The sequence below is a fragment of the Mycoplasmopsis lipofaciens ATCC 35015 genome (assembly GCF_000686585.1).
Classification (GTDB): Bacteria; Bacillota_I; Bacilli_A; order Mycoplasmatales; family Metamycoplasmataceae; genus Mycoplasmopsis; species Mycoplasmopsis lipofaciens.
This window is the reverse complement of record NZ_KK365990.1, coordinates 1-57,671: the sequence shown is the minus strand read 5'-3', so window position 1 is coordinate 57,671 and position 57,671 is coordinate 1. Positions and strand designations below refer to the sequence as shown.

The following is a 57,671-nucleotide window of genomic DNA, read 5'->3' as shown; positions in this document are numbered from 1 at the left end:
TATACAATACTTTCACTATGATGTTATGGATGGAGAATTTGTTCCTAATATAGCTATTTCAGTGGAACAAATAAAAGAATTAGTTCAGTCAAGAAAACAATATTGTGATGTACACTTGATGGTAAATAATCCTTTGCCTTATATTGAAGAATTAAAAGATTTTGTACCATTTTTTACTATTCATTATGAATCTATGGAGCATAAAAAATTATTTAATATTTTAAGAGATGTATATGTAAAAAATCAAAGCACAAATTTAGGTATTGCAATTAAACCTAATACAAAAGTAGAAGATGTTGAAGATTTACTACCATACATTTCCTTAATAACAGTAATGTCAGTTGAACCTGGTAAAGGGGGGCAAAAATTTATGCCAAATGCCTTAAACAAAATTAAAGAATTAAAAGCAATAAAAGAAGAAAAAGGATATTTATATTCAATTGAAGTTGATGGTGGTATCAATGATATTACAGGACCACAATGTTTTGAGGCTGGTGCTGATATTTGTGTTGCAGGAACATTTTTAATAACTGAACCAACATCAAAAAGAATTCAAAGCATTATGGGCATTAAATAAAATCAAACATGACTTACTCAAATAAAGTCATGTTTTTATTAAAAAAGACAACATAATTGTTGTCAACTTTTTAATTCAATTTAAACAATCCATATATTAAACATCAATGTATTTAGTTAACATATTAGAAAAAATTTCATACAATTTATTTTTTAATTGTGATCTATTATTTGTTTTTGAAAATATTGAAACAAACGGTAATATTTTACCAATTTTAGTTTCTGAAGTTTCAACCACACCCTTTTCAAGTATATCCTCAAAGTATTCAAAAGTTTCAGCTTCTTTTAACCCGAATTTTTTTATTAACTTTTGAAGTTCAATTCATCTTTTTATTAAAACAAATTTTTGTCATTCTTCATCGATGTTTTCATCTTATAAATTTTCTTGATTAATTCTTTTAACAAATTCTAAAATTAATTCTTTTTTAGATCTTAGAAATGGCGAAAAATCAATAACTTTTATAAAATAATTTAGAGCATCATTCTCTCCGGTTGTTTTCTTATATTTTTTAGCCATATCAATATTAGCTATTGTAAAAATACTATTAAATCCTTTTCGGTTTTTTTCTCCTTAAAAAATACTTATATATATTACTCAAAAATAAACTATTCTTTAATATTTAATTTAACTTCTGAAATCAAAATACCATTTTCATTGTTTTTTTCCATTTCAGATATTAAATCTTTTTTAAATAAAATTGTGTTATTCTCAACATTCAATTTAAAAAAATTAGAATATTTGGCTTTTAATAATTTAGAAAGAGTTCCTGAAATACCACATTTTAATAAGGCAATGTCGTTCTTGTCATCAGTTCCATATTTTATTTTTAAATAAAGTGATTCATCGATAAGGTTTAAAGAATTTAATACTTCAATATATTTTAAAATTTCAAATTCTATAAATTCATATTCTTCTTTTATTCTTATAATGATTAAATTAATTTTTTCTTTTCTTGTTTTATTTGCAATGTCAATATATCCACTATCTGTTTCACCTCATTTATTAACAAATACAAAAGATTCATTTCTTTCAATTTTTTTATCCCAATAACTTAAAAAACTAGTTATCATATCTTTGAATGAATATGAATTTATTTTTCATTTTATCAACATTACATAAAAATTTTTTACATTTTCTTTTTTTAGTCTTTTAATTTTATGTTCATTATTTTCATCCATATTAGAAAAGAACAATTTATCCATGATTTCAAATGCATCCTCTACAGTATTAACTGTTGAAAGAGATTTTAAAATATTATCAATTTTTTCTTCAGTTTCTATTATATTAAAAATATTAATATTATTTTCAAAGCAAAGTTTTCCTATTTCTGTAACGGGTTTTTTAACATAATTTTTTCCAATATTATCACTACTTGAAATATTTTTTAATATTAATTCTGCTTCATTTTTTCTATCTATTTCTTTAGAATTTGAAAGTTTAAAATTTGAAAGTAATGGATTTTCTATAGTATCTTCAATATTAGCAGTTACTAAAATTTTTGAGTTTTTAATAAAATTATCAATGTTAAATTGTGTTGGAAAATATTTTCCATGTACAAAGTGAATTTCTGGTAAAAGATATTTTAAATCACCCATTGTATCATGAAAAATATCACTAAATCTACAAATTCGACCGATAAGATTTTTTAAACTAGCTCCTTTTAAATATTCATTTCCTTTACGTATATCTAAAATAAACATTTTAGTCAAAGATAAATTAACTCCTTCAAGTAATGTTGAATTTGCAACTAAAAAATTTATTTCTGGCACATCTGTATATAATTTTTCTATGTAAAGCCTAATTGCATCAGGCACTGAGCCATGGTGATAAATAATTCCTTTTTTAAGACAATTTATTAAATCATAATCTTCATGCACAAATGATTTTAAGTCTTGTATTGCTTTATCAATTTTGTTATTATTTTTAATTAAACTAATTTTTGAAGCAAATTCTTTTGCAAAATCTTCGATGTCTTTGCCTTTGTTTAAATATATTAAATTTTTTAAATCTTTATTATCTAAAATAACATCAAAATCATTAAAATTATAATTGTCATCAATTTTTATAAGTTTATCTTTTAATTTTAATGTCGAAAATTGATCTAGAAAATATTTTGTTTTATTTTTTAAATCATGAAAATAAAACATCTCAGATTTTATATTTTCATTCACATTATAAAAATTAGTTATTTGCTTATTGTAATCACTATTTAAACTATCACTAGAATTTATAAATGGTGATAAATATTTACATATTAAATTTTCATTTCTTTTATTGCAAATTGTTATAACAGAAAATAATATTATACTTCTTGTATCTTTAATTTTTTTATTTTTAAATTTAGAAAACAAATTATGTGCTTCATCAATAATTAATAAATCAAATTTTAAATCTAAGTTTTTTTGTAACAATTTTAGTAGTCTTTCTTGAGTAAGTATTACAATAAATTTTTCATCATTTTTATTGTACATCTCAGAATGTACAATAATTTTTTTATTTTCAAATCTATCTATTATTCTTTTTTTTGTTTGCGCTAAAAGAGATTTGGTTGGAGTAATAATGCAAATTTTTGAAAAATTTTCATTATCTATAAAATCTAAAATCAATTCGGTTTTTCCATATGAAGTTGGTGCAACAATAATTTGAGAATCAAAAATTGATTTTTCAGCATACTTATATAAATTATATTGGCCTTCTGTTTTATATGAATCATTCCATATATATTTTTCATTCATAAAATTATTTATAGCTGTATACAAATTCCCATATTTTTCAAAATAATTCAATTTTTGACCTATGAATTCTGAAATAGGATAATAACCCTCATTTTCTGTATACTCATATAAGGGAATATAATCATTATTTGCAACTCCATATATTAATAATATTCTATAACCTAATTTTTTTACGTTTTGATCTCAATTATTGTCACGAATACACAAAATGGCAACTGATAATAAAAAATTTCATTCTTGTAACGTTAATTTTTCATGCTTAAGAGCTTTATTAAAAATGAAAGTAAATTCTTTTGTGTATATATCCTCCAATGTTAATTTAAACATTTCAATCCTTTCCATAATTATTAAGAAAATCAATAATTGTTTGAAATTTCGATTTTTGAATAACTATAATTTTTACTTCTTTAAATTTTTTGGATTTAGTATATTTTTCAAAAAAATTATTTATTTCTCTTTTATCTATTTTGTGTTCAACCAAACAAAATGCAATTGCAGATAAAAGTACATTTTTATCTGAAACATCATCAATAGTACGTGATGCCTTATTCAACAATTCTAATATTGTGCTCTTATTACATGTATTATCTTTTAATACCGAGTCAACAGTATTTCAAGCATTTAATCATAATTGACCTACTTGCTCCTTATTAGTCATTCGATTGTATAAGTCATTGTAAGCTGAATAAATTTTATTTTTGATTAGTTTGGTAACAGTATTAAATTCATTATTTAATTCACCCGACTTTGATTCTATGAATCAAACATCACAACCATCATAACCAATTAAATCGAAACCTCTTTTCATATCACGGCTTTCTCTATTAAATAAAGGTGAAACTATTTTTAAATTAGAAAAGAATATTCTAATTATTACATTTAACAACAATTCTGCAATAAAACCTTTTCTCTTATTATTATCAGGAGTTTTAACATTATTAACAATTTTTGTTGGAAGTCTATTTAAAAATTCTTTTAAAGTTTCTGGAAAAGTGTGATATTTAAAATCAGAATTTATTGCTTTTTCTCCATGACAAATTAATCTAAACTGCTTTGATATTTCATCTTGAAATTCTTTAGAAAAATTTTTAATTTCAACTATTGAACAATTTTCTAATTTAGTTATTTCTATTCCTTCCATTGCACTTCCTTTTTAATTATTTGTATATAAATTATAAACATTAAAATATTGTTTTTTTATAAAATAAATTTAAAATTTATGACACTTAATTATGAACAGTTTTTATCATATTAATCTATGAAAAAGGAATATAAGGAAACTTTATGATAGTTATTTATCATAAATTTACTGCTATAAATTAGTATGACATAAGCACATGAAAAAAAGTAATAAAAAAAGTACTTTGAAGTACTTAATCATTATTAATAATATAGATTAAACTAATTGAATGCCTTTATTTTTAATGGTTTTTAGTGTTTTAGCACTAACTCTTAAAGTAACTTTTTTGCCATTAACATTAACACTTACTTTTTGTAAGTTAACATTAAATTTTCTTTTTGATGCGTTCATAGCATGTGAACGATTGTTACCTACCAAAGGTCCTTTACCAGTTAATTGGTCAACTCTTGACATATTTGCTCCTTCCATAATTGAATAAAAAAAGTAAATTCATTATACAATATATTAATTAATATAAAAATATTTTACTTAACTCTTTTTAAATGTTTGAATATGATTTGATTGTAAGATAAAGAAAACAAGATAAACAATAAGTGTAATAAATGCAGTAATTAATGCCATTAATGTCAAAGCAATAAATAACTGAAAAATTACATAATTACTAATTGTGTAAATAAAAATCAAAACAAATGATAAAACTAATGAAACAGCTGTTGCTGATAAAGAAATAATAAACAATAACCTGATTAATGATGAATTTTTAAAATTATTATAATTGTGAATTGCATTTATATATGCAGAATATACATAATAGCCTAATGACATCATAATTGCAGCTGCCAATATCATTACAAAAGAAACTATTACATATGAACCGATTAATAACAACGATAATAATTGAAAAAATAAAGCTAATGATACAAAAACAATGATTGCAATTTGTCTATCTTTAAAAGTTTTAAACATTATATAACTCCTTGATTTAAAATTTTTTCACTAATACTTTTAGCAGCGATAGCCCCATCACTTGCTGCTGTAATTATTTGGCGAACCTTTTTATCTCTAATATCGCCAATTGCATAAATACCATTAACTTTTGTTTCCATATTTTCATTAGTTTCAATAAAGCCAAATTCATTTGCTATATTCAAATTTTTAAATGAATTATCATTAGGAACAAATCCAATAAAAGGAAAAAATCCTTGTACTTTAATTTCTTGTTTGCCTTTATTTTTCGTTTCAATAATTATACTTTCAATAGCATTATTACCTTTAATTTCTTTAATTTGACTTTCCATAAAAATAGTTATATTTTTGATGTTTTTTAAGTTATCTACCAACATTTTTTCAGCATGAAAAAAATTATCCTTAACAATTAAATAAATATGATTAACGATATTAGCTAGAAAAACAGATTCTTCAACTGCGCTATTTCCTCCGCCTAACACAGCAACATCTTGACCTTTATAAAAAGGCGCATCACAAGTAGCACAAAAACTTATACCTTTATGTTTAAATTTTTCATAACCATTAATAAATGTTGGTTCTCTATTTTCCATTCCGGTTGCAATTACAACAGTTTTAGCTAAAATTTCATTTTTATCTTCTAAAATCACTTTTTGTTCTAAATCATTGATATGTTGAATGTCAATAACATTACCAAATTTATATTCGGCACCAAATTTTTGTGCATGATTAAATGTTTTTATTGCTAATTCATAACCTTCAATTAATTCAGTTCCTAATCAATTTTCAATTTTACTAGTTGCACTTAATTTTCCACCTGGAGCAGCTTTTTCAATAAAAACTACTTTAAGCCCTGCTCTTGAAGCATATAAAGCGCAATTTAATCCGCCTGGTCCAGCTCCAATTATTGCAATATCATACATACTAATTTGCCTTTCTTCTTGATTTAAATATTCTTGTTTTTTCTACTCATTTATTGTAATCTTCAGAATGTGCATATTCATATACATATCTACCATGTCTTCATTCTCTTATGTAATGAACTTGATTTAAAAATTGGAAATAAATGAATACCAATGTACCGATAACAATAAATACAACTGATGTAACAGTATATAAAGCATAAGCGTTTTCACGTAATGGTTCTAGGGCTAAACGAACCACACCATATCATACAAAATACAATGCCGCAGATGAACCTGGTTTTAATAAACCAAATTGATTAATAATTCACACTAAAATAATATATCCCACTAAGTTTGCTAAGCCTTCATATAAGAACAATGGATATCTAAATGCTCCACCAGGAGCTGCATCATCAGCTAAGAACATATGTTGAGCAAAAGTATGGCCAAAAATTTTAACACTATGTCCATCATAATCAATTTTTCCATATAATTCATGATTAGCATAGTTACCTCAACGACCAATAACTTGTCCAATTAATATTGTAGGAATAATTATTGAAGCTACTTTTCTAATATCAATTTCACTTCTTTTAGAATAAATATAGGAAATATCAACAATAAATGCTAACACCACTCCACCTTGAATACTTAATCCTCCATCTCATATTGCATATCAACGACTAAAATCAAAAGTATCTCTCTTATATAAATATTCCTCTACTAAATCTCATAAACGAGCACCTAAAAGTGCAAATGGAATTGTTAAAAGAATTAAAGTCATTAAATATTCTCATTTTCATTTTTCACGATATCAAAAAATACAAATTGTCAATATTGATGCTAATATTCCAAACATCATCGTTAATGAGTAAACATGTAATTTGTATGAACCAATTTCAAACAAAATACCAGGAGTGTTTGCTTGAATTGGAGCAAATTCATTATTCATCCTTTTCTCCTCTCTGTCTCATAAGTTCTAAAATATCAACACCATCCTTACGAGCTAAATATGTACTTACTGCAGCTTCAATTAAAGCAGCGGCTGATGCTCCATTTTTCATTGGTATTTGAATTTTATCAATTGAACCGTTTAAAACTTCATATTTTAAATATTCTATACCTAATCTATCTAAATTAGTGGCTTCTTCAGTTTCTTGATTAATCAATTCTACAACTAAGTCTATATTACAACCGTCTGCAATAGAGCGAATGCCATAAGTAAATTTAACATCAATTAAACCGATACCTCTTGCTTCAATTAAATTTTTGGTAATCATTGGTGAAGTTCCATAAAAATTCGCACCAACGCGCTTAATAATAACCGCATCATCACTTATAAAAATATGACCTTTTTGAATTAACTCTAAGGTTGCTTCACTTTTACCACTACCTGATTTACCAATAATCAAAACTCCAACACCACCAATTGAAACTAAGCATGCATGAACTTGTGTTTCTTCTGAATAAAAATCACTCAAATAAGTACCAATAGTCGAAGTAATTTTCGAAGAACTTAATGGTGCTAAATAAACAGGAATTTTGTATTTATTAGCAACCTCAATAATTCACTCTTTTTGAATATCACTTACACCTTTAGACAATATAATAAGTGGTGGTTTTAGTTTTAAAATCCTATCTAAGGTTTCAATTGTTTTTTGATGACCTAAACTTCTAAAAAATTCACTTTCACTAGTACCTCAGCATATCACATTACGAGAATACCTAGGATTGTTAATTTTATTAGCTAATTCTAAACCTAATCTTTTAATAGCTGGCTCATAAATAAATCCGTAATCAACATCTTTATTTTTGTTAACAATATCTATTTCAAATTTTTTGATGATATGAGAGACACTAATTGCTTTTTGTTTTTTCATTTTATTCCTAACCAACAAAACATAATGTTCATTAATATAAATACATAAAATATATTGTAATTATATCAATTAAAAAATTTAAGGTAATTAATAATTAATATCAATAATAAAAAATGCAAAATTTTAAATGTGCAAGGTTAAAAATTCAAAATGTGTTTTGCAGAAATTAGATAATTTTTTTATTGTTAAAAAATATAAAAAGTATTCAATAACAAATATTTAAACATAAATTTAAAATTATAAATATGCCTATCTTAATATAAAAAAACAGAACACAATTGTAAATTAAATCATTATTGAAATTTGTTTTAAATTTATGATATGATAATAAATATTATTTATACAAGTAATTTCTTAAATCTTTTTTAATCATTATTAATTTAAATTCACATGATTAAAAAATCATATGAATATGGAGGTAAATATGGTCGCTACAAGACTAATACCAATTGGTGGAGTTCAGGAAATTGGTAAATCAACATTAATTGTTGAACACGAAAATCACATTTTTATAATTGATGCAGGTATTAAATTTGCTGATACCGCGCAAACAGGTATAAAAGGCATAATTCCTGATTATAAATATTTATTTGAAAGACAAAAAAATATTGAAGGGCTATTCATAACACACGGACACGAAGATCATATCGGTGGTGTTGTACATTTACTTAAACAATTAGCTGTTAAAAAAATATTTGCACCTCGTATTGCAATTCAATATTTAAAATTAAAAATTGATGAACATAGAATAAATCAAAATATCGAATTTATAGAAATAGAAAAATCAGCAGTTTATAAATTTGGTGATTGCAAAGTGGATTTTTGATCAGCACAGCACTCTATACCTGATGCTTTTGGTATTAGAATTACAACCCCTAATGGTTCATTAATGTGTACAGGAGATTTTAGGTTTGATTACAATCCAATAGGAACTAGTTATACTGATTTTGCACGTTTAGATCAAATTGGAAAAGAGGGATTAACAGTTTTGTTTAGTGATTCAACTAATGCAATGAGACCTTTACACTCACCTAGTGAAAACGATATACTTAAAGATATCGAAAAATACATGCGACAAGCTAAGAAAAAAATTATTATTACGGCTTTTGCGTCTAATTTAACAAGAGTAAAAGCAATTATTGAATTAGCTGCTAAATTAAAGAAAAAAGTTGCAACATTCGGAAGATCAATGGTACAAGGTGTAAAAATTGGTAGAAAACTTGGCTATATTAACGTAACAAACGATGTTTTTGTTGACAAAAAAGAAGTAAGTAAAATTCCTGATAGTGATTTAGTAATTTTAACAACTGGTAGTCAAGGTGAGCAACTTGCAGCTCTTTCAAGAATGAGTCATGGAAAACATCAAAGTATAAAAATTGAAAAAGGAGATTTAATTTTATTTTCATCAAGTCCTATTCCAGGTAATAGAATGGTGATAGAATTGCTTGTTAACAGGTTATCTAAATTAGGAGCCATTATTAAAGAAAATGGTGTCGATGGATATTTACATACTTCTGGACACGCATATAAAGAAGAACATGACAAAATTTTTCAATTAACTAAGCCAAAATTTTTCTTACCATATCATGGAGAATATAGAATGTGTGTTGTTCATGGAGATAGTGCAGTAAGAAATGGAGTAAAACCGGAAAACGTTATTATTCCCGAAATTGGTCGCGTTTACAACATGATCTCCAACAAAATTATTGAAACAAATGAAAAAATTTATTGTGGACCAATATATATTGATGGTCATTCAACACTTAGTGTTACATCAGCTATTTTAAAAGATAGAACACAATTAGCTAATAGTGGTTTTGTTAATTTAATTTTAAATATTAATAAAGAAAAAAATATTATCGTTGGTAGACCAAGTTTAATTAGTAGAGGTAGTTTCTTTGTTAAAAATTCACTTGATTTAGTCGAAGAAGCCAAAAGGGTTGCTCATGGAGCAGCATTGTTCTATATCAAAAATACCGAAAATTGAAATGTTGTTGACTTGAAACAATTAATTATTGATCGACTTGAAAGCCTTTTTTATAAAGAAAAAAGGAGAAGACCAATAATTATTCCAAGTATATTATTTACTAATGATGAAGATGAACCTATTTTTAAAGATGCTAATATCAAATTTGGTAAAAATGAAGAAAAAGAAAAACCAAAAAGAGGTAGAAAAATTCTTGATGAAGTGAAAGATATTTTATTAGCCCCTACTGAAGAATTACTAGATGATATTCACGATGAAGATGATGAAGAATAATTTCATCATTTTTTTATTATTTACCTTTTTTATAATACTTTTAGTAAAAAAGATAATTTTGAATATGAAAATTAAACACTATAAAATAGAAAAAAATGATAAAAAAATTTTTAATATATAAATTAATCATATAATAAATAATAATATGAACACAAATAAGACAAAAAAAACTAAAACAAGATTTAAAATTTACTGCGATACTATTGGATTCAAAATACCTAAAAGCATGGTTAATACCTCATTAGGTTTAGATGAACACGAACAAAATTTAATCCATATACAATTTAACGATGTTATTAGTCCTCAGGATTTTTTTGAATTATGAAAAACTATTAGAGAAAATAAAAGCTATGAACTCAAGGTTAATTTTTCTTTTGATTTGCTAGAATATAGAAAAGATCATGTTGCAGATTTTATAAAATTTTTAAGTAAAAATAAACCAAAATATAATAGCTTAGCAAATATTAATTTTGAAAAAAATTTAAAAATGAAAGAAAACTTTGTTTTTGAAATAATAACAACTGATGAAAATTTTTATAATAAATCACAAACGATAATTAAAAATCTTGAAGAAACTTTGAAAAAATATGGTTTTAAAAGGATAAATCTTAACCTAATTTATAAAGAAATGGTTGTTGGAGAAATTTTTCAAACTCAAAATGTTTTAAGTGATGAAGAAAAAACTAAACAATTTCTAGAAATGCTAAGCAAACAACAACAAAACATAGAAATTAAAAGTAATTCATTTCCACAATATAGAAAAAAATGAAGTAGAAAACAATATGAAAAAGTAAAACTAAGTGCACTTGTAGAAATGCCATCTAATTCAAATGTTCAAGTAACTGGTCAAATATTTGATCAATCTTTTACTTTCTCTAAAAATCAAAAAAATATTTATTCTTTTAGTTTAACTGATTATACTGAAGCAATAGAATTACGTTGATTTTTAAACGAACCTCTCACAGAGAAACAACTTGAAGAGCTAAAAAACGACTCATGAGTTACATTTAATGGAACTATTTCAAACAATAATTTTATTTACATTGATAATTATGAACCCGCACAAGCAATGATAGAAGATCTTGAAGATAATTCGCCTCTAGATAAAAAGAGAATAGAACTACATATTAGTTCAAAAATGAATACTATGGATAGCTTAATACAACCCGAAGAAATCATTCAACAAGCAGAAAAATTTAAAATGCCTGCTGTATCCATTATGGATGTTGATAGTGTTCAAGGTTTTCCCAAATTTTATTTAGAAGCAGTTAAAAGAAAAATAAAACCTATTTTTGGTGTTGCTTTATCAACAATTAGTAAAGAAAATAATGTGTTTTATGGCAATGGTGATTTAAATAGAAATATAAAAAATTGCGAGTATGTTTCATTCGATATTGAAACAACAGGTTTAAGTCCTAAATTTAGTGAATTAATTGAATACGGTGCTGTTCCTATTGATGAGAATTTTAGATTAACTAATAGAATTCAATTTTTTACTAAAACAAAAAATAAATTAAGTGCTTTTACAACTGATTTAACAGGAATTAATGACCAAATGATTGAAGAAAATGGTATTGACATTAAAGAAGGACTTCAAAGAATATATGACAATTTAAATAACAAGATTGCTTTAGCTCATAATGCAACTTTTGACTTTCATTTTCTACAAGAAAAATTTAGAGAACACAATATGAATTTTCCAAACGTTTTAGTCATTGATACCTTAGTTGTTTCTAGAATGGTATTCCCAGATAATAAAAAACATAGACTTGAAAATATTGCACATAGATTGGGAATTGAATATGATCCAGATGTTGCTCACCGTGGTGATTATGATGCTGAAGTATTAGCAAAAGTATGAATTGAATTAGTTAATTTATTAACAAATAATAAAATAACTACATTGAACGAACTTAAAAATTATTGCCCAGAAGAATTATATAATAGAGTAAGAGCTAATGAAATTAGTGTTATTGCAAAAAATCAAAAAGGTCTTGATGAACAATTTTTAATGATAAGTAAATGTTTAACTAATAATTATTTTAATGGACCAAAAACATTTATTGAAGATCTACCTAATTATAAAAATGTTTTAATTGGTTCCGGAACCTTAAAAGGAAAATTATTAGATGCCTACTTTTTTGGTTCACACGAATTATTTTTGAAAGAAATTGAAAAATACGATTATATTGAAATACCTGCGCCACAAGTATTATCACATTATGTTGAAAATGGATCTATGACTAAAGAAAATATCGAATTTGGTTTAAAAGAGATAATATTAGAAGCTAAAAAAAGAAATAAATTAGTCATTGCAACAGGAGATGTTAAATATATACATCCTATTGACCAAAAAGCTTATGAAGTAGTAGTTTATGCAAAAGGTATTAAAAATTCACGACATTATTTATATGATTATAGACAAGCTAGATTAGGAAGACTAAAAATACCAAAACAACATTTTTTAACTACAAAACAAATGATTGATCAATTTGCTTTTTTAAATGATAAAAAATTAATTGAAGAAATAGTTATTATTAATACACATAAATTAGCAGATATGATTGAAAATATTAAAGTTATTAAAGATGGCTTGTTTACGCCAAAATTCGACAATTCAGCAGTTAAATTAAAAGAATTAGTTTATGAAAATGCACACAAAAAATATGGCGAAGTACTTCCTGAATTAATTCAAAAAAGAATTAATGATGAATTAAATCCAATTATAAAATATGGTTTTGATGTTATTTATTGAATTAGTCATATTTTGGTTAAAAAATCTACTGATAATGGTTTTATTGTTGGTAGTCGAGGATCTGTTGGTTCTTCATTTGTTGCAACAATGAGTGGCATAAGTGAAGTTAATCCTTTACCACCTCATTATTTATGTAACAAATGTAAACACTTTGAGTTGTCTGAAGATAAAAATATTACTAGTGGTTTTGACTTGCCTTCTAAAAAATGTACTAAATGTAACATAGAAATGGAAAGAGATGGACAATCAATACCTTTTGAAACTTTTCTCGGTTTTAATGCTGATAAAGTTCCTGATATTGATTTAAACTTTTCTGGTGAGTTTCAAGGTCAAATACATGCTGAAGTTAGAAGATTATTTGGTGATGATTTTACATTTAAGGCAGGAACTGTTCTTACAGTAAAAGATAAAATAGCATTTGGACATGTTAAAGCATATGCAGAAGAAACACATCAAAATTTTTCAAATTATTACACCAATTTTTTAGCTAAAAAATTAGAAAAATTAAAAAGAACAACTTCACAACATCCAGGAGGAATCATAATTATTCCTAAAGAGTATGATGTTTTAAACTTTACTCCTTTTGGTTATCCAGCTAATGAAAAAAATGCTGAATGAAAAACAACTCACTTTGACTATCATTCAATTGATTCTAATGTTTTAAAACTAGATATTTTAGGTCATGATAATCCTACAATAATCAAATTACTTGAAAAATATACTGGAATTAATATTAACCAAATTCCTAAAAATGATCAAAAAGTTATGAGTATTTTTACTTCTCCAAAAGCTTTAGGCATTAAACCGGAAGATATTTGTGGTGAAAAAACAGGAGCATTAGGAATCCCTGAATTTGGAACCTCATTTGTTAGACAAATGTTAATTCAAGCTCAACCTAAATCATTTGCAAACCTAATTTCTTTATCAGGATTAAGTCATGGTGAAAATGTTTGATTAAATAATGCTAAAGATTTAATCATGGAAAAAGGATTTAAAATTGACGATGTTATTTCTTGTCGTGATGATATTTTAAATATGCTTATAAAACAAGGCGTTCCCTCAGATTTTTCATTTAAAATCATGGAAAAAGTGCGTAAAGGCAAGGGATTAACTCTTGAAGAAGAAGACAAACTAAAAGAATACAAAACACCTGAATGACAAATTCAAAGTATGAAAAAAATTAAATATATGTTCCCTAAAGCTCACGCCACTGCGTATGTTTTAATGGCATGATGAATTAGTTGATATAAAGTATTTCATCCTCTTGCTTTTTATGCATCATATTTATCTGCTCATGCTAGAGCTACAGACATTCAAAACATGGTTGATATCAAAAATGGTTCAAAGGCACTAAATAGATTACGTGAATTATTATCTATTAGTCAAAAAGACTTAAAAGCAAAAGATAAAGATTTAATAAATATGTTTTTAGTAGTGCAAGAAATGTATGCTAGAGGATTTAATATTAGTAATATTGACTTAAAAAGATCTGATTCGCATGAATGAATTATTGATCAAAAAAATCAATGTCTAATACCACCTTTTGATGCAATTGATGGTTTAGGTGGGGCTGCTGCTGAGTCAATTGTTAATGCTAGAAATGAAAAAGAATTCATTTCCGTTGAAGACTTTACTAGAAGAACTAGTGTTAATAAAACATTAGTTAACAAAATGGAAGACTTAAATATTTTTAAAGGTCTTTCTACAACTGATCAAATAAAATTATTTTAATATGAAATAAAAGGAGAAAAAACATGAGTGTATGAAAAGCTTATAAATTTGCGAAAAAAGCACATAAAGGACAATTTGACAAAGCGGGTATTCCCTACATTAATCACCCAAAATATGTAGCAAGCAAACTTAATGATAAAGATTGTAAAATAGTAGCTTTATTACATGATGTAGTAGAAGACACTGAAATAACATTGGAAACAATTGAAGAAAAATTTGGCAAAAAAATTGCTGATGCAGTTAATGCAATGACAAAAAGAGAGAATGAAGATTATATTGTCTACTTAAATAGAGTTAAAGCAAATCCAATTGCCAAACAAGTTAAGTTAATTGATATGTACCATAATTTAGATATAACAAGATTGAAGTGTTTTGATACCGAAGATGCAAAAAGAAGAGTTAGAAAATATTTAAAAGGAATTGCTTATTTATTAGAAATATAAGCATTATTAAAAAATTCAAAATCAATGAAAGATTAATTTTATATTAAAAAATAATGAGCAATAAAACTCATTATTTTTTAAATTAATTTATACCTATTGTAACACCATGGTTTACAAACGTATTGTTTGTATTTTTTCATATTAAATAAGGTAAGTTAGGATAATCTAAAAATGGTTTCACTAATAAAAGTTTTATTAGAATTCTTAAATTTTCCTGAGATGATAATAATATTTTTGGCAATTTTTTGTATAACTAATTTTTAAATATCTGTGTTCAAATCATTTGGAATAAAACAATATAATAAATTAAATTTAATGAAATATATCAAAGTACTTTTATGGCTAGTATTTTGCGATAGAATTAAACAATGAAAACAATTAGATTATTTGAAGCTTTTGCAGGAATTGGTTCTCAATACAAAGCATTAAAAAACATAAAAAATAAAAGCACAAAAATTAAATCTATTGGTGCAATTGAATGATATATTGATGCAATAATTAGTTATCAATTAATACATTATGGTAAATTAAATAGTGAAAAACAAATGACTAAAAATGAAATGGCAAAAATATTACATTCATATAATTTTAGTTCTGATTCTAAAACTGCAGTTTCTAAAACATATTTTTACAAAATTAATGAAAAAAAGTTGAGACAAATTTTTCCATATTTATATAGTTTTGTAGATAATAAATATTTTAATAAAGTCTATAAGAAGAGAGAGAGAGAGAGAGACATCTACCGATGTCAATTTAGTTAATAAACTGCCAAGAAATATAGACATTTTTACATATTCATTTCCTTGTCAAGACTTAAGTCAACAAGGAAAACAAAAAGGAATGACTAAAACATCTAGAAGTGGTTTAATTTATCAAATCGAAAGAATTTTAAACAATAATATTAATAATCTTCCAAAAGTTTTGCTATTAGAGAATGTTAAAGCATTAACTACAAAAAAATTTATTAATGAATTTAATTCCTGAATAAAGTCTCTTGAAAAATTAGGCTATATTTCATGATACAAAGTTTTAAATTCTTCCAATTATGGTTCTGCACAAAATAGAGAACGTGTTTTTATGATTTCTATTTTAAATAAAAGTATAAAAAAAGTTTTTAAATTTCCAAACTCTATTGTTCATAAAAATGATTTAGACAAAATAATAAAAATTGAAAAAGATGATATATTAAAAAATAATTTATTATCCTATAAAATAGGTGAATGCATAAAAACAAAAAATAATATTACTAAATTTTATATTTATAATTACTCTAATTTTAATAGTGAATCTTATTTATATTTACCAAAAGGATATGGCCCTACATTAACAGCTTCAGGTGCAAATAGTAGATTAAAGTTTTATTTTCCTGATAAAAATATTATAAAAAATATAAATAGCAAAGAAGCATATAAATATATGGGTTTCACAGAAAAAGATTATTTCAATGTAAAAAATGAAAATATTATAACTGATTCTAAAATGATATATACATGCGGCAATTCAATATCTGTTGAAGTATTGGAGAATATTTTTATTGAGGTATTGAAATGTATAAAATAAATGAAAATGATTTGCATTTTTTTAGAATTCCAGTCTCTTCAGGTAGAAATAATAATAAACTAAACATTTTAGGTGAATTTTTAATTGCTATTGACAATCACCTTATTATTCATGCAAAGAAATTTATATTAAAACAAGGAAATATTGATCTTTATAACACTAAATCTCATTTTATTGAAGAAAATTCAAGTTTCAAATGAAGACAAAAATTGTTTGAAAGCCTAGACATTGAATTAAAGAAAAGGCCATGTGTAAAATCAAATAAATTAATACAATTGAATGAAATGCAAATTAAAATATTTAATCATTTTATAAAAAATAATTTTATGGGTAAAACATTTAAAAGTCTAATATATTTATTTAAAGGTAATAATGCTGCAGGAACTATGACAAATCCAGACAGAGCTGAATTAATATGTTGCAATAAGAACATTAAATATAATAATTTAATTATGTTAATGGATTTGTTAGATGGGACAAAAGATATTGAATCAAGTCTATATTTTGAAAGAAATAAATTATTTGAATCTAAAAATTTTGGAAATACCAACGAATTTTTAAATCATATAAAAAACATTGATGCAGACATATACATAACACTAAATCTTTTAGAAAAAAACGGGAGAAGTAATGAAAAAAAGAATTTGATGAAGGAAATTAAAAGTAATAAAAACGATCTAAAAAAATACACAAAAATTAGATATGAATTTACTAAAATTCTCCAACAATTGAGAGCAGAATATGTCAGAAATGTTAATAAAATAGTAAATAAACCTTTTCCAGATGAAGAGGTTCAAGAAAATGCACATATTTATGCTGTTAAATGAATTATAGAAGATGCAATAGATCAATCTAAAAAAGCCTATTTTTCAAAAAATTCAAAAAAATTTGAAAAATTTAAAAAAGAAGTAAAGGATCAATATAATTTTTTGAATTTAAGTAATGCTTTGCATTATTATTTTGATGGATCAACAAGTTTAGATACTAATAAAATTGCTATAACTTATGATGAAAATAATGGAGAACTTAGATATTTAAAAAAAATTGAAGATAATCAAAAATATTATTTTGAAAAATATAAAACTATAAATCCTGATTATTTAGAAAAATGTAAATACTATTTGAAAAAGCGTAATGAGAAATTAAAAATCAATGAAAGATTGATTTTATATTAAAAAATAATGAGCAATAAAACTCATTATTTTTTAAATTAATTTATACCTATTGCAACACCATGGTTTACAAACGTATCATTTGTATTTCCTCATATTAAATAAGGTAAATTAGGATAATCTGAAAATGGATTTCTTAATCCTCCATATTCATTAGCTATTGCGTTATTTCTATCAATATCAAATTGATCAATAGGATCATTTTTAGATCAATCTAAATAAGTTTTTAAAAACTTATCATTGAAATATGGATATGTTGATTTAAAAACTTCAGAGGCGTGTCCTGATTGTGCGTTTTTGTGTGTAATTTGAAAATAAAAGTAAACTCTAGCTATATCACCTTTAAATACATCAATAGGTTCTGCATATGTACCGTCCACCTTAGTACCATTTAGTGAAGTATGTGTTGGATGAGTTACATAATAATGTGGATAATTACTACGTAATGCATTCACTTTTCCATCAGTAGGTCAAACCATATGAGCATCATTTCTTGTAGGTTGTGCTCTATTAAATCATGATTGAGGAATTATATGTTCACGATTATACATATCTCCTTCACCATGATAGCCACCGTTATTTTGATTCCAACTAAAAACATAGGGATCTTTGCCATTAGGATTTTCTGAATAAATATCTAGTAATGTATTATCTTTTTCAAAATATTTATCAACAAAAGCACTTCTATAAACACGATACAAATCATTGTAGCCTTGTATTCCATTTTTATATCTTCTTTGCAATTCTGATAATTTTATAAATAATTGTTCGCCTCTTAAACCATTTAATTCAGCATAATAATTCGAATTATCATATACTAAATTACTATTGGTAGGCTTCACAACACTTGGATTACTTGGATTATGGGGTTCTTCGGGGTCATTTACATTGCTTGTTTTAATTTGCTTAATAATTTCTTTAATTCTAAATTTTAAATTTTCTTTTATTTGTTGATTAATTCTAATTTGTAACAATAGTTTAATTGATTTTAAACTTTCTAAAAGAATGTTTTTTAATTCTGTATTTTGAAGTTTTATAACTTCCTCATTAGCTTCATTTAACAATTTTTCAATTTCTGAATTATCAATTGAAAAATCTACAAATGTTTCACTAATAAAAGTTTTATTAGAATTTTTAAAATTCCCTGAGATGATAATAATATTTTTTGATAATTTTTTTTGTATAACTAATGATTGGATATCTATATTCAAATCACTTGGAATAATAATATCGTTAATAGTTAAATTGTCAATGTTTGCATTTTTTCTAATTTCCAAATTAATATAATCAACTGTTTTAGATGTATCTTTTTTATTTTCACATGATAAAGATACAATTGGTAATAGTGTTGAAATACATGCAACAGAAAACATAGTAATTTTTTTAAATTTCATATTCGATCCTTATTTAATATTTTTTGTTTAACTGATTAATTATACTATTAGGCTAATGGTTTAATTGCCTCTAACATTGTTTTTTTTAACAAACTATATGATTTTAAGTTCATATTCTTTGAGTTCAATACAGAATATTGTTTATATTGCTCAACTATTTTAATGATATCTTTTACACCTTCACCGGAAATAATATCCATTAACTCATATTGAGCATACATAGATCTCATATCCATATTACTTGTTCCAATGTATGCAATAGTATCATCTATAATACCGCATTTGGTATGTAAAAATGTGTCTTTTAATTCGTATAATTTTAAACCATTTTTTTGTAATTTACGTAATTCATTTAAACTAACTTCATGTATTATTTTTTTGTCATATAATCCTGAAAAATAAACCTCAACATCAATTCCTGCTTGCAATAAAACGCTAAGTAAATTCATAATAGAAGTGGTTACAGAAAAATAAGGAGTAACAATTTTTATAGATTTTTTAGCATTAGAAAAAAGCTGTAAAAAATTAGTTTCTAATTTACTAATATCATAAATAGGTGAATCATAAATTAAACATGAATTTGTTTTCTTTTTTTCATCTACAAAATTTAAATATTTTTCTACTGCTAAACTTTCTTTAGCTCAAAGATCTCAATATTTCAAAAATAATAAAATATATTGATTTGTGGAATTTCCACATAATCTATAATTTAAATCTGCTCAGTAACCATATTTTTTAGAAAGTGAAACATATTCATCACTAATATTACATCCGCCACTAAAAACAATTTTATTGTCAATGACAAAAAACTTTTGATGATTACGATAAAAATTTTCAGAATGTATAAAAGGATAAACAACTTTGGATAAAAATACAATTTGAATATTTTTGTGTTTTTTTAATTTATTAAAATATTTTGGTTTGACCAAACCTCTTCCAAAGTCATCAATAAGTCATCTAATTTTTACACCATTTCGTGCTTTTTGAATTAAAATGCTACATAATGTATCCAGTATTTCGCCCGGCTTTAATATATAAGAAATAATCATTATATTATTTGATGCTTTTTTTATTGAATCAAATAAGTTTAAATAATATTTAATTGCATTGTCATAAAATAAATAATCTCCACTTAAAGTATGAATATTGTTGATTTTATTAATATTAACCAAATTATCATCTTGTATAATACAATTTTGAGGAACATATCTATTTAAAACATATTTATTAGTTTTTTCAATATTTTTTTCTCTTTTACTTCTATATTTACTTCCAAATGTAAAATAAAGTATGTTACCTAATAATGGTAAAACAATCATTACAAGCAATCATGATAATTTAGAATTTTCGGGTCGAGTTTGATTAAATATAATAACAACGGATATAGTATTTAAAACATAAATCAAATAAACAAAAAATATGAAAAGTATTGGGTTAAATTGGTATGAATAATATATTAGTAAAGCAAATAATGAAATTACAATTATTGCTTCAATTATTCAAATACTTATATTAAGATACTTTTTCATATTTTATTTTTATTTTTTAACTTTTGGTTTACGTGTTTTATGATTAATACTATCTCTTACACGACCAGTTGTTTTATGAATAATTACCGAACCTTCGCGTTTTTTTGCTATTTCATTTGCAAATTCGATTGCTTCTTTTTGTGTTGCACAAATTTTAGTTGGTCTTGAATTGCCAACACCTTTAACTTGTCATCCCATTCCTTTTGGAGTAACGTGATAAACTTTTGATTCTTTTTTAGTTTCTGCCATATATTCCTTTCATACTATTTTATAGGTTAATAAGTAAAATAATTAAATTAATTATAAACAAAAATTCAAAGTTTTGACAAAAAACATATCAAAATTAATATGTTATTTAAATATTTTTGTTATTTCTTTCTAAAAATATTTTTGTTTTTGTTTTTAGCTATAAAAATGTAACTATCAACTTTTTTAATATCTATTATAGCCACAAAAGCCTTTTCATCAACTTTACGAACGATTTCTAAAACCTTTGCTGCATCAATAAATAAACAAATTGTAAATAGAACAGTTTGAATTTGTTTACTATAGCCACCCTCAACTTTTTTAATACTTGTAGTAAATCTATGATCTTTTAATTGATTTAATTCATTAACAATTTGTTTTGATTCTGATGAATAGATTTCAACCTTAACTGTTTTATATTTTGGAAATAATACATTCAATAAAACACCATTAAATAAAACCATAACCAGACCTGCTATAAATGTTGGAGAAAAATAATTACTTGACGAATAACTTCCACTACTCATTCCATATGGAATATATGTACCCAAGAAATTAGCAATTAATAAAGAAATAAAATGAAGCATTCCTAAGACTCCGCCTACATCTTTAAATTTCTTATGAGATCAATATACACTTAACATATCAAACCCACCAGAACAACTATCAATTATTAAAAGTAACGCAGTATATATAGCTTGTAATGCACCTCAAATTAATGCATATATAAAAATTGATAAATCTTTAAATTGCCCATTATTTCAAGTTATTAATGAAAATTCATTCAATTGTCCTAATAAATATAAATGATTTGCTCCAGGAATATTACTTACAATTAATCCAGACAATGATACCGCAACCATAAATATAATAGTTAAAAAACCAAAGCGTTTACTAACTTTTTTATAGGATAATATAAATAAAGGTATGTTTGCAACAAGATTGAGCAATCAAAATATACTATTATAAATAGTAAATACTCAAATGTATTGCAAAGAAGAATAATCATCTAATATTTGTTTAGTCAGACGTGCTATTGATTGACAAATAGCAGCTAAACCCATTTCGTATAAACCGGTAATTTGAATAAAAAAGAATTGTGTCACACCAAAAAGTATGCCAACAATTGTTGTTAATAAAATTTGCCATTTTATAGTTTTTACTCTATATAAAGTACTAAAATGCAATAAATTTTGTTTAATTTTAGCTTTCTTAATTTCTGTGGTTTTGTCCATTTTATAATTATTTGAATTGTTTTTTATCATAATAAATACTATTTTACTAAAATGTTATTGATATCAATTTAATAAAAATAAAAAAAGCCCTTGTACAGGACTATTTTGCCATTAAAGTTATAAACCTCAATGTCGGCTCATATATAATATAACACTATTTTTCATTTTTGTTAGTAAGAGCTTCTAATTCTTGAGTTGCCAAAGCTTCTAATTCTTTAGTATTTTGTTCAATTTTGTCTTTGATATTTAAATACATATCCAATAAATATCTTTCTCATTCATCATTTGACATACTTTTATCAAAAACTAACGTATCAATCAATTGTTGAAATAAAGGATCGCCTTTAATTTCTTTTGATATTAAAGACTCAACACCTAAACGATTATTGAATATTTCTTTAACAATATCATAAGCTATATTTTTTAACATTGCATCAAATTTTTTGCCACCTTCATCTGTATAAACTTGATATGGATTTTTTTGTGCATATTGTACTAAATTAATATTTGAACGTAATTTATCCATTGCATCAATATGATTTTGTCAATATAAATCAATTGTTTTTAAAACAATACTTTTTTCAATTCATAAAACATAATCTTCATCTGTTGATTTTAATGCAATAGAACGTCAAATTTTATAAATTTGAACAAAAAAGTCAGTTAAATAGCTTTTTATATCAGTATCATGTACTTTTTTCACTTCTTTTAAAGTTAATCTTTTTCTAGTGCCTTTACCTAAAAAATCTTCATTTATATATCTAACGAATTCTTCGTAGTTGAATGTTCCATTACGATTTTTAAATTTAGACATTATTGAAATACTATTAGCCACATTTTTAGCCATTCTTTCAATAATAAATTCAATATCTTTATTTACTAAAATTAAATCACGTTGAGCATAAAATAAGTCACGTTGTTGTCTTATAACATCATCATAGTGTAAGACACTTTTTCGACTATCATAATTAAAACCTTCAATCTTCTTTTGAGCATGTTTAAAAGCAAAGCGTAAATTTTTATTTGTAATTTCTTTATCACCTTCTGATGCATATGATTCTTTAAATTGCTCGTAATTAGCAAAACGCTGCATCAATTGATCGTCTAAAGACACATAAAATTTTGAAACCCCAGGATCACCTTGACGACCAGAACGACCTCTTAATTGATTGTCAATTCTACGACTTTCTGCTCTATCAGTTCCAATGACAAATAATCCGCCTAATTCAAGTGCTTCTTTAGTTGGTTTAATGTCAGTTCCCCGACCTGCCATATTCGTTGCAATAGTAACAGATTTAACTTCGCCAGCTCGTGAAATTATTTCTGCTTCTGAAGCATTTTGTTTAGCATTTAAAACAGTATGTGGTATTTCTGCACGAATTAAAAAATCATGCAATATTTCAGAATCTTCAATTTGCGCAGTTCCTATTAATACTGGTTGACCTTTGTCATATAATTCTTTAACCTTTTTAGTGACCGCTTTTCATTTTGCTTCATAATTGGCAAAAATAGCATCTGGTTGATCATCTCTAATGATTGGTTTATTTGTTGGAACTAAATTTACACGCATATTGTAAATGTCAATAAATTCTTGTTCTTCTGTTTTTGCTGTACCTGTCATTCCACATAATTTATCAAACATACGGAAGAAGTTTTGATATGTTATTGTTGCCAAAGTTTTAGTTTCAGGTTGAATTTCAACCATTTCTTTTGCTTGTAAAGCTTGTTGTAAACCTTCACTATATGCTCTACCTTCCATAATACGACCAGTAAAAGCATCTACTAATTCAATTTTTCCGTCTCTTACAATGTATTCGACATTATTTTTCATTATTTTATGTGCTCTTAATGCATTTTGCACTCTATGAACTATTTCTGAATTTTCAATATCATATAAATTACTAAAATTGAAAAATTTATTTGCTTTTTGAACACCATTATAAGTTAATGTAATAGCTTTAGATTCTTCATCTATTTCATAATCATCTTCAGTTAGCGTTCTAACAAATTGATCAGCAACAAAATATGTTTGGGCATCTTCGCCCTCACCACCCGAAATAATTAATGGTGTTTTAGCTTCGTCAATTAAAATAGAGTCAGCTTCATCAATTAAGCAAAAATACAAGCCTCTTTGAACCTTTTCTTCAATGCTATCTGCCATATTGTCACGTAAATAATCAAAACCTAATTCAGAATGCACAGAATAAGTAATATCGCAAGCATATGCTTGTCTTTTTAATGATGGATCCATTTGCGCTTTATTAATACCAACTGTTAGGCCTAAAAAATTAAAAACTTCTCCCATTTCAATTGCATCACGCTCTGATAAGTATTCATTAACTGTTGAAACAATTGCACCCTTACCCATTAAAGCGTTTAAATAAACTGGAGCGATCGAAGTAATAGTTTTACCCTCACCAGTTTTCATTTCTGCTACGGAACTTAAATCTAATAGAACACCACCAAGCATTTGAACATCATAAGGTCTTTTACCTAAAACTCTTTTTGTTGCTTCACGACAAACCGCAAATGCTTCAGGACGAATTTTATCTAAACTTTCTCCTTCGCGAATTCTACTTTTAAATTGATTAGTTTTATTTTGCAATTCCTCATTAGTTAATTTAGAAATAAGTTCTTCATATTGATTTATTTTTTTTAGTGTTTTTTCTGCAATACGCATTTCTGTTGATTTAATATTTAATAATTTCATAATTTTAATTTTATACTAAATATCAATATGAATATTAATATTTAACATAAAAACATATAGTAAGTAACTATTTAAAATAATTGAGAATATAAAAAATAGTAATTTAGTTTTAAAAAATATCTAAACTACTATTTATATATTTTTTGATTTAATTCAAAAAACACCATTTTATAGTTATTTGAATTAATTAATATTTGCCGTGAAGTTTTTGTTTTTCATATCTTATTTCTTTTTCTTGACGTTCGATATCTAAAGATGTTCTAAAAATATAATCATTTATTGCTTCGCCCAAACCGTTTTGATTAACATCGCTTGTATAATATTTAGCATGACTCTTAACTCTTGGAAGTGCATTATCCATAGCATATGAATAACCAGTATTTTGAAACATTGCTATATCATTATCACCATCTCCGATACTCATAACATGATTAATATCAGCATTAAAAACATTATCACACATTCATTTAATGCCTGAACCTTTATCAATATTTTTAGCTGTTATTTCTATATGAGAACCAAAATAAATAATATTTAAATTTATAGTATCTTTAATGCTTTCATATATATTTTTTACAATGTCAAAGTCGCCCATAACCTCAACTTTATAAATATCTTCTGGTATTGAACCGTCCTCAACTCAATTCGAATATTCATTAAAGTTTGTTAAAAATTCTTTCATATCTGGGGTTATGTTATAGAGATAATATTTATTAATTCCAAAATAATATAATTGTCCATTATTTTTTAATACAATATCAAATAATTTTTTAGTTTCTGATAAATCCATATGAAAAATATTTAAAAATTTTTGCTCTTTAACATCAAAAATTGCTGCACCATTTGCACATATTGCATATCTTGAATATAAATTATTAGCTAAATCAATAATTTTTTTAAAAGGAGGGTTACCTGTATCTAAAACAAATTCAATATCATATTGTTTAATTGCATTTAAAACAGATTCTTTAACAGGAGGCAATAACTTTTTGTGTGGAAAACCATAAATAGTTCCATCCACATCACTAAAAATAATTCTTTTTATCAATTTTTTATTCATAAAAAAATTATATATATTAAATAATAAAAAAGCAAACAAAACTAAAAGAATTTAATTGTTTGTTTGCTTATTAATTTTATTTAATTAAAACAGATTTTTCATCCATTTCTTTTGGAATTGTAACTCCCATATAATCTAAAATTGTAGGTGCTACATTTGCTAATTTACCATCAACTAATTTAATTGATTTGTCTGTACAAATTAAAAATACAGGATTTTCAGTATGTTTAGTTGCAGGTTTATTATTTTTATCTAACATAACTTCACTATTACCATGATCAGCTGTAATGAAAACTGTAATATTATTTTGTTCCGCAAATTCTACAACTCTTTTTAATTGTTTATCTAATCATGAAACAGCTTCAATAGTAGATTTCAAATTACCAGTGTGACCTACCATATCTGGATTTGCATAATTCATAATCGTTAAATCATAATTCAATGCATTTTTAATTAATTCATCAGTTATTCCTTCTGCACTCATTTTAGGTGCATCAGCATAACTTTCAACTTTTAATGAAGGAACCATTATTCTATGCGAATTTTTAAATTCAATATCTTTACCACCATCCATAAAATATGTAACATGTGCATATTTTTGAGTTTCAGCCAAATGTAATTGACTTTTTCCTGCAATTTCAATAGCTTTTCCAATTGGCATTGGCACATCCATTTCATCAAAAGCTATTAATGTATCAATTCCTTCATATTTCATCATTGAAGCAAATTTTGATATTTTAATAGGATGTTTTGGACTAATGTCATAAAGTTTAGAGCCAATAAATAAATGTGTTAATTGTCTTGCTCTATCTGGTCTAAAATTAAAAAATATAATAGAATCATTATTTTGAATCATTTTAGCTTCAGGATTAAAAGCAGGTGCTAAAAACTCATCTGTAATTTCTTCTGCATATTGTTGATTAACATAATCGATAGCATTAGTGAATGTTTTATCGCCAATTCCTAAAAGTGCATCATAGTGTTTTTCAACTCTATCAAACATTTTATCACGATCCATTCCTCAGAATCTTCCACCAATAGATGCTATTTTATAGCCAAATTCATCGCATTTTGCTTGTAATTTTTCCAAAGATGTAAGAATTGATTTAGGAGCCACATCACGACCATCCCCAAAGGCATGTACCGAAACATTTTTTAAACCTTTTGCATGTGCCATATCTAACAATCTGAATAAATGATCTTCTAAAGAGTGAACTCCTCCAGGACTTAAAAGACCCATAAGATGTAATGTTGAATCTTTTTTCTCAACATCATTAAAAACATCATTAAATACTTCATTTTTTTCAAATGTTCCATCGTTCATAGCTTTATTAATTAAGCTTAAACCAGTATATACAACTGTTCCAGCTCCAATGTTTAAATGCCCTACTTCACTATTTCCCATTTGTCCTTTTGGTAATCCAACAAATTCACCACTAGCTTGTAAAACACTATTTGGATAATTTGCTAATAAATTATCAATTGTTGGAGTTTCAGCTAACTTAACAGCATTTCCTTCCACAGCATCACGTAACCCTAATCCATCAATAACAATTAAAACAACTTTTTTATTCATATTTCTCCTTAAAAATTTGTATTAGTAATAAATTAACTTATATTTTAATATTTTTTTAAACTTATGTATGTTTTAATTAATAAATCATAATAGTAAATATGAAATTATTTTTTTCACATTTATAAAAAAATTAAAATTTTCTACTAAAATAACTGCAAAATAAGTTCAAATAAAACAAATTATATTTTTAACTAAAAATAATGATTTATTATGTTTATATTAATGTTGTATTTAGTATATGATATACATAATATAATACCTAAACAACATTTGGAGGTTTAATGTCTTATAAAGCTTTATATAGAAAATATCGTCCTAAAACTTTTGATGATGTTAAAGGACAAAATCATATTATAATCACATTAAAAAATGCTATTTTGAATCACAAAATCAGTCATGCATACTTATTTAGTGGTCCAAGAGGAGTTGGAAAAACATCAGTTGCAAAAATTTTTGCTGCTATTTTGAATTGTGGGCATTGTGAAAATTTAAGTGAATTATGTGATAATTGTTTAAATAATATTGACAATAATTTTGACATTATTGAAATGGATGCTGCATCTAATAATGGTGTAAATGAAATAAGAGAACTTAAAGATAAAATACAACACACACCTTCAAAAGGTAATTATAAAGTTTATATAATTGATGAAGTTCACATGTTATCAAAAGGAGCGTTTAATGCACTTTTAAAAACATTAGAAGAACCGCCACAACATGCAATATTTATTTTAGCAACCACTGACCCACAAAAAATTCCTTTAACAATATTATCTAGAGTGCAAAGATACAACTTTAGAAAAATGACAAATGATGTATTAATTGAGCAAATAAAATTTGTTTTGGATAAAGAAAAAATAAAATATGAAGAAGAAACGATTAAATACATCGCAAGATTAGCAACCGGTGGAATGAGGGATGCTTTGTCTATTGTTGATCAAGCAAGTGCTTATGGTGCAGGTGAAATTCGTTTTGAAGATGTTGTTTATGCTTTCGGAATTACTTCAAATGATAGTCTAATCCAAATAACAAATAATTTATATAAAAACAATATTAAAGAGTGCTTAAAAATTTTCAATGATCTTAAAAATGGTGGCATCGATTCTAATCAATTTATTGAAGGTTTTATAAATTTATTAAAAGATTATTTAATTTATAATAGCACATACGATGAAAAATTATTAGAATGAACAACATTAGATGAATTACAAAATTTACAAATTGATATTCCATTTGCTTTTAAAGTGTCTGAATTATTATACAAACTAATAAAAGAGTCAATTTATTCTGAAAATGTATTTCAATTGATTGAACTATATCTAATAAAAATAAATGAAATTAATAAAAATAATAAAAATAATTTTATAAACAAACAGGAGAGAAAAATGGATACTGAAAAAACCACAAAAATCCAAAAAGATTCAATTGAAAATGTTTTAGAAAAAACACAAGAAATGGTTTTAGAAGCAAATAAAAACAATGATGATATTCAAACAATTAATGATGAGTTGTTATCAAATACATATGAAAATAATGAATTCACAAGTGAAGTAGATGATGGTTTAATAAAAACTGCTGAAATTTCACTAGATGAGGAGACTCAACAAATTAATCAAATTACTTCAAAATTAGATTTTCAAAACTATCAAGATAGAACATCATTTAAAAATAAATTGAATGAAAAAGATATACAAAATTTACTTTTTCAATCAGAAGACATGGATTTTTATAAATTATGTAAAGAAAAACTAAAAACCGCAATAAAAGTTACAATTAATCAAAATTACAAAGGCTTAATTAAAGCTTTATCAAAATTAAAATTACTTGCTGCGGGAAAAAATTTTCTGTTTTTTGTTTCAGATGATATCCCTGCATTAAATTTCATTAATGATAATTGTTATAATCAAGTTATTCAAAACTTTTTTGTAGATTATCTTGATGGTTATAAACACTTATTTGTTTATGATGATATTGAGGAGTACAAAAGAATTGCTCAAAAAACTCAAATAGCAATAATTAATAATGAAATACCTGAAATTACAAAATTAGGCCCAATTATTATAGAAAAATCTGAAACGCCTACTTCAGAATTATTGTTAAAATTAGAAAATGCAAACGATTAAAAGGAGATAAATTATGGATCAAGCAATGTTAAGAAAAATGCAAAAATTGCAAAATGAAATCCAAGCTAAACAAGAAGCTTTTATGGAAGAAGTTTTTTCAATGGAAAAACAAGGTATTGAAGTAACTGCTAAGGGAAGCAAAAAAATAGTATCAATAAGAATAAAAGAAACTATTTTATTAGATCCTGAAGATGCTGAAACAATAGAAGATTTATTAACACTAACAATTAATGAGTTATTTAATCATATTGACGAAGAACAAGAAAAAATTATGCCACAAATTCCAGGTGGATTTGGATTCTAATGAAAATTGAAACAATTGAAAAATTGAATAAAAAATTTAATACTATTCCTGGTATTAGTAAAAAACAAGCTAATAAAATGACTAATTTTTTACTTAATTCAAATGATGAATATATCGATGAATTAATTGAATTAATAAAAAACGTAAAAAATAATATTTCATATTGTGAACAATGTCATTTTTTAAAAGAATTTAATATTTGTCTTATTTGTAATGACAAATCTCGATACAACATTTTAATGGTTGTTGAAAACGCAACAACAATTAAAAAATTTGAAGAAATTGAGAATTTTTATCATGGATATTATTATGCTTTACCTTTTTTATTAAATTTAAAAGATCAATTAAACAACAAAGATTATAAATATCAAGAGTTAATTGATTTTGTTAAAGCTAAACAGTTTGATGAAATAATAATTGTTCTTAGCCCAACACTTGAAGGCGAAGCAACGACAACTCATTTGATAAAATTACTTGAATTAAATAAATTTAAAGCAACTAGAGCAGCAATTGGTTTACCTATGGGTTCTAACATTTATTATTTAGACTCATATACAATAAGACAATCAATAAAAAATAGAAACAATAAATAGGAGGTTAATATGTTTATTACTTTTGAGGGACCAGATGGTAGTGGCAAAACAACAATAATTACCAAAATAATTAATAAACTTATTAAAATAAAACCTCAATTAAAATACATTTTAACACGAGAGCCAGGTGGTAAAGATATTTTAGAAGCCGAAAAAATTAGAGAATTGATTTTAAATAAAAATTCTAAACTTTCATCCATAGCTGAAGCTTTATTATATACAACTAGTAGAAGAATACATTTAGAGAGAGTTATTTGACCTTCTTTAAAAGAAAATAAGTTGGTATTATGTGATAGATATATAGATAGTTTTTATGCATATCAAGGTTATGCAAGAAATTTAGGCTTAGAATACGTAAAAAAAATGACTATGTTAATTATTGAAAATACTATTCCAGATATAACCTTCTTTTTTGATATTTCTCCAGAAGAAAGCAAAAAAAGAAGACAAGAAGGCAGATTAATACAGGATAGATTAGATAATGAAACTAATGACTTTCATAATAAAGTTTATGAAGGTTATAAAAAATTAATAAAACAAGAGAAAGATAGATTTATAATTATAGATGCTACACAAACTATTGAAAAAGTCTTAGAAGAAGCTATAAATAAATTATTTAAAAACACTAAATTTACTAAATGATTTAATGAGGTAAATTAATGATTTCAGAAAACTTAAAAAAAATCATTTCTAATTCTATTAAAGATAATAAATTAAGTCATTGTTATTTATTAAATTGTCAACAAAATAAGAATGTTGATGATTCTTTAATATATATGATAAACAAAATTTTACAAAAAGATTTAAAAGATTTACATCAAGATACTTTACCACACAATGTTAAAATTTTTGAAAATAAAGACAATGAAAAAAATTTAAATAAAGAAAAAATAATAGAAACATTTGAAAATTCAAGTGTTACTTCTTTTTTAATCAATGAACCAAAAATTATTATTTTTAAAAATATTGAAAATGCTTCAATACAAGCTTTAAATTCATTATTAAAAACTATTGAAGAACCTTCCAATAATGTATGTTTTATATTAACAACATCAAATATAAACAAAATATTAGAAACAATAAAATCGAGATCTATTATTATAAGAGTTGAAGTTCAAAGTCAAAGTGAAATTGAAAAAGAATTATTAAATCAAAAATATTCTGAAAATGAGGCTTGATGATATAGTCATATTTTTTCTGATATAAATCTAATAAAAAATACTGTTGATGAAAATTCTATTTCTTTAATTAATTCTCTTATAGATAATGTAAACGAAAGCTTTTCAAATCCTTTTTATTTATATACATTTTTATCAAAATATACAAAAAAAGATATGAAAAATGAATTTTTAATATTAATTAAATCATTGCAATTCATTTATTCATGAAATTGAAAACATATTAAAATAAACAATGACAAATACAAAAAAATTTATCAAAAAATGAAAAAAAATAAATTTAACGTATATGCTTGTTTTAAAGATATAGAAATATTTTTACAAAAAATAAAAACCAATGCTAATTACTTCTTACAAATTGAAAAATTATTAATTAAGATTGTGGAGAATTATGAGTAAGATATATATTGTAGGAACACCTATTGGTAATTTAAAAGATATAACTTTTAGAGCTATAGAAACACTAAAGAAAGTTGACTTTATTGCTTGTGAAGATACAAGAGTAACTAAAAAATTATTAACTTTTTATAAAATAAATAAACCATTATTAACTTACAATAAAGATAATGAAAAAAATAGTGCAAAAGGACTTATTAAAAAAATAATTAAAAATAATATTGACATTGCTTTAGTAAGTGATGCTGGAATGCCATTAATAAGCGATCCAGGATTTGAATTAATTAAAGAAGCGCGATCAAATGATATTCAATTAGAGTTAATACCTGGAGTTAATGCAGCAATAAGTGCTATGGCTTTAAGTGGTTTATCAAATACATTTACTTTTTTGGGTTTTCCCAAAGAAAAATCATCTCAAAGAAAAAAACAAATAGAAGAATTCAATGAACAAAATGCATATATATTTTATGTTTCGCCACATAAAATAAATAATTTTCTAGAAGATATTTATGCTATTCATAGCGATAATGCCGAAATCTTTTTAGCAAGAGAATTGACTAAATTACACGAACAACACTATCGCGGTTCAGCTAATGAAATATCAAAGTTACTTGAAGAAGGTAGTTCAAAAGGCGAATTCACAATGGTAGTAAAACTAAAAACAATTAAAAAAAATAAAATTAATAAATATGAACAATTTAGCAAAAATAAAACTGAAAGAATTTGTTAATAAATAAAAATAATATTAAAAATAAGCATATTATATATAATTGAAATTAAAGATTTACTTGCATTAAATTAATCTACAAAATAATTCAATCGGAGGAATAAATGAATAATATTAATATTTTTGCCCTTGGAGGGTTATATGAAAATGGAAAAAATTGTTATGTAATTGAATATAATGAAAAAATTTATATCATAAATTCAGGAACAAAAATTCCAATAAATACAAACAATGGAGTTGATACTTTAATACCTTCTTTTGATTATTTAGTAAAAAAGCAAGATAAAATTGAAGGAATTTTTATTAGTGATGTAAAAAATGAATCTTTTAGTGCATTACCATGATTATTAATGTTAATTCCAAATCTTCAAATATATACATCAGCATTTAACAAAATTATGATTGCTGACCGTTTATCAAAATATAAAATACCTAATAAAAACTATAAAATTAATGTTTTGAATAAATTATCTAAAATTGGTGAAATTTTTGTTCAGCCGCTAGAATTAGCTGGTTCAATGCCAGGACATATTGGTTTTGATTTTATCACACCAAGTGGAGATATATTATTTATGTCAAATTTTGTTGAAGGTAATTTAGGCATATACGGATGTTTAAACTTTAATGAACTAAAAAAAGTATTTACAAAAAGAAAAGTATTGGCTTTAATGGTAGATTCAGGTAGAGCCAACTATGAAGGTAAGGCAATTGATAAAATAAATTTACCCCAAAGTATAAAAGATATATTTTTATCTGCGAAAGCTGATGAAAGAATAATAATTGGAGCATATGATGAAGAAATGGTATCTATTCATCAAATTCTTGAACTAGCATATGAAACTAATAGACCTGTTATTACTTATGGTAAAACATATGGTCAAATATTTAATTTAATAAAAAAGGCACACCCAGAATTAAAATTGCCAGAATTAATTGATTATAAATTAGCAAACAAAACACCAAACGCTGTTGTTTTAGTAACTGGTGCTATAGAAAGATTGTATTCAAGATTTTTAAGAATAACAGACAATAATGATGTTTTCTTGAAATTAGAAAAATCTGATGTAGTAATCATGATTGCTCCCGCTATTAATGGACTTGAAAAATTGGAAGCTATTATGCTAGATGACATAACTCGCATAACTCCAAAAGTTGCAAGTGTAACATCTACCGAATTTTATCGTCATAGACCTGCTAGACAAGATTTAATAGATTTAGTAAAAGCATTAAATCCGACTTACGTAATTCCAATTCAAGGTTTATTTAGATATTTATCAGATGCCTCAATGTATATAACCGAAGAAGCCAAAATCAAAAAAAACCATTGTATATTATTACAAAATGGTCGTGTTATACATATAGCTAATGGTAAATTAAATGGTGCAAGAGGTAAAATAAAAGAAATAGGTGATACTATTATTGATGGTTTTGGTATTGGAGACATTAGTTCAGAAGTTATTAGTGAAAGAGAAGCGCTTGGAAGAGAAGGTGTTATATTGGTTTCATCACAATATAATCCAAAAAGTAAATTATTAATTGGAAAAACTCAAATTAATTTTATTGGTGTTATAGATAAAGAATTAAAAAAAGAAGCTACCGATTTTGTGAAGTCAGTTTTATTAAAATTAATTGAAACAGAAACATTTGAAGGTATTAGAGATTTTCAAAATAAAGCTAGACATTTAATTAGAAAAAAATTCTTTAAATCATTTGATAAAGAACCAATGGTTATAGTTACACTTACACAAATTTAATAAAAATATAGGATATGATTTTAATCCTATATTTTTATTATTTTCTCTTTTTATTATTTTTAGACATTCTAAAAAAAATATTTAATGATTTATCTTTTTTTGCCATATTAATATAGTAGTTTATAACATCTAAATTGAAAAAATATTCGTTATTATCATATTTTTCAACAATATCTGATAATGAGTTATATATTAAACGAATTAATTTTTTGGAGTATTTATATTTTTGCGAATTTTCCAAAAACTCTTCTTTATCTACAATATTTAAATTTCGTGTAGGATAACATTTTACATCAATATCATAATCAATAAATTTTATTGTATTATCTTCATAAAAAGGTTTAGAAGCCAAATTAATATAAATGTAATTTTGTTTAGGTTTCAACAAAATTAAAGCATTATACATATTATTTTTAGGTAAAAATCATATAACAGGTTCGCGGTACACCCAACTTCTTTTTTTGCTTTCCGCTACTTTAGTTTTATAAATGAATAAAACATAATGTTGATCTGTATTCCTTAATACTTTGACACCATTTCACTGTCTATAAAGTTCGCCATCATATTTAAAGGCTTGAACATTTATTATCGAACCAATGAGTGGAAATGTTATTTTTTTATTTTTTTGCATTAATTCACCACCCTTAATTCAATTTCATATTTATTCAAAGAATTTTTTTTAACTTTTAAACCATAAGAAGTAATATCATTTTTTCTATATTTAAGGTTGTCAAAATTACTATTAATAATAAATTTTTTATATACTTCTTTTTCATAAAAATCATAATTTATTTCATTATCTTGGATTACTTCATCTTTATTTTTGTCTTGTCAAAAACCAACGTTTGTGCCATTTAAATTGTTTGGTAAATCAATATAATCGGTATAATATGCTGCATAATTATTTGCTATGTTAGATACCTTTGTAGCACTAATATTTCAATTTTTGTTGTCCATTTTATCTTTTCCATCGAAACGAATATAATCTAAATAATTTATTTTAGTTTTTTTATATTCGCCATTTATATTAAAGACAATTGCGTCATATTTTTTATTTTCAATATAACCTATAAATGATAATGAATTTAAATTATCATAATTATAAAAAGAAGGTAAATGAGTTTTCTCTGATATAGAATAAAAATTTTTGTTTTTTATTCCACTTATTATTTTTCCATAACCCATTGAATTCAAAAATAATTTATAAAAATCAAAATAATTATTATTCACTCAGACATTGTTAGGATAAATTTGACTATTTATAGCAGTTTCATAACCACCTATTTTAGATGTTTTAGCCCAATCACTATTATAACTGTTTGGTTGATATGCACTAGGTAATTGAGTTTTATGATCGCTTAAATATGAACTGCCAAAATAATCTTGTTTAATTCAATATCCATTATTTCCCTTATGTATTTTTTCATCACTAAAATAATCATAATACGGTATGAAATTGTATTTTTCTCATTCTCTAGGAATCAATTCAGTAAAAGAATAATAATATTTAAGTTCAGATATTGAATAATCGTTTATAGCATTAATATTTCATCTTGAATTAGGAGCAAATGAAAATTCATTATCTAAATTAGAATATTTAACAAAATTTGTATGCAAATTATTATAAATATTTAAATCTGTTGTGTTTGCATAATCTCAAATATTTTTTAATGAAAAATAATTTCCTATAAAATCTTTTTTGGCAAAACGCTTAATATGATCTGGTGTATAAGATTCAATCTTGTCATAATTTAAATTGGATTTGAAACCCTTAATAAAATTTTTATCTCAAGTTTCTTTATTTACACTATCTCCTGAATGATAATTTGTAAATTCAATATTATCAGCGTTACCTTGAACATTACCTCAATTAACATATGAATGGGCTCAATGGTGCATATATTCATGAAATAATGTAGGTATCAAATATTTAACTTTTTCAAGAATCGAAAAACCTTTTTCTGCTACAAAACTACCATTTAAATATATTTGTTGAATTAAAGGTATATATAATCCATTTGATTTATTGTTAATAACTTGAAAATCATTTATATTAATAGAATCAAGATATTTAATTTCAGGTCCAAAATTTACTTTTTTATAAAATTGATATGCTAAAAATGCTAAACCTGATTTGTCTAGTAAAAATCTATCATTTCCCGATTTGTCTTTGCCATAGCTAAAATCTTTAAATTTAATGTTATTTATAGGATCTTTATAGACTAAAATAGTGTTGTTTTTTTCAAAACTAAATAGCGATTCTTGTAATCAAAAACTTCAATCAATATTTCGATAATTAACATCACTTAAATATCTATATGGTAAATAAATGTCATTTTGAAAATCACTTTCAAACAATTGATAATTATCTACTTCGTTAGTTATATTTATTGATGGTTTAATATCTTTTTCCTTCTTATTGTCTATATCTTCTCAATCATATAATTGAAAAAAATTACATGACGTTAAACTTAAAACACTTGTTAAAGATAAAGAAGGTAAAATAAATATGCCAAATGATTTTAATATTTTATATCTTAAAGATCCATTTTTTTTAATATTTTTAGGTTGGATCATAAAAAACCTCTTCTTTTTTAATATATTAGTTTGTTACTAATATTTTTATTATATAAAACAATAATATTATTTAAAAAAAGTTCTTAAGTATTTTGTATTTAATGAATAATAAAAATATGCAAATTTATGGAAATATTTATACATTTACAAATTGCAATTAATCAACTTGATATAATTTTATTAAGTGAATTAATCACTAAAGGAGATTTATGTATAAATACAAAGCAAAATTAATATCAAGTCAAGAGGTTGTAGCAGAAGCCAACACATTAGAAGATCTTGAAGGATTAGTTTTAGGTTTTCGTAGAAAACAAAAATACGGTGAACATACAGAAGCTAATGAATTAATTCAAATAATTCATGTTAAACGTGACTCATTGAAAGGAAAACATAAATCCAAGGAAGAAATTTTAAAAACAATATAAAGTAAAATAGAGCTAATTAAAAGCTCTATTTTAAATATTTTTTCTCAAAAATTTGTTCAGCTATTTTTTTGGGAACAATCTTATTTAATTCTTCTAAAGTTGCATTATAAATTGCATTATAATTTTTAAAATGCGCAAGTAATTTATTTTCCATAACTATTCCCAAACCTTTTATTTGTTGTAATTTTCCTTCCATAGAAGTTATGCGCTGTCTTTTACGTAAGTGACTTTTAGCAAATCTATCAACTTCAATTTGAATTTCTGCTAAAAAATTTAAAAGTTCCTTATCTTCTATATTGATATTATTTTCTCATAAATCAATTAAAGATTTAGTTTTGTGATATTCATCTTTAACCAGACCTATTGTTTTGATATTTAATTTTAGATTCTTAATAATATTTTTTACCTCGTGAACTTGTGCTATGCCACCATCAACTATTATAAGATCAAAATTTTTTCTTGTTGATTCATTTGTAAAATATCTTGTTACTGATTGTTTCATATATTCCACATCAGCTAATCTTGTTTTATCCGCAGTTAAATTGAACTTTTTATACAATTCCTTGTGTTTTTGTCCTTTTAAATAAACAACCGCCACACCAACCGGATTATAATTATTAACATTTGAATTATCAAACATAATTATACTTTCAATATTTTCTATTTTTAATATAGTAGATAATTTAGTCATCATTTTTTTTGAATGTTGTAAATTATTTAAAATGGAATGATGTTTATTAACGACGTAATCTTCTAAATTTAATTTTGCAATATCTAGCGCTTTTTTATAAGCACCTATTTTAGGATTTAATAACTTAAAATTATTATTTATTTCTAAATTTATAAATTCTTTATCAACAAGTAATTCTTCTGGAAGAATTTTGTTTGAATAATATTTCTCTAAAAAAATAGAAAGCGTTTCCTTTAATTCAAAATTTATTTCAATGTTTTGATTATCTTTATTTATTAACATTCCAGAGCGATAAAACAAAATGGTTATATACACTATATTATCAACAACTTTATAAACTAAAACATCTAAATTTTTAAGTTTTTGCAATTCAACAATTTGATCCTCTTTTAATTTAGTTAAATAGTCAATAGACTTTTTTAAATCCAAAGCAATTTCAAATTGCATATTATCCGCCGCTGTCAACATTTTATTTTTTAATTCTTGTAAATAATTGGTTTTTTGAAAACTTAGTATATTTTTTATTTTCAAAAATTGCATTTTTCAAAAATTGTAATCGCTATTTTGTATTTTTAAACCATCTTTAAAATAAGCCTCACGTTGAATAAGTTTCAAAACTATAGATGCACCATATCCATTTGGAAAAGGTCCAAAATAAAAAACATTATTATTTTTCCACTTTTTAACTTTTCTTGATAATGCAATATCTAAAGAATTTCTTTTTAATTCAATTTTTAAATATGGATAACGTTTGTCATCCAATAATAAAATATTATATTCAGGATTAAATTTTTCAATATAATGTTTTTCAAGAAGTAAAGCCTCTTTATTATTTCTACAAATAAAAATTTCAAAATCCGCAATTTCATTTACTAATTTGCTTGTTTTATAACTATTCAAAGAACCTTCAAAATATTGAATCATTCTTTTTTTTAAATTTTTGGCTTTACCTACATAAATTACATTACCTAATGAATCTTTTCATAAATAAATGCCAGAATTACTTGAAACATTTTTTACTTTTTCTATTAATTCTTTTTGATTCATTTTTAATTAGTAACTTCCTCAATTCAATCAATTAAAATTTCCTTTGGATAGTAGTTATAACCAGTTTTAATAATTTTTCCATTTTTCACTATTAAATGAGTAGGTACAAATAAAACTTTATATTCACTTAAAGGATTTCTAAACAATTTAGCTTCTTCAGCATCAACTTCTATAAAAATTATTTCATTAGAATTTTCATAATGCTTGACTACATTTTGAATAATAGGTGCCATCATTTTACAATCGCCACATCATTCTGTTGTAAATTCAATAAAAAATATTTTATCTTTGTATTTTTTATTATTAAACATTGATTGTGCATCATTTCATAACATTTTTATCATAGTACCTCTATTCATTATCCTTTAATATCGGACTTATTCATTCACTATCATTATCTAATATTGAATGCTCTTCCAAGTTATTTTCTTGAGTGATTATTTTTGTATCAAAACCGAATTCAAAATTGAATTTTGGTTTTTCATCTACTTCTAAAAATGTTTCTTGTGTAAAACTTTCAGGTATTATAAAACCAAAATTTTTTGCTTCAGAGTCTTGTTTATAATCATCTAAAATTTCTATTTCTTCAGTATTAACAACAAAACCTATACTTTTAGTTTGCTCTAGATTAATTTCTTTTTCCTGTTTTTCTTGAGTTGAATTTTCAATTGTTTCTAATGTTTTAACATTCTCTAAATCCGTAGATGTTTTGTCATTAGAAATAGTCTTTTCTTCTATATTTTCTTTTTTATATGAATTCATTAAATACTCTGATGTATTGCCAAAAGTATTATTTAATATATGTTCTTTAGTTTTATTGAAATCAGTAATGTCAATTTCCCGAGAAATTAATAAATTATCTGGAACGATAGATGGCATTGTAACATCAGGTTTTAAAACAATTTTTTGCTCTTGATTATCAATTTCTTTTAAAAATTCTATATCTGTTTTGTTTTCAAAAATATTAATATTTTTTTTATCAACAAAATAATTTTTAGTAGTCATATAACTAGATAACATTTGCATGTTTTTATCTATTTGTTTCAATAAATATACAAATTTTACTTTAAAATAATCTATTTTTAAAACCTCAGCTGAACTCTTATAAAAATCAAAGCACTTTTTACAATTATTTGTGTAATAAAACATACTTGATGTTTGTTGTAAATATTTTTCAATTTGAATTAAAGTTAAAGTTTTAGAATTTAAATTTCGAAAATATTTCTTAGGAGATAAAGTGATTAATATTAATCATGAATAAATAAAAATAACAATAAATAATAAAATAGAAACATATGGTGAAAATGTTAGTACATAAACTAAATTAAACAAACTATCAAAAAATATTCCTACATTTAAAAATGCTTGCGGAATGTTTTTATCAATATTTAAATTTGATATTCCTTGGTTAGTAAAAACATAGAATCAACCTTTAGTGTAAATATTTTTAATATCACTCACTTTATAAAAGAAAAAATTAGAGACTCTATGTGATAATAATACAAGATGATATAAAATAGCGAAAGCTAACAATAATAGTCAGATAAAAATCGTTACATACTTTCTAAGAATTCAATAATCCACTCATATATATTTTTTAAATCATTTAAAATAATAATTTTTATATATTAATCCAAATCATCTTAGAAAAAATGTTATATATAATCCTATTAAAAGTAAAATCATCAAATCACCAAATGCTAAACCAAATGTATACAAATAAATTTTTCTTAACAATTTAGTAGCAAAAGAACTGCTATTAAAAGTAGTTCGATATTGTAAAAGAATAAATGATGCACTAATAAATAATAAAATTATAAATTTTAATATTTCAATAGCAATATTAAAATTTACATCACCAACAACATCACTTTTATTTTTTAATTCTCGTGAATCAATATTAATTTTTTTTCTTATTTTTGTTTTTTTCATAATTAATAATTATTATAAACTTATTTTAAGTTATATAAGAGTTATATTTATAAAACATTGCATTGTATTTATTTCATATAACTACAAAATAATTTACCTTTAATTTTTATAAGATAAATATCCTTTTTGATTAAATATTTTGATGTTCGATTTTTATTACTAACTATTCAATCAATAATAGAATTGATTTTTGAACTTGATAAATTTATATCTTTATAATTTTTATGAATAAACATATAAACTAATCTATCTTTTTTATCTGATTCAACGAAAAATTCTTGACTAAAATTATGATTTTGTCAGGATTTATATAATTTGTTAACCGCATAAAAATCACTATTTCTATTAATTTCCAATATGTCATTATATATTTGTTCTTTTTCTTCTAGCGGAATATCTTTTAGAGAATTACGGATTTTATTTCTTGTATATAAATTTAAATTATTTGAAGGATCTATAGCATAATGAATATCTTTTAATTTACATATTTCTAAAATTTCTTTTTTAAAATACTTATTTATAAATGGTCTAAAAATTTTTATACCGTTTATAAAATTTTCTTGTTTTATTCCATAAAAAAAACATTTTCTATTACTATTTTTTTGCATAAAATAGCTTTCTATAAAATCGTCTTTATGATGTGCTAAAAAAACAACATCTAAATTATATAAATTTACTAATTGTTTATAAAAATCATATCTTACAAATCTAGCTCAATTTTCAAAATTACCTTTTTTATAGATGTTTTTGTCTAAATTTTTTAATGCAAAAATAATATTATTTTTTATACAAAAATCTCTTACTATTTTTACCTCTAAATGCGTATTTTCTCTAACGTTATAATTAACACAAGCCACAACAATGTTTTGACTACCATATTTTTGTAAAGATTCATATAATAATAACATTGAATCAGGACCGCCACTAACCCCGATCAATATTTTTTTAAAATTACTAGATTTAACCATATTACACATTAAATTTATCATTTAAAATTTTTAAAACTATTTGATTTGCTTTATTTGGATTAACTTGACCACCAGTTTTTTTCATTAGCATACCTAAAATAAATTTAATAACTCTTTCAGGTCTTTCTAGATATTCTGAAACTACTGCTTCATTTTCTTTTATAATTATATTTAAAAATTCAATAATTAAATTTTCATCACTTATTTGTTTTAAATTATTTTCAGAAATGAGTGAATTTAAATCCCCACTATAATTAACTAAGAGTGGTACTAATTTTTTAAATGATTTTCCAGAAATAACGCCTTCATCCAAAAGTTTTATTGATTCTTCAATATAACAATTTTTAATATTTAATTTAAGAGGATGAATATTTTTACTATTAGCTAATGAAACAATTTCGGCAAAAAATAATTTACTTAATTTGTTCCTGTCATAACATTGAATAGAATCAAAATATTGCCCTAACTCTAAGTCGTTAACTAATGAATTAATATATATTTGTTGAATTCCTTCATTTTTATACCTTGATTCTCTTTCTCATGGTAATTCATTTAACTTGACGCTATCAATAAAATTTTTTGATAACTTTATAAAAGGAATATTTGGTTCGGGAAAATATTTATAATCAACCTCACCAGTCTTTACTCTCATTAAAACTGTACTTTGTGTTGAATCATCATATCTTTTGGTTTGTTGTTGAATTTTTTGGTTATTTAAAATTTGAATAATTTGCAAATTAATTTCAAAATCTAAAGCTTTTTTAATACCTGCGAAAGTATTCATATTTTTTATCTCTACTTTTGTTCCAAACTTCTTATAACCTTTAGGACGAACAGAAACATTAATATCAGCTCTTAAAGATCCTTCTTCCATTTTTGCATCTGAAATACCTAAAGACAATGCTATTTTTCTTATCATATCAACATATGCAACAGCTTCTTCACTCGAACGTATAACTGGATGTGAAACAATTTCAATTAAAGGAACACCAGCCCTATTGTAATCTAATTTGGTTTCATTTTCTTCATGATGCTGTCTAGCAGTGTCTTCTTCCAAGTGAATTCTCTCAATTTGAATTTTCTTTTCACCATTAGAGGTGTTAATTGTTAAAAATCCTTCACTACCAATTGGTCTAAAAAATTGAGTAATTTGATAACCTTTTGGTAAATCAGTATAAAAATAATTTTTTCTATCAAAATGCAATTCATCATCAATTTTCATATTTAAGGCTTTTGCTAGTTTAATTCCGCTAATTACTGCTTCTTTATTTAATAATGGTAGTGTTCCTGGATAACCTAAATCAATTTGATTACAAGAAGTGTTTGGTTTTGCTTTAAAATCATTAGCAGCAGGGGAAAACATCTTAGTTTTAGTATTTAATTCTAAATGAATTTCTATGCCTATTACAGTTTCAAAATTAATCATTTTTTTCTCCTTTTAGGAAGTTTTCAAATCATAAAGAATATTTCAATAAATTTGCATCATTATAAATTTTACTTTCTAATGCAATATTGATAGGTAATTGTCCTTTCTTTATTCATGGAATAGAAATAGAAGGATTTCCAACTAAGTTTGCTCCTGTTAAAATATAATCCATATATCCATGTTTTGTATTTTCTTTACTTAAAAAAGGTGCTACATCAGCACTTGCAGGAAATACTATCAAATCATATTTATTGTGTAATGATTCATAATAATTTTTAATAACTTTTCTACCTTGTTGTGCTTTAAGAAATAATTCTTTTTGATTAGCAGAATGAAGAAAAAAACTTCCTAATGTTAAACGTCTTTGAACCATTTTGCCAAAGCCTTGACTTCTTGTTTTTATCATTGTTTCTTCTCAATTTTTGCCTTCTTTTCTTGAGCCGAATGCAATACCATTAAGATTTGCTAAATTGCTTGAAGCTTCAGAATAAGAAATAATATCATAAACAGGCTTAATAATATTTAGAATATCACTTTGTACATCTACTAAATCAACTTGTACATTTTCTTTTTTAAGTAAATTTAATAAATTGTCATATTCTTTTGCAACAGTTAAATCTAAATTATCTTTAACATTCAACAAAGCAATAGATTGAGGTTTAACCATTTCTATTGTTTGAAAACCTTTTTCATCAATAAATTTAGAAGTAAAATCTTTATCATCTTTTCCATAAACCACTTTTGAAATAATAAATGCATCATTTACATTATGAGTAAAATAACTTACTGTATCCAAACTAGAACTATATGCATATAAGCCATATCTACTTATGGCTCCATAACTAGGTTTAAATCCAACCACACCATTATAACTAGCTGGTAATCTAACACTATCACCAGTATCACTACCTAAAGCAAATGAAATATTTTTAGTAAAAGTTGCAACACTTCCAGATGATGATCCGCCTGCTAATCTTTCAGAATCTATTGGGTTTTTGATAATTCCATATGAACTAAAAGTACCTGTTCCACCTAAAGCTAATTCGTCGCAATGAACTTTAGCAATTTTTTGAGCGCCATTATCAATTAATTTTTGAATAACGGTAGCATTATAAAATGGACAAAATGACTCTATTATTTTACTTGACGCATTTGAAACAGAATCATCGACTGCATAATTTTGTTTAATTGTAAATACTGCATTTTTCAAAAGACCTTCATTGTTATTTGTAGGATTTTCATAAATAAATGCAACTGCATTATTTTTATCGTTTTTTAATTCCTCTAAAGCTTGGTAGAAATTTCCTTTTTCAATTAAATTCATTATTTCACCACCTTTTTAGTAATTAAATAATCTTCATCTTTATTGAATGCATTTTCTAAAATTTGAGTTTTAGAAATACTAAAACTATCATCAATTTCATCTTCGCGTAAAAAATCTACATGATAAGTTTCATCTATATGAGTTAAAGGTTTTATACCAGTCAAATCAATTTTATTTAGTAATTCTAATTCTTTTTGTATTTCATGTCATTCATTCATTATACTTTCTAAAACCTCATCGGTGGGTTCAATCATTAACGATAAAACAATTTGTTTTAATTTATCTTTAGTTATTTCTTTCATTATTCTTCCTTTCAAGGTATTTTACTAATAATTTTTTTATTATTTAGATATTTTAAATCATTATTCAAATTTTGGAAAGTTAGGCTATAACAATGTAAATATAATCTATCTTTTTTAATACCATTATATTTTTTATCTCCTCAAATAGGAAAGCCTAAAAATTGCAAAGATAATCTAATTTGATGTTTTTTTCCTGTCAAAATTCTCGCAAAATATTTATTATTTTTTTTAAAAATTTGAGTTTTTGCAATTCTAGTTTCTTGAGATTTTTGATCTGCTAATTTACAACTTAAATAATTAGTTTCTTTATTTTTTAAAATTTCTATATTTAAAAAAACATTTTCACCATTATAATCTGATTTGAAAGCATATATTTTTTCAAAATCGTTTATTTTTTTATTCAATTCAACAAGAGAAGTATGATTTTTAGCATAAATCATTATTCCACTGGTTTCTTTGTCTAAACGGCCAACATGGCTAGGTTTAAATAAACTATTTGAATTAGTATTTAAATATTTTTTTACTTGATTATCAATAGAATTTTTTTCTCCATGAACACTAAAACCATTTGGTTTATTTATAATTAAGATGTTTGAATCTTCGTAAATTATTGTGAAATTAAGAGAAACTTCATTTAATTCATTTTCTATAAACTTAATTGGCTTATAAGTATAAATTTCGACACAATCGCCGTTTTTAACAAGAATATTAAAATCTTTTACTCTTTTATTATTAATTTTAATATCCTTTTTACGAAACTTCTTATAAATTTCATTCAACGAAGAATTAGGTAGCACTTTTTTAATGACATTCAAAATTTTCATTCCTGCACTAAATTCATCTATATTAATAATTAATCAATTATTTTTTATTTCTAACATTTTTATCCTTGAAAATAATTAAAGGTGTACAAAAGCACACCTTTAATTATTAATTGTAATTTTCAGGTCTTTGACTATCAAAAAGATTAAAATCATCATTTTCATTTTCAACACCTTCAACATAATTAAATTCAGTTAATTTAGGTAATTCTGCTAATGATTTAATTTTAAAATAATCATAAAACTTATTTGTTATACCATATAAAATAGGGTTACCTGGTGTGGGGCTTATACCAACTTCTTCAACAACGCCTTTTGCCAATAATGTATTTATAACTTGATCACTAGCAACACCACGTATATTATTTATCATAGAACGAGTTGCTGGTTGTTTATAAGCAACAATTCCAGCAACTTCAATAGCTGCATTTGATAAACGATGTTTTTTAACAACTTGAACCATTTTAGTAATAAATTCTTTATAAGTTTCTCTTGTTGCTAATTTATATACTTCATTAAAATTTACAACTTTTAAGGCACCATCTTGATCATTGTATGTTCTTATAAAATCATTCATAACTTTTCTAGCCTCAGCAATTGTATTTAGACCAAATATTTCTTTAACTTGTTCAAGGGTGAGTCCTTCATCTCCTTGTACATACAATAATGCTTCTAAAATTTTATTTTTCATATTCAGGTCCTCTTTCAAAGAATATTGTATCAAATTGTTTATCTTGCCTCATTTTAATAACTTGTCTTCTAACTAAATCTAGTACAGCAAGAAAAGTAATAACAAAATGATTTAATGTAGGTTGACGAAATATCATTTCAAAATTAACCTTGCTACATGATTCAAATAAATTAATAATGAATGGTATTTGATCTTTAGGTGTTAAATTAAAATGTTCCAATTTAGTTTTACGCAATTGATTTGCATATGTTCTTTCAAACATCCTTCTCAATGTAGTAATTAATTTTAAAGGATTTGAATTACCATCTAATGATGTTTTATCATCATCAACTAAAAACTCCTCAATATCACTAGCGGGTTTAATAAAAATTTCTTTTCTCAATTGTTCTTGTTCTCTTAGTGCTTTTGAAATTTCTTTAAATTGTTGATATTCATATAAACGACGTAATATTTCTCGCTTATCTTCTTCTATTTCCGGCTTTTCTTCAGGTGTATACAATAGCATTTTAGTTTTTAATGCTAATAATGTTGCTGCCATTACCAAATAATCACCTGCAATATCTATTTCATTTTCTTGTAAATTAGATATTATTTTTAAATATTCGGTTGCTAATTCAGCAACATCAACATCCATAATATCAACATTTTTATCTTGCACCAATGCTAATAAAACATCTAAAGGTCCACCAAAATTTTCAAGGTGAATATTATATTTACCATCTTCAGTTAAATATAAACTATTGGCTTCTTTCATTTACAACCACTTCTTTCTCAATAATTTCTTTACATCTATTTCCAATTGCTTGGAAGTCCATACCAATAAAACTACTTGGTTTAATTGGTGTTAAAAATTTAACGGTTACATTTAATTTTTTATTTCTATTTTTATTATCTGCTTCTCTTGTATCAGAAATAGCAACTGGAACTATTGGTAAATATTGACTTGAAGCAATTTTAAAGGCACCTGCTTTAAATTCATCTAATTCCAATTTTTCACTAACACGTCTTCCCTCTGGAAAAACAACACCATATGTTCTATTTTCCTTAACAAATGCTCCAAAATTATTTAATGCTTCAATAGATTGTCTAAAATCATTTCTATCAATAAAAAATGTATCCAAAAGACTTAGTGTATTTCTTGTTGTTCTTTTTTTCATCAATTCTTTTTTAGCTAAAAAAGTTGGGATTTTATTCATAACAGATGAATCTCCGGTTTGTTTAGCTAACGCAACTAAAATAATAATTGGATCCATATTGTTTTTATGATTAGGTACTAATAACATTGGACCTTTTGTTAAATTTTCATATCCTTCAACATTCAATTTAATATTAAAAAGTTTTAAAACTTTTTTAGCCTTTTTCAACAATCAATCATTTCTTTGTTGTGGTGTATATTGATCAGGTAATTTACGATATTTACGAGCATATTTATTTATCCTTCAAGCTCTTCAACCTACAAGTCATCATAAAAAAACCATTTTTAAATTAAAATTCATATTACTCCTCTTTATTTCTTTATTGCTACTGCAACTAACATATTTTCCTCATGACTTATTGAAATATAAAATTTGTCATGAAATCAAGCGCCATCAATCTTTTGTAACTCAATATTTTTAAAATTTATATAGCTATTGTCTGCCTTAAACATTGCTTCTTTAATAGCTCATATACTAGCAAGAAAAACAGATTTTAGATATTTATCTTCAATATTTAAATAATATTTATATTCATTTTGATTTAAAAATCTTGTTTCAAAATTCTTTGAAACATTTTGAAATCTATCTATTCTTACTAAATCAACGCCTAACATAATATCTTCTATTATTATAATTAATATTTAAAATAATATATTAAATTTATCTTAATCATTCGTTTGTATCCGAATTAATTATTTTACTTGCTTGTCCTTTAGGTTTTCCAAAAATAAAAACATTTGTTATTTCTGGAAAAATTTTATAACTATCTCTAATATCAATTGGCATTTGACCAGATTTGTTGGCACTAGTTACATACATAGCTCCGTGCTTTAATAAAAATTTACATAATGATTTATCTTTTGGCATTCTAAATCCTTGATTATTAGCAATAATTGAAACAGCGCCTGGTCAATATTTTTTTGCTAAATCATCCGCTGTTGTATTTCATTGCTGAAATTTTCTAGCTTGTTCTATAGAACCAACCAAAATCATTATTTTTTTATTTTTAGGCCTTTCTTTTAATTTATAAATACAATCTAATGTGTTTTGTTCAATGGGTCCACCTAAACCTGTAACTGTATCAGTTGTACAAATAAACAATTTACTATAATTCATATTTGAAATTATATAACCATACTAAATATATAAACTCTAAAATTAAAAATAAAAATGCGGATATACCGCAAATTTGTGTAATTAAATTACTTCATTACTCTTACACGTTCTTTAATATAAGGTATTAAAGCCATGTAACGTGCTCTTTTAACAGCGCTAGCAATTTTTCTTTGATCTTTAGCACATGTTCCTGTTGCTGCATGTGGTTTAATTTGACCATTACCAGCTATAAATTTTTCTAAGAATTCAACATCTTTATAATCAACATAATTAATTTTGTCGTCACATAATTGACATCTACGACGTTTAATAAAAGTTGTTTTTTTAGGGCGAATGTGAGCCATATTTTTCTCCTTAAACTAAGTCACCTTCATCATCTGATAAAACAAATTTGTGAAAACCTGACAATTCTTGCGAATCATTTTTCCCAACGAATTTGTTTTCGATTGAAGATGTAGTATTTTGATTTTTTTGGTTTGGAACATTAATTGATGTTTCACTTGAAATTCCCATTCTTTCTTCTCTTACTTGACGAGATTCTAAAAATGAAAAATTATCAACTGTTACTTCATAATTTCGAATAATTTCATTATCTTTTTTATATTGACTAGTTGTAAAAGTTCCCTCAATAGAAACTAAAGAACCTTTTCCACCATATTTTGTTAAAAAATCTGAATTAGATCTTCAAAATACCAAAGGTATAAAGTCTGTTTGATTATCACTTGAAGCAGTTCTTCTAGATACAGCAATTGTTGTTCTTGAATATGGGATTCCACTTGGTGTCATAAAAGACCTTACATCATTTGCTATTCTACCGACTAATAATACTTTATTCATTGTTCCTCCATTTGAAATATTTGCTTATTCAGCATCTTTTTGAACTTTTGAAGTTCTTGATTTAACATCTTTTACATCATTCGAAGCAGTTCTTCTTCTAGGTTTTTCTTCATTACCAGAAGCTTCTTGCGCTTCTTTCTTTAAACGCATTTTTTCTGCTCTTTGTTGATTATAAATTCTTTTACCTTTGTACTCTTTTTTTTCTTTGCCATAACCTGTTTCTGTATCAAGGTTAATAACTAAGTATCTTCATACTTCTTTAAGAATGTTACTACGACGGGTAAATTCAGCAATGTTTTTGCTTTCTGAATTAATGTTGAAAAGGAAATATTGTGCTTTATTAGATTTGTTAATTTTATAAGCTAAATCAGTTCTTTCTAACTTTTGAGCTTTCTTAACATTTGTTTTTTTAAATACACTTTCAACTAAATCATATGCAACTTCTGCATCTGCTTTAGGATCAAGTATAAGCATAATTTCATATTTGTTCATTTTTCTCCTTTTGGACATCAGGGTCTAAACGACCAAGGAGTATATATAAATACTCGAGTAATATTATATATATAAATTAAATATAAAATAGTAATTAATCTAAAATAATTGATTTAGAGTAACGTTAGAGAATGAAAAAATGAAAAATAACTCCTAATTTTGATAAAGTAAAGTCAATTGTGATAAAGTTTTTATTGTATGTATAAATTAGTTATTGTTGAGTCACCAAATAAAGTTGAAACTATTAAAAAATATTTAGGTGATGGTTATGAAGTAATGGCATCTGTTGGTCATATTGCAAAATTAACTACAAAAGGTGAAATGGGATTAGGTATTGATTTAACAAAATGAGAACCCCATTATATTCTAGATACCAAAAAGAGAGATGTCGTTTCAAAATTAAAAGCAAAAGTGAAAGATGCTGAAGTTGTTTATATCGCAACTGACCCCGATAGAGAAGGAGAAGCTATCGGAGATCATTTAGTAAAATTTTTAAAATGTAAAGATAAATACTCAAGAATTAAGTACAACGAAATTACAAAAGAAGCAATTCTAAAATCCATAAAAAATCCTGGATTACTGGATGAAAATTTAATTAATGCTCAAAAAGCAAGAAGAATGCTAGATAGAATTATTGGATTTAGACTATCAAAATTAATGAAACAAAAATTATCTAATTCTCCAACAAATCCAAGTGCAGGTAGAGTTCAATCTATTGCATTAAAATTAATAGTTGATAGAGAAAAAGAAATTGAAGCTTTTATTCCTCGTGGTTACCATAAACTACAAGCGAAATTAGACGAAAGTAACTATGCAACAATCTATTTTGAAAAAAATGTTTCTGGTGAAAAAGATTGAATTTATCCTGAAAATTTAGAAAATGTTAAAAAAGAAATTGAAAAAGAACCTAGTCATGTTATTGTGGTAAATGATATCAAGGAAATGACTAAAAAAATGTCATCAATGACACCATTAAAACAAGCTGTTTTATATAAAAAATCTCCATTTAGTTCTAGAGCAACACAGTCTGCTGCACAAAAACTGTATGAAGGATATGGAGATGGCGGTCTTATAAGTTATCCACGTACTGATAGTACAAGATTGAGTGAACATTTTATAAAACAGGCTCATAAGTATATTGAGAAACAATATGGAAAAGAGTATGTTTTAAAAAATATAAAAGGTGTTGCTGGTGATCAAGATGCTCATGAGGCAATTCGTCCTACTGACATTACTTTAACACCAGAAATGGCAAAAGAAAAATTTAATTTACATAATTATGAATTTCAAGTTTATAAACTTATTTATGAACATACTTTACAATGTTTAATTAACCCTCCTATAAGAACCTCAAAAGCATATACTTTTGTAAAAGATGATTTGGTGTTTAAACTTACTGCTTCAAAAATAGATTTTAATGGTTATTACATTGTAAAAGATGATAAAGAAGAATTTCCTGATCCTAACTATAAAATAGGCCAAAAAATCAATGTTTTAGATTATCAATTTAGCGATCATGAAACTAAACCATCGGCAAGATATACAGAAGGTTCTTTAATTGAGGCGTTAGATAATATAAAGGTTGGTAGACCATCAACTTTTGCTTCAACTGTTAAAATTGTATTAGATAGAGAGTATGCTGTTAATGAAGCAAACTCTCTACATCCAACTGAATTTGGTAGAATTGTTTTAGATAAATTATTAAATTATTTCCCGAATATTATTAATGAGAGTTATACTGCAAAAGTAGAAGATGAATTAGACTTAATTGCTAATAATGAAACAAGTGTTCAACCAGTTATGCAGGATTTTTATGAACGTTTTACAAAAACATACGATCAAGCTACAGAAACAATGGAACATACAACAATAGCTGAAGAGACTCTTGATGAATTATGTCCCGATTGTCAAAATGTTTTGGTAATAAAAAATAGTAAATACGGAAAATTTGTAGGATGCAAAGGTTTTCCTAAATGTCGTTTTACTAGAAATATAGAAAATAAAAAATCATCTAAATTCAGATGATTCAAAAAGAAATAATAATTTGTACTAGAAGCTATTAAGGATTCTAGTTTTTATTGCGTTTAATTTAAAATAAAAAAACACTGTTTTATAGTGTTTTTAAAATTATTAATTTTAATTATTTAGCATTAGTCATATTTCTCATAATGTTACGTATTTGTGTTTCTGATGCTTTACGTCCCATTTGTTCAAACATAACTCTAATTTGTTTTTCAGTAATAGGTGGATTTTCACGTAGTTGTTTTTCAAAAACTTTTTTTGCAATCAAAAAACCAACAAATCCAAAAACAATAGCACATATTATTGAACAAGCAATAACGATGCCAATTCATGCTCCTAAACTCATATTTTCTCCTTCTATTAATATATAACTATAATAGTAATTTTAACATATAGCCCTATATTTTAGTCATTTTAATTAAAAAACATTTTTATTTATACTTAATGTATTCTGTGTAAATATCAAAATTTAAATTTTGAATTAATTTTATAAGTAATTCACCGCTTGCAATTAAATCATTAATATCACAAACTCCGATTGGAGAATGTAAATAACGTTGAGGTAAAGAAATTGTTATTGTTGTTGCTCCACCCTGAGCATATTGTAATTCAGCACCATCAGTTCCGCCACCCATTGAAATAAATTTATAATGCTTAATATTGTATTTTCTACCTATTTGACAAATAAATTCAGTTAATCTTGGATCAGCCATCATATCTCCGTCCATAATTCTTAAAGCAGCACCATCACCTAATTTTGTAGTTCCAGGTATAGTTCCAATAGTATCATGACTACTTGTTGTATCTAATGCAATGGCGATATCTGGATTAATAAGTGAAACAGATGTTTTAGCTCCTCTTGTACCAACTTCCTCTTGAACAGTTCCTACTAAATATAAATCAACATCCAAATTGATATTTGCAACACTATTTGCAATGTAATTTAGAACACAAACACCTGCTCTATTGTCCATTGATTTACCACCAATAAGATCTGGATTATCGAAATGAATAGTTTCTCCAGACATATAAACTTTATCGCCAATTTCTACACCTTTTTCTATGGCTTCTTCTTTATTTTTGAAACCAAAATCAGCATATAGTTCTTTATTAGTAATAGATTTAGCTATTTTATCTTTTTCCATAATATGAATAGATGTATGACCAAATACTCCAAAATATTTTTTATTTTTAGTAACAAGTGTTGCTTTAGTTCCTATAACAACTGTTGGTCAAATTCCTCCAACTGGACTTAATAAAATTTGGCCATTATCATAAATGTTTTTAACTAAATAGCCAACTTCATCCATATGCGCTGCAATCATAATTTTCGGAGCATTTGGTTTAATTGATTTTTTAAATAAAATAAGTGAACCAAAATTATCATATGATATTTCAAACTTATTTTTGTCAATATTACTAATCAAAAACTCTGAAATTTTTGCTTCATTTCTACTCATTGATTCAATTTCCATATATTGAATTAATTTATTTTTAAACTCTTGTTTTGTCATATTAATTTCCTTCAACTCTTTGATAACCATTTATCATATCCGTAATTAAAACATCTCTAAACTTTTTATTTCTATTATATTTGATGTCATTATTATTTTGATAATAAATATAAATTAGTGTGTGATCTCGACCATAAAAAGATTTTGATAAAGAATTACTTCTACTATTATATTTGGTAACACTACCTCATCAGTTTTTAGATGTTAATACTTGATAACCCGATAAATATACATCACTAAATGTATAATTATTATTAAAACCAATTACATCCAAATTATTTTTATATTTATTTATTAATTGAGTTTTATATTTATTTTTATTATCTTCAAAAGCTTTAACAAAACCTTGCATCAAATATGATTCTGCAGTTAAACTAGTTGCATTTCAGAATAAACCAGAAGGAGTATTTGAATAAAGAATACCTGCTAAAAATGAATACATTCGTCATATCGCTTGATATCCACTTGAATTTGATTTTAATTCGTTAATATTGTTATAAACATTTTTACTTGTTGCTAGTTCATTTAAATATGAATTAACGAGTGGACTAACAAAAGAAGATATTAATTCACCAAATTTACCTTGTAAAATACCTCAAATTCCTGAGCCAACTTTGAAATTAGAATTTTGATTATTATTTGATTTAAACATAAAGTTATAAATACCTGAATCAGTATTTGGAGGCGATGCTTTAAATAATAAATTAATAAAGTCGACATAAGTTTGTGAATTAATTTCAGAAAACATTTGTCTGAAAAGTTGATTCTTTTCAAATATTTTTGAAAGTTCTACAACACCATCACTATTACTTATGAATTTTGTTGCACCTTTAATAATAGCTTTTTGGAATTTTTCTGAAAAATTATTACTTCCAATTTGTTCAAAATTCTTAAATAGATCAAAAATACTATCTACAACATCATTTATAATTGGGGTATTAAACGATGCTTTTCCAATTTCAAAAACAAATTTTTGAATTTTTATATCATCTGCTTGATTTAAATTATAGTGTTTTTCTCTTAATGAATTGGCAAGAATTTTTCCAATAGAATACGCAACATCAGTATTTTTAGTAAATATTTCCTTTAACAATTGTTTTAAGCTTGCTTTAATATTATCTTTTTGTGATGAATTAAAAAATTTATTAATTGCTTCTGTTCATGTATTTAATTTACCATATTGATCAGAATTATCTAAAACTTCTCCAACAATTGTATCTAAAATAGTTCTAGAATTTGCTGATTTTATTATTGCTTTAAATAAGTTTGTTGATTGTTCGTTTGTTAAACCTAGATCAGTTACCAACGATTTTAAACCAAAATCAGTTATAAATTTTTCAACTAAATCATCATTAGAAGTAATTCCGATAATAACCGCATTTATATCATTTTTAATGGTATCTTTATGCTTTTTAATAATGTTACTATTTAAAATAGTTTTTATAAATGAATAATTTTTAAAGAATTCTTTGTCAATTAAAAAGTCTGATAAATGATTAGAAATTTCTAATAATGAAGAATAGTTATCCAACTTGTTATTCATATTATTAAGCATACTTGAAATTATTCCAAGATTATCAAGTAAACTTGGTAATTCGTTTAATACATCATTTATTAGCATTTCATTCTCAGGACTGTTTGGATTAATATTATAAGGCGCAACATTATCCACAAATAAACCTTTTATCAAATTTTTTACTTCATCGATGCTAATCAAATCGCTAATAATTGCCTGTAAGTAATCTTTTATATCTTGTCTTTTTTGATTGTCATTCAAAATTATTTTTAGAACTTGAACTAAATTTTCTGAATTTCTAAAATCACTAATATTAGCAACAACCACATCTAAAAGATAATTAATTAGGTTCTTAATACTATTTTTATTTGTAAATAAAGCTTGTAAAGTTTTATGAAAATCAGATTCTGAAAGATGTGTTGATATTTTATTTTTAATTTTTTCAGGTATATATTCGTATATTTTGTTAGATAAATTATTATTTTGAACTAATAAATCTAAGAAATTACTAATCAATTGCTTGATTGTCACAATATTTTGACTTAACAAATCGTCATTGGTAATTAATTTAATAATTTTTAAAATATTTGTTTCTCAATTATTTTCATTAAATAATGGTGCAAATAAATTTTGAACTATTTCGTCTCAATGAATATTAAATCCATTTATTTCTATTTGTTCAATAATACTATTTGTAAAATTATCAAATAAATTAAATTGATTATCAAAGTCATTTATTTTTGTTAAAAATGCTTTAATTAATTTTTTGAAATCTGGTTTCTTAATATTATTTGATAAAATCGCATTTTTAGATATTAAATTAAATGAAATAGTAGTAATAAATTCTTTGAAATCATTTTGAATAATTAATTCTTTTGCAATTTGCGATATTTGTATTCTTAAACTATTTTTGTTTTGAATAATTCATTGTTTAAATAATTCTTTAATGTTTTTTAAAGAATCAAAATTATTACCGTCTTTAAAAACAACTTGATTAACAAAATCATTTCCTATTTTTTTGAATTTTTCATTTTCTAAAATTACATTAATAACATTTATAAATTCACTTAATTCAATGCCGTTGAGAACGCCTTTTGATTTAGAAACAATAAAATCATTATATAAATCAACAATAGTGCTATCTGATTTTAGGTAATTATTTAAATTAATAATATTTGTATATAAGTTAGTATAAATTAAATTAGAAGCAAACAATTTTAATAAATCGAAATATGAATTAATATCATTATTTATTAGTGGCAATTTTACAACCAGTTGATAAATAAGAGAATCTAATAAATTGTCAAATTCATTTTGTTGTAGTAATCTATTAATAAAACCTTTTATAGTTTCTTCGCTAATGCGAGATTGTGATTCAGCATTTAATTTTGAATAAATATATTCAACTAATTTAGATATATTTTTGTCTTGTGATAAAAGATATTTAATTATATTTTTAACTATTTTTTGTAAAACTACTTGATTTGAAACAACATCACTTGATGCTACTAATTTTAATAAATTAATAATATTGATTTCTGCATGTTCGTTATCAAATTTTGCTGTTAAATAAGTTTTAAGATTTTCAACTATTTTGTTGAATGAAATATCACTTAATGGTTTGTTAAGTTCTAGTTTAATTTCATCTCTTAATTTTTGAGAAATAAGTAAGTTATCATCTACAGATTTTAATGTTTTAGTTAAAGCTAGAATAAATGTTTCTAATTCATCATTTTCAATGCCTTCAACAAATTGTGATAGAGTTGCATTTTCTTTAAAAGCTTTTTTAATAACTTTAGCAACAACTGATTGTAAATCTTCATT

53 protein-coding genes (1 of these 53 running past the window's edge) are annotated in these 57,671 nt (G+C 24.5%); 16 read left to right on the top strand and 37 right to left on the bottom strand.

Translation table 4 applies throughout. From position 1 onward, the window contains the following. On the top strand, window positions 1–577 hold the 3' portion of the coding sequence (locus T388_RS0103115) for a ribulose-phosphate 3-epimerase (RefSeq protein ID WP_027120840.1). Its footprint begins 101 nt before the window's first position; 577 of the gene's 678 nt are visible here — the last part of the coding sequence; its start codon lies off the left edge, out of view; it ends in the stop codon at window positions 575–577. Between the two features lie 96 nt (window positions 578–673). Here T388_RS0103115 and T388_RS03905 read toward each other — a convergent pair whose 3' ends face one another. The 9 genes from T388_RS03905 to hprK all read right to left on the bottom strand — a co-directional run bounded on the left by T388_RS03905 (window position 674) and on the right by hprK (window position 8,204). Beyond that, a complete protein-coding gene (locus tag T388_RS03905) occupies window positions 674–814 on the bottom strand; it encodes a hypothetical protein (protein ID WP_156930253.1) in 141 nt (46 codons plus the stop codon). Window positions 815–949: 135 nt separating this feature from the next. Beyond that, window positions 950–1,093 (bottom strand): hypothetical protein, encoded by a 144-nt coding sequence (locus tag T388_RS03900; protein ID WP_156930252.1) that lies wholly within the window; start codon window positions 1,091–1,093, stop codon window positions 950–952. Window positions 1,094–1,182: 89 nt separating this feature from the next. Next, window positions 1,183–3,639 carry a DEAD/DEAH box helicase gene (locus tag T388_RS0103100; RefSeq protein ID WP_027120839.1) on the bottom strand — a complete coding sequence of 819 codons (2,457 nt, stop codon included), beginning with the start codon at window positions 3,637–3,639 and terminating at the stop codon, window positions 1,183–1,185. Then, a complete protein-coding gene (locus T388_RS0103095; RefSeq protein WP_027120838.1) occupies window positions 3,632–4,453 on the bottom strand; it encodes a Hachiman antiphage defense system protein HamA in 822 nt (273 codons plus the stop codon). Before T388_RS0103095 ends, T388_RS0103100 begins: the two co-directional genes overlap by 8 nt. Before the next feature lie 255 nt (window positions 4,454–4,708). After that, window positions 4,709–4,906 (bottom strand): 50S ribosomal protein L28, encoded by a 198-nt coding sequence (gene rpmB, locus T388_RS0103090; protein WP_027120837.1) that lies wholly within the window; start codon window positions 4,904–4,906, stop codon window positions 4,709–4,711. A gap of 75 nt (window positions 4,907–4,981) precedes the next feature. After that, window positions 4,982–5,419, bottom strand: a complete 438-nt coding sequence (locus tag T388_RS0103085; protein WP_027120836.1) for a hypothetical protein — start codon at window positions 5,417–5,419, stop codon at window positions 4,982–4,984. Then, on the bottom strand, window positions 5,419–6,342 hold the full coding sequence (locus T388_RS0103080; RefSeq protein WP_036456955.1) for an NAD(P)/FAD-dependent oxidoreductase: 924 nt from the start codon (window positions 6,340–6,342) through the stop codon (window positions 5,419–5,421). The genes T388_RS0103085 and T388_RS0103080 overlap by 1 nt, the downstream gene beginning before the upstream one ends. Before the next feature lies 1 nt (window position 6,343). After that, window positions 6,344–7,276, bottom strand: coding sequence for a prolipoprotein diacylglyceryl transferase (gene lgt, locus T388_RS0103075; protein ID WP_027120834.1), 933 nt, complete (start codon window positions 7,274–7,276; stop codon window positions 6,344–6,346). Next, on the bottom strand, window positions 7,269–8,204 hold the full coding sequence (hprK, locus tag T388_RS0103070; protein ID WP_027120833.1) for an HPr(Ser) kinase/phosphatase: 936 nt from the start codon (window positions 8,202–8,204) through the stop codon (window positions 7,269–7,271). Before hprK ends, lgt begins: the two co-directional genes overlap by 8 nt. Window positions 8,205–8,628: 424 nt before the next feature. On the opposite strand from hprK, the gene T388_RS0103065 reads away from it, so the two are divergent. The 6 genes from T388_RS0103065 to T388_RS0103035 all read left to right on the top strand — a co-directional run bounded on the left by T388_RS0103065 (window position 8,629) and on the right by T388_RS0103035 (window position 18,128). Beyond that, window positions 8,629–10,464: a ribonuclease J gene (locus tag T388_RS0103065; protein ID WP_027120832.1), complete on the top strand. Its 1,836-nt coding sequence runs from the start codon at window positions 8,629–8,631 to the stop codon at window positions 10,462–10,464. Between the two features lie 145 nt (window positions 10,465–10,609). Further along, window positions 10,610–14,950 carry a PolC-type DNA polymerase III gene (locus tag T388_RS0103055; protein ID WP_027120831.1) on the top strand — a complete coding sequence of 1,447 codons (4,341 nt, stop codon included), beginning with the start codon at window positions 10,610–10,612 and terminating at the stop codon, window positions 14,948–14,950. A gap of 23 nt (window positions 14,951–14,973) precedes the next feature. After that, the gene (locus T388_RS0103050) at window positions 14,974–15,393 is read left to right on the top strand and encodes an HD domain-containing protein (protein ID WP_027120830.1); all 420 of its coding nucleotides are present in this window, start codon (window positions 14,974–14,976) and stop codon (window positions 15,391–15,393) included. A gap of 368 nt (window positions 15,394–15,761) precedes the next feature. Further along, entirely contained in the window at window positions 15,762–16,154 is a 393-nt protein-coding gene (gene dcm_N, locus T388_RS03945; protein WP_036456952.1) for a DNA (cytosine-5-)-methyltransferase N-terminal subunit, read from the top strand. Further along, on the top strand, window positions 16,081–16,953 hold the full coding sequence (dcm, locus tag T388_RS03865; RefSeq protein WP_318023993.1) for a DNA (cytosine-5-)-methyltransferase: 873 nt from the start codon (window positions 16,081–16,083) through the stop codon (window positions 16,951–16,953). The genes dcm_N and dcm overlap by 74 nt, the downstream gene beginning before the upstream one ends. After that, the gene (locus T388_RS0103035) at window positions 16,941–18,128 is read left to right on the top strand and encodes an MAG4270 family putative restriction endonuclease (RefSeq protein WP_027120828.1); all 1,188 of its coding nucleotides are present in this window, start codon (window positions 16,941–16,943) and stop codon (window positions 18,126–18,128) included. Before dcm ends, T388_RS0103035 begins: the two co-directional genes overlap by 13 nt. A gap of 35 nt (window positions 18,129–18,163) precedes the next feature. Here the strand turns inward: T388_RS0103035 and T388_RS0103030 are convergent, their stop codons facing one another. The 7 genes from T388_RS0103030 to gpmI form a co-directional block, all read right to left on the bottom strand. Next, entirely contained in the window at window positions 18,164–19,519 is a 1,356-nt protein-coding gene (locus tag T388_RS0103030; protein ID WP_027120827.1) for an endonuclease, read from the bottom strand. Between the two features lie 47 nt (window positions 19,520–19,566). Beyond that, the gene (locus T388_RS03760; protein ID WP_051586206.1) at window positions 19,567–21,048 is read right to left on the bottom strand and encodes a phospholipase D-like domain-containing protein; all 1,482 of its coding nucleotides are present in this window, start codon (window positions 21,046–21,048) and stop codon (window positions 19,567–19,569) included. 9 nt (window positions 21,049–21,057) lie between these two features. After that, complete coding sequence (locus T388_RS0103020) at window positions 21,058–21,297, bottom strand: DUF2188 domain-containing protein (protein ID WP_027120826.1); 240 nt, start codon at window positions 21,295–21,297, stop codon at window positions 21,058–21,060. Between the two features lie 119 nt (window positions 21,298–21,416). Next, entirely contained in the window at window positions 21,417–22,559 is a 1,143-nt protein-coding gene (locus T388_RS03755; protein WP_051586205.1) for a DUF2179 domain-containing protein, read from the bottom strand. 124 nt (window positions 22,560–22,683) lie between these two features. Continuing rightward, entirely contained in the window at window positions 22,684–25,239 is a 2,556-nt protein-coding gene (gene secA / locus T388_RS0103010) for a preprotein translocase subunit SecA (RefSeq protein ID WP_027120825.1), read from the bottom strand. 187 nt (window positions 25,240–25,426) lie between these two features. Continuing rightward, window positions 25,427–26,299 (bottom strand): Cof-type HAD-IIB family hydrolase, encoded by an 873-nt coding sequence (locus T388_RS0103005; RefSeq protein ID WP_036456979.1) that lies wholly within the window; start codon window positions 26,297–26,299, stop codon window positions 25,427–25,429. Between the two features lie 76 nt (window positions 26,300–26,375). Then, complete coding sequence (gene gpmI, locus T388_RS0103000; RefSeq protein WP_027120823.1) at window positions 26,376–27,875, bottom strand: 2,3-bisphosphoglycerate-independent phosphoglycerate mutase; 1,500 nt, start codon at window positions 27,873–27,875, stop codon at window positions 26,376–26,378. A gap of 281 nt (window positions 27,876–28,156) precedes the next feature. Here gpmI and dnaX point away from each other — a divergent pair, with 281 nt between their 5' ends. From dnaX to T388_RS0102965, 7 genes are all read left to right on the top strand, one after another. Beyond that, window positions 28,157–29,998: a DNA polymerase III subunit gamma/tau gene (gene dnaX / locus T388_RS0102995; protein ID WP_027120822.1), complete on the top strand. Its 1,842-nt coding sequence runs from the start codon at window positions 28,157–28,159 to the stop codon at window positions 29,996–29,998. 13 nt (window positions 29,999–30,011) lie between these two features. Continuing rightward, entirely contained in the window at window positions 30,012–30,302 is a 291-nt protein-coding gene (locus T388_RS0102990) for a YbaB/EbfC family nucleoid-associated protein (RefSeq protein WP_027120821.1), read from the top strand. Beyond that, window positions 30,302–30,895: a toprim domain-containing protein gene (locus tag T388_RS0102985; RefSeq protein ID WP_027120820.1), complete on the top strand. Its 594-nt coding sequence runs from the start codon at window positions 30,302–30,304 to the stop codon at window positions 30,893–30,895. Before T388_RS0102990 ends, T388_RS0102985 begins: the two co-directional genes overlap by 1 nt. 9 nt (window positions 30,896–30,904) lie before the next feature. Further along, window positions 30,905–31,555 carry a dTMP kinase gene (gene tmk, locus T388_RS0102980; RefSeq protein ID WP_027120819.1) on the top strand — a complete coding sequence of 217 codons (651 nt, stop codon included), beginning with the start codon at window positions 30,905–30,907 and terminating at the stop codon, window positions 31,553–31,555. Continuing rightward, window positions 31,555–32,472: a hypothetical protein gene (locus T388_RS0102975; protein ID WP_027120818.1), complete on the top strand. Its 918-nt coding sequence runs from the start codon at window positions 31,555–31,557 to the stop codon at window positions 32,470–32,472. Before tmk ends, T388_RS0102975 begins: the two co-directional genes overlap by 1 nt. Next, window positions 32,465–33,199 (top strand): 16S rRNA (cytidine(1402)-2'-O)-methyltransferase, encoded by a 735-nt coding sequence (gene rsmI / locus T388_RS0102970; protein ID WP_027120817.1) that lies wholly within the window; start codon window positions 32,465–32,467, stop codon window positions 33,197–33,199. The genes T388_RS0102975 and rsmI overlap by 8 nt, the downstream gene beginning before the upstream one ends. 101 nt (window positions 33,200–33,300) lie before the next feature. Further along, window positions 33,301–34,950, top strand: coding sequence for an MBL fold metallo-hydrolase RNA specificity domain-containing protein (locus T388_RS0102965; RefSeq protein WP_027120816.1), 1,650 nt, complete (start codon window positions 33,301–33,303; stop codon window positions 34,948–34,950). A gap of 37 nt (window positions 34,951–34,987) precedes the next feature. On the opposite strand, the gene T388_RS0102960 is transcribed toward T388_RS0102965, so the two are convergent. Together T388_RS0102960 and T388_RS0102955 are read right to left on the bottom strand one after the other, a co-directional pair. Continuing rightward, window positions 34,988–35,581 (bottom strand): DUF402 domain-containing protein, encoded by a 594-nt coding sequence (locus tag T388_RS0102960; protein WP_027120815.1) that lies wholly within the window; start codon window positions 35,579–35,581, stop codon window positions 34,988–34,990. Next, a complete protein-coding gene (locus tag T388_RS0102955; protein WP_027120814.1) occupies window positions 35,581–37,527 on the bottom strand; it encodes an MYPU_1760 family metalloprotease in 1,947 nt (648 codons plus the stop codon). The genes T388_RS0102960 and T388_RS0102955 overlap by 1 nt, the downstream gene beginning before the upstream one ends. A gap of 209 nt (window positions 37,528–37,736) precedes the next feature. On the opposite strand from T388_RS0102955, the gene T388_RS0102945 reads away from it, so the two are divergent. After that, window positions 37,737–37,952 (top strand): MAG6790 family protein, encoded by a 216-nt coding sequence (locus T388_RS0102945; protein WP_027120813.1) that lies wholly within the window; start codon window positions 37,737–37,739, stop codon window positions 37,950–37,952. Between the two features lie 25 nt (window positions 37,953–37,977). Here T388_RS0102945 and T388_RS0102940 read toward each other — a convergent pair whose 3' ends face one another. From T388_RS0102940 to rpsF, 16 genes are all read right to left on the bottom strand, one after another. Then, window positions 37,978–39,690, bottom strand: a complete 1,713-nt coding sequence (locus T388_RS0102940) for a GIY-YIG nuclease family protein (protein ID WP_027120812.1) — start codon at window positions 39,688–39,690, stop codon at window positions 37,978–37,980. A gap of 2 nt (window positions 39,691–39,692) precedes the next feature. Next, a complete protein-coding gene (locus tag T388_RS0102935) occupies window positions 39,693–40,034 on the bottom strand; it encodes a thioredoxin family protein (RefSeq protein ID WP_027120811.1) in 342 nt (113 codons plus the stop codon). Between the two features lie 7 nt (window positions 40,035–40,041). After that, entirely contained in the window at window positions 40,042–41,622 is a 1,581-nt protein-coding gene (locus tag T388_RS0102930; RefSeq protein ID WP_027120810.1) for a 6TM ABC transporter family protein, read from the bottom strand. A gap of 68 nt (window positions 41,623–41,690) precedes the next feature. Then, window positions 41,691–42,590, bottom strand: a complete 900-nt coding sequence (gene tilS, locus T388_RS0102925; protein ID WP_027120809.1) for a tRNA lysidine(34) synthetase TilS — start codon at window positions 42,588–42,590, stop codon at window positions 41,691–41,693. Between the two features lies 1 nt (window position 42,591). Then, complete coding sequence (gatB, locus tag T388_RS0102920) at window positions 42,592–44,016, bottom strand: Asp-tRNA(Asn)/Glu-tRNA(Gln) amidotransferase subunit GatB (RefSeq protein WP_027120808.1); 1,425 nt, start codon at window positions 44,014–44,016, stop codon at window positions 42,592–42,594. Then, entirely contained in the window at window positions 44,009–45,340 is a 1,332-nt protein-coding gene (locus T388_RS0102915) for an amidase family protein (protein WP_027120807.1), read from the bottom strand. Before T388_RS0102915 ends, gatB begins: the two co-directional genes overlap by 8 nt. Then, entirely contained in the window at window positions 45,340–45,642 is a 303-nt protein-coding gene (locus T388_RS0102910) for an Asp-tRNA(Asn)/Glu-tRNA(Gln) amidotransferase subunit GatC (protein WP_027120806.1), read from the bottom strand. Before T388_RS0102910 ends, T388_RS0102915 begins: the two co-directional genes overlap by 1 nt. Continuing rightward, entirely contained in the window at window positions 45,642–46,523 is an 882-nt protein-coding gene (locus tag T388_RS0102905) for an RluA family pseudouridine synthase (protein WP_051586204.1), read from the bottom strand. Before T388_RS0102905 ends, T388_RS0102910 begins: the two co-directional genes overlap by 1 nt. Window positions 46,524–46,572: 49 nt before the next feature. Beyond that, window positions 46,573–47,154 carry an SMC-Scp complex subunit ScpB gene (gene scpB, locus T388_RS0102900; protein ID WP_027120804.1) on the bottom strand — a complete coding sequence of 194 codons (582 nt, stop codon included), beginning with the start codon at window positions 47,152–47,154 and terminating at the stop codon, window positions 46,573–46,575. Then, window positions 47,144–47,908, bottom strand: a complete 765-nt coding sequence (locus tag T388_RS0102895; protein ID WP_027120803.1) for a segregation/condensation protein A — start codon at window positions 47,906–47,908, stop codon at window positions 47,144–47,146. The genes scpB and T388_RS0102895 overlap by 11 nt, the downstream gene beginning before the upstream one ends. Then, window positions 47,892–48,650, bottom strand: a complete 759-nt coding sequence (locus T388_RS0102890; RefSeq protein ID WP_027120802.1) for a lysophospholipid acyltransferase family protein — start codon at window positions 48,648–48,650, stop codon at window positions 47,892–47,894. Before T388_RS0102890 ends, T388_RS0102895 begins: the two co-directional genes overlap by 17 nt. A gap of 11 nt (window positions 48,651–48,661) precedes the next feature. Next, window positions 48,662–48,964, bottom strand: a complete 303-nt coding sequence (locus tag T388_RS0102885; RefSeq protein WP_027120801.1) for a holo-ACP synthase — start codon at window positions 48,962–48,964, stop codon at window positions 48,662–48,664. A gap of 46 nt (window positions 48,965–49,010) precedes the next feature. Continuing rightward, on the bottom strand, window positions 49,011–49,466 hold the full coding sequence (locus tag T388_RS0102880; RefSeq protein WP_027120800.1) for a Sua5/YciO/YrdC/YwlC family protein: 456 nt from the start codon (window positions 49,464–49,466) through the stop codon (window positions 49,011–49,013). A gap of 86 nt (window positions 49,467–49,552) precedes the next feature. After that, a complete protein-coding gene (rpsR, locus tag T388_RS0102875) occupies window positions 49,553–49,810 on the bottom strand; it encodes a 30S ribosomal protein S18 (RefSeq protein WP_027120799.1) in 258 nt (85 codons plus the stop codon). Between the two features lie 10 nt (window positions 49,811–49,820). After that, window positions 49,821–50,303, bottom strand: coding sequence for a single-stranded DNA-binding protein (locus tag T388_RS03750; protein ID WP_051586203.1), 483 nt, complete (start codon window positions 50,301–50,303; stop codon window positions 49,821–49,823). Between the two features lie 24 nt (window positions 50,304–50,327). Beyond that, complete coding sequence (gene rpsF, locus T388_RS0102865) at window positions 50,328–50,795, bottom strand: 30S ribosomal protein S6 (RefSeq protein ID WP_027120798.1); 468 nt, start codon at window positions 50,793–50,795, stop codon at window positions 50,328–50,330. A gap of 198 nt (window positions 50,796–50,993) precedes the next feature. Here rpsF and topA point away from each other — a divergent pair, with 198 nt between their 5' ends. Beyond that, a complete protein-coding gene (gene topA, locus T388_RS0102860; protein ID WP_027120797.1) occupies window positions 50,994–52,835 on the top strand; it encodes a type I DNA topoisomerase in 1,842 nt (613 codons plus the stop codon). Between the two features lie 100 nt (window positions 52,836–52,935). On the opposite strand, the gene T388_RS0102855 is transcribed toward topA, so the two are convergent. The 3 genes from T388_RS0102855 to T388_RS03920 form a co-directional block, all read right to left on the bottom strand. Then, window positions 52,936–53,163 (bottom strand): YneF family protein, encoded by a 228-nt coding sequence (locus T388_RS0102855; protein ID WP_027120796.1) that lies wholly within the window; start codon window positions 53,161–53,163, stop codon window positions 52,936–52,938. 85 nt (window positions 53,164–53,248) lie between these two features. Further along, window positions 53,249–54,331: a zinc-binding metallopeptidase family protein gene (locus tag T388_RS0102850; RefSeq protein WP_027120795.1), complete on the bottom strand. Its 1,083-nt coding sequence runs from the start codon at window positions 54,329–54,331 to the stop codon at window positions 53,249–53,251. A gap of 1 nt (window position 54,332) precedes the next feature. Further along, on the bottom strand, window positions 54,333–57,671 hold a 3,339-nt coding region (locus tag T388_RS03920), incomplete at its 5' end, for a hypothetical protein (protein ID WP_027120794.1).